This is a genomic window from Paenibacillus validus NBRC 15382 (genome assembly GCF_004000985.1).
Classification (GTDB): domain Bacteria; phylum Bacillota; class Bacilli; order Paenibacillales; family NBRC-103111; genus Paenibacillus_G; species Paenibacillus_G validus.
The window spans coordinates 115,344-173,014 of record NZ_BIMH01000005.1 but is presented as its reverse complement, the minus strand read 5'-3'; the positions used below and the strand labels follow the sequence as shown (position 1 = coordinate 173,014).

At 51.3% G+C, this 57,671-nt stretch carries 56 protein-coding genes and 1 riboswitch (2 of these 57 cut by a window edge); of the genes, 7 read left to right on the top strand and 49 right to left on the bottom strand.

Translation table 11 applies throughout. From position 1 onward, the window contains the following. The 27 genes from PVA01S_RS26995 to PVA01S_RS05885 form a co-directional block, all read right to left on the bottom strand. Positions 1-358 carry the 5' portion of an alpha-ketoacid dehydrogenase subunit beta gene (locus PVA01S_RS26995; protein ID WP_054795504.1) on the bottom strand. 641 nt of this gene lie to the left of the window's left edge, so only the first 358 of its 999 coding nucleotides appear in the window; it begins with the start codon at positions 356-358; the stop codon falls past the left edge of the window. A 17-nt stretch (positions 359-375) separates the two neighbouring features. After that, positions 376-1,338: a thiamine pyrophosphate-dependent dehydrogenase E1 component subunit alpha gene (locus PVA01S_RS06010; RefSeq protein WP_164751745.1), complete on the bottom strand. Its 963-nt coding sequence runs from the start codon at positions 1,336-1,338 to the stop codon at positions 376-378. Between the two features lie 21 nt (positions 1,339-1,359). Beyond that, positions 1,360-1,962 (bottom strand): TetR/AcrR family transcriptional regulator, encoded by a 603-nt coding sequence (locus tag PVA01S_RS06005; protein WP_127605983.1) that lies wholly within the window; start codon positions 1,960-1,962, stop codon positions 1,360-1,362. Beyond that, on the bottom strand, positions 1,952-2,392 hold the full coding sequence (locus PVA01S_RS06000; RefSeq protein WP_164751744.1) for an acyl-CoA thioesterase: 441 nt from the start codon (positions 2,390-2,392) through the stop codon (positions 1,952-1,954). The genes PVA01S_RS06005 and PVA01S_RS06000 overlap by 11 nt, the downstream gene beginning before the upstream one ends. Before the next feature lie 151 nt (positions 2,393-2,543). Further along, on the bottom strand, positions 2,544-3,332 hold the full coding sequence (locus PVA01S_RS05995; protein ID WP_127605979.1) for an SDR family NAD(P)-dependent oxidoreductase: 789 nt from the start codon (positions 3,330-3,332) through the stop codon (positions 2,544-2,546). Between the two features lie 34 nt (positions 3,333-3,366). Next, complete coding sequence (locus PVA01S_RS05990; RefSeq protein ID WP_164751743.1) at positions 3,367-4,554, bottom strand: iron-containing alcohol dehydrogenase; 1,188 nt, start codon at positions 4,552-4,554, stop codon at positions 3,367-3,369. A gap of 13 nt (positions 4,555-4,567) precedes the next feature. Then, positions 4,568-5,299 carry an ABC transporter ATP-binding protein gene (locus PVA01S_RS05985; RefSeq protein ID WP_127605975.1) on the bottom strand — a complete coding sequence of 244 codons (732 nt, stop codon included), beginning with the start codon at positions 5,297-5,299 and terminating at the stop codon, positions 4,568-4,570. Then, positions 5,292-7,112, bottom strand: coding sequence for a branched-chain amino acid ABC transporter ATP-binding protein/permease (locus tag PVA01S_RS05980; protein WP_127605973.1), 1,821 nt, complete (start codon positions 7,110-7,112; stop codon positions 5,292-5,294). The genes PVA01S_RS05985 and PVA01S_RS05980 overlap by 8 nt, the downstream gene beginning before the upstream one ends. Continuing rightward, on the bottom strand, positions 7,109-8,002 hold the full coding sequence (locus PVA01S_RS05975; RefSeq protein ID WP_201318629.1) for a branched-chain amino acid ABC transporter permease: 894 nt from the start codon (positions 8,000-8,002) through the stop codon (positions 7,109-7,111). Before PVA01S_RS05975 ends, PVA01S_RS05980 begins: the two co-directional genes overlap by 4 nt. A gap of 61 nt (positions 8,003-8,063) precedes the next feature. Beyond that, positions 8,064-9,335 carry an ABC transporter substrate-binding protein gene (locus PVA01S_RS05970; RefSeq protein WP_196426822.1) on the bottom strand — a complete coding sequence of 424 codons (1,272 nt, stop codon included), beginning with the start codon at positions 9,333-9,335 and terminating at the stop codon, positions 8,064-8,066. Between the two features lie 173 nt (positions 9,336-9,508). Then, on the bottom strand, positions 9,509-11,821 hold the full coding sequence (locus PVA01S_RS05965) for a hydantoinase B/oxoprolinase family protein (RefSeq protein ID WP_127605971.1): 2,313 nt from the start codon (positions 11,819-11,821) through the stop codon (positions 9,509-9,511). Between the two features lie 2 nt (positions 11,822-11,823). Then, entirely contained in the window at positions 11,824-13,968 is a 2,145-nt protein-coding gene (locus PVA01S_RS05960; protein WP_127605969.1) for a hydantoinase/oxoprolinase family protein, read from the bottom strand. A gap of 128 nt (positions 13,969-14,096) precedes the next feature. After that, entirely contained in the window at positions 14,097-15,449 is a 1,353-nt protein-coding gene (locus PVA01S_RS05955) for an MmgE/PrpD family protein (protein ID WP_127605967.1), read from the bottom strand. Positions 15,450-15,687: 238 nt separating this feature from the next. Then, positions 15,688-16,977, bottom strand: coding sequence for a dihydrolipoamide acetyltransferase family protein (locus tag PVA01S_RS05950; protein WP_127605965.1), 1,290 nt, complete (start codon positions 16,975-16,977; stop codon positions 15,688-15,690). Beyond that, positions 16,974-17,192 (bottom strand): tautomerase family protein, encoded by a 219-nt coding sequence (locus tag PVA01S_RS05945; protein WP_054798966.1) that lies wholly within the window; start codon positions 17,190-17,192, stop codon positions 16,974-16,976. Before PVA01S_RS05945 ends, PVA01S_RS05950 begins: the two co-directional genes overlap by 4 nt. Positions 17,193-17,251: 59 nt before the next feature. Then, complete coding sequence (locus PVA01S_RS05940) at positions 17,252-18,247, bottom strand: alpha-ketoacid dehydrogenase subunit beta (protein WP_127605963.1); 996 nt, start codon at positions 18,245-18,247, stop codon at positions 17,252-17,254. Positions 18,248-18,274: 27 nt separating this feature from the next. Beyond that, positions 18,275-19,288, bottom strand: a complete 1,014-nt coding sequence (locus PVA01S_RS05935) for a thiamine pyrophosphate-dependent dehydrogenase E1 component subunit alpha (protein ID WP_280531808.1) — start codon at positions 19,286-19,288, stop codon at positions 18,275-18,277. Further along, complete coding sequence (gene lpdA / locus PVA01S_RS05930; protein ID WP_127605959.1) at positions 19,285-20,700, bottom strand: dihydrolipoyl dehydrogenase; 1,416 nt, start codon at positions 20,698-20,700, stop codon at positions 19,285-19,287. Before lpdA ends, PVA01S_RS05935 begins: the two co-directional genes overlap by 4 nt. Positions 20,701-20,771: 71 nt before the next feature. After that, a complete protein-coding gene (locus tag PVA01S_RS05925) occupies positions 20,772-21,770 on the bottom strand; it encodes a molybdopterin-binding protein (protein ID WP_372812861.1) in 999 nt (332 codons plus the stop codon). A 25-nt stretch (positions 21,771-21,795) separates the two neighbouring features. Continuing rightward, positions 21,796-22,410, bottom strand: a complete 615-nt coding sequence (locus PVA01S_RS05920; protein WP_164751742.1) for a nucleotidyltransferase family protein — start codon at positions 22,408-22,410, stop codon at positions 21,796-21,798. After that, entirely contained in the window at positions 22,403-23,452 is a 1,050-nt protein-coding gene (locus PVA01S_RS05915) for an XdhC family protein (protein WP_127605955.1), read from the bottom strand. Before PVA01S_RS05915 ends, PVA01S_RS05920 begins: the two co-directional genes overlap by 8 nt. Positions 23,453-23,521: 69 nt before the next feature. Continuing rightward, positions 23,522-24,541 (bottom strand): GTP 3',8-cyclase MoaA, encoded by a 1,020-nt coding sequence (gene moaA / locus PVA01S_RS05910; RefSeq protein ID WP_244932912.1) that lies wholly within the window; start codon positions 24,539-24,541, stop codon positions 23,522-23,524. Positions 24,542-24,621: 80 nt separating this feature from the next. Beyond that, positions 24,622-25,122, bottom strand: coding sequence for a (2Fe-2S)-binding protein (locus PVA01S_RS05905; protein WP_127605951.1), 501 nt, complete (start codon positions 25,120-25,122; stop codon positions 24,622-24,624). Then, positions 25,123-26,061: an FAD binding domain-containing protein gene (locus tag PVA01S_RS05900; protein WP_127605950.1), complete on the bottom strand. Its 939-nt coding sequence runs from the start codon at positions 26,059-26,061 to the stop codon at positions 25,123-25,125. A gap of 68 nt (positions 26,062-26,129) precedes the next feature. Then, on the bottom strand, positions 26,130-26,933 hold the full coding sequence (locus PVA01S_RS05895) for an N-acyl homoserine lactonase family protein (protein WP_054795478.1): 804 nt from the start codon (positions 26,931-26,933) through the stop codon (positions 26,130-26,132). Then, on the bottom strand, positions 26,920-29,322 hold the full coding sequence (locus tag PVA01S_RS05890; RefSeq protein ID WP_127605948.1) for a xanthine dehydrogenase family protein molybdopterin-binding subunit: 2,403 nt from the start codon (positions 29,320-29,322) through the stop codon (positions 26,920-26,922). The genes PVA01S_RS05895 and PVA01S_RS05890 overlap by 14 nt, the downstream gene beginning before the upstream one ends. A 206-nt stretch (positions 29,323-29,528) precedes the next feature. Beyond that, positions 29,529-30,320 carry an IclR family transcriptional regulator gene (locus tag PVA01S_RS05885; protein ID WP_127605946.1) on the bottom strand — a complete coding sequence of 264 codons (792 nt, stop codon included), beginning with the start codon at positions 30,318-30,320 and terminating at the stop codon, positions 29,529-29,531. Positions 30,321-30,824: 504 nt separating this feature from the next. On the opposite strand from PVA01S_RS05885, the gene PVA01S_RS05880 reads away from it, so the two are divergent. Beyond that, complete coding sequence (locus tag PVA01S_RS05880; protein WP_127605944.1) at positions 30,825-31,556, top strand: DL-endopeptidase inhibitor IseA family protein; 732 nt, start codon at positions 30,825-30,827, stop codon at positions 31,554-31,556. A gap of 154 nt (positions 31,557-31,710) precedes the next feature. Here PVA01S_RS05880 and PVA01S_RS05875 read toward each other — a convergent pair whose 3' ends face one another. From PVA01S_RS05875 to PVA01S_RS05845, 7 genes are all read right to left on the bottom strand, one after another. Next, complete coding sequence (locus PVA01S_RS05875) at positions 31,711-32,568, bottom strand: ATP-binding cassette domain-containing protein (RefSeq protein ID WP_127605942.1); 858 nt, start codon at positions 32,566-32,568, stop codon at positions 31,711-31,713. 24 nt (positions 32,569-32,592) lie between these two features. Then, complete coding sequence (locus PVA01S_RS05870) at positions 32,593-33,423, bottom strand: hypothetical protein (protein WP_127605940.1); 831 nt, start codon at positions 33,421-33,423, stop codon at positions 32,593-32,595. Then, positions 33,410-34,024: an RNA polymerase sigma factor gene (locus tag PVA01S_RS05865; RefSeq protein WP_244932911.1), complete on the bottom strand. Its 615-nt coding sequence runs from the start codon at positions 34,022-34,024 to the stop codon at positions 33,410-33,412. Before PVA01S_RS05865 ends, PVA01S_RS05870 begins: the two co-directional genes overlap by 14 nt. Then, a complete protein-coding gene (locus tag PVA01S_RS05860) occupies positions 34,011-34,709 on the bottom strand; it encodes a hypothetical protein (RefSeq protein ID WP_127605938.1) in 699 nt (232 codons plus the stop codon). The genes PVA01S_RS05865 and PVA01S_RS05860 overlap by 14 nt, the downstream gene beginning before the upstream one ends. Then, positions 34,702-36,870 (bottom strand): hypothetical protein, encoded by a 2,169-nt coding sequence (locus PVA01S_RS05855; RefSeq protein WP_127605936.1) that lies wholly within the window; start codon positions 36,868-36,870, stop codon positions 34,702-34,704. The genes PVA01S_RS05860 and PVA01S_RS05855 overlap by 8 nt, the downstream gene beginning before the upstream one ends. Next, positions 36,863-37,732: an ABC transporter ATP-binding protein gene (locus PVA01S_RS05850; RefSeq protein WP_054795464.1), complete on the bottom strand. Its 870-nt coding sequence runs from the start codon at positions 37,730-37,732 to the stop codon at positions 36,863-36,865. The genes PVA01S_RS05855 and PVA01S_RS05850 overlap by 8 nt, the downstream gene beginning before the upstream one ends. A gap of 177 nt (positions 37,733-37,909) precedes the next feature. Beyond that, positions 37,910-38,842, bottom strand: coding sequence for an LLM class flavin-dependent oxidoreductase (locus PVA01S_RS05845; RefSeq protein WP_412760891.1), 933 nt, complete (start codon positions 38,840-38,842; stop codon positions 37,910-37,912). 242 nt (positions 38,843-39,084) lie between these two features. Between PVA01S_RS05845 and PVA01S_RS05840 the strand changes: the two genes are divergently transcribed. Continuing rightward, positions 39,085-39,342, top strand: coding sequence for a hypothetical protein (locus tag PVA01S_RS05840; protein ID WP_127605932.1), 258 nt, complete (start codon positions 39,085-39,087; stop codon positions 39,340-39,342). Between the two features lie 284 nt (positions 39,343-39,626). Here the strand turns inward: PVA01S_RS05840 and PVA01S_RS05835 are convergent, their stop codons facing one another. The 8 genes from PVA01S_RS05835 to PVA01S_RS05800 all read right to left on the bottom strand — a co-directional run bounded on the left by PVA01S_RS05835 (position 39,627) and on the right by PVA01S_RS05800 (position 47,735). Continuing rightward, positions 39,627-40,775, bottom strand: coding sequence for an NAD(P)/FAD-dependent oxidoreductase (locus PVA01S_RS05835; protein ID WP_127605930.1), 1,149 nt, complete (start codon positions 40,773-40,775; stop codon positions 39,627-39,629). Between the two features lies 1 nt (position 40,776). Beyond that, positions 40,777-41,511: a methyltransferase domain-containing protein gene (locus PVA01S_RS05830; RefSeq protein WP_127605928.1), complete on the bottom strand. Its 735-nt coding sequence runs from the start codon at positions 41,509-41,511 to the stop codon at positions 40,777-40,779. After that, the gene (locus PVA01S_RS05825; protein WP_127605926.1) at positions 41,504-42,655 is read right to left on the bottom strand and encodes a type III polyketide synthase; all 1,152 of its coding nucleotides are present in this window, start codon (positions 42,653-42,655) and stop codon (positions 41,504-41,506) included. The genes PVA01S_RS05830 and PVA01S_RS05825 overlap by 8 nt, the downstream gene beginning before the upstream one ends. A gap of 159 nt (positions 42,656-42,814) precedes the next feature. Continuing rightward, positions 42,815-43,024: a CLC_0170 family protein gene (locus PVA01S_RS05820; RefSeq protein WP_054798949.1), complete on the bottom strand. Its 210-nt coding sequence runs from the start codon at positions 43,022-43,024 to the stop codon at positions 42,815-42,817. Positions 43,025-43,065: 41 nt separating this feature from the next. Beyond that, positions 43,066-44,295 (bottom strand): Ger(x)C family spore germination protein, encoded by a 1,230-nt coding sequence (locus tag PVA01S_RS05815; RefSeq protein ID WP_127605924.1) that lies wholly within the window; start codon positions 44,293-44,295, stop codon positions 43,066-43,068. Continuing rightward, positions 44,264-45,385, bottom strand: a complete 1,122-nt coding sequence (locus PVA01S_RS05810) for a GerAB/ArcD/ProY family transporter (protein WP_127605922.1) — start codon at positions 45,383-45,385, stop codon at positions 44,264-44,266. The genes PVA01S_RS05815 and PVA01S_RS05810 overlap by 32 nt, the downstream gene beginning before the upstream one ends. Further along, on the bottom strand, positions 45,333-46,937 hold the full coding sequence (locus tag PVA01S_RS05805) for a spore germination protein (RefSeq protein ID WP_127605920.1): 1,605 nt from the start codon (positions 46,935-46,937) through the stop codon (positions 45,333-45,335). The genes PVA01S_RS05810 and PVA01S_RS05805 overlap by 53 nt, the downstream gene beginning before the upstream one ends. A 261-nt stretch (positions 46,938-47,198) precedes the next feature. Continuing rightward, the gene (locus PVA01S_RS05800; protein WP_127605918.1) at positions 47,199-47,735 is read right to left on the bottom strand and encodes a hypothetical protein; all 537 of its coding nucleotides are present in this window, start codon (positions 47,733-47,735) and stop codon (positions 47,199-47,201) included. Between the two features lie 448 nt (positions 47,736-48,183). Here PVA01S_RS05800 and dctP point away from each other — a divergent pair, with 448 nt between their 5' ends. The 3 genes from dctP to PVA01S_RS05785 are packed head-to-tail and all read left to right on the top strand — an operon-like array spanning position 48,184 to position 51,025. After that, the gene (gene dctP, locus PVA01S_RS05795) at positions 48,184-49,209 is read left to right on the top strand and encodes a TRAP transporter substrate-binding protein DctP (RefSeq protein ID WP_127605916.1); all 1,026 of its coding nucleotides are present in this window, start codon (positions 48,184-48,186) and stop codon (positions 49,207-49,209) included. 53 nt (positions 49,210-49,262) lie between these two features. Next, on the top strand, positions 49,263-49,751 hold the full coding sequence (locus PVA01S_RS05790; RefSeq protein ID WP_054795459.1) for a TRAP transporter small permease: 489 nt from the start codon (positions 49,263-49,265) through the stop codon (positions 49,749-49,751). 2 nt (positions 49,752-49,753) lie between these two features. Beyond that, positions 49,754-51,025, top strand: a complete 1,272-nt coding sequence (locus tag PVA01S_RS05785; RefSeq protein ID WP_127605914.1) for a TRAP transporter large permease — start codon at positions 49,754-49,756, stop codon at positions 51,023-51,025. A 113-nt stretch (positions 51,026-51,138) separates the two neighbouring features. Here PVA01S_RS05785 and PVA01S_RS05780 read toward each other — a convergent pair whose 3' ends face one another. The 3 genes from PVA01S_RS05780 to infC form a co-directional block, all read right to left on the bottom strand. Further along, positions 51,139-52,047 carry a DMT family transporter gene (locus tag PVA01S_RS05780; RefSeq protein ID WP_164751741.1) on the bottom strand — a complete coding sequence of 303 codons (909 nt, stop codon included), beginning with the start codon at positions 52,045-52,047 and terminating at the stop codon, positions 51,139-51,141. 151 nt (positions 52,048-52,198) lie between these two features. Continuing rightward, on the bottom strand, positions 52,199-52,831 hold the full coding sequence (locus PVA01S_RS05775; protein WP_230875960.1) for a GntR family transcriptional regulator: 633 nt from the start codon (positions 52,829-52,831) through the stop codon (positions 52,199-52,201). Between the two features lie 184 nt (positions 52,832-53,015). Further along, the gene (gene infC, locus PVA01S_RS05770; RefSeq protein ID WP_127605908.1) at positions 53,016-53,492 is read right to left on the bottom strand and encodes a translation initiation factor IF-3; all 477 of its coding nucleotides are present in this window, start codon (positions 53,490-53,492) and stop codon (positions 53,016-53,018) included. A gap of 62 nt (positions 53,493-53,554) precedes the next feature. Between infC and PVA01S_RS05765 the strand changes: the two genes are divergently transcribed. Then, positions 53,555-53,863, top strand: a complete 309-nt coding sequence (locus tag PVA01S_RS05765; RefSeq protein WP_127605895.1) for a hypothetical protein — start codon at positions 53,555-53,557, stop codon at positions 53,861-53,863. A gap of 71 nt (positions 53,864-53,934) precedes the next feature. Here PVA01S_RS05765 and PVA01S_RS05760 read toward each other — a convergent pair whose 3' ends face one another. From PVA01S_RS05760 to PVA01S_RS05745, 4 genes are read right to left on the bottom strand one after another with little or no spacing between them, the layout of a single operon-like run. After that, positions 53,935-54,768 (bottom strand): energy-coupling factor ABC transporter ATP-binding protein, encoded by an 834-nt coding sequence (locus tag PVA01S_RS05760; protein WP_127605893.1) that lies wholly within the window; start codon positions 54,766-54,768, stop codon positions 53,935-53,937. A gap of 4 nt (positions 54,769-54,772) precedes the next feature. Continuing rightward, positions 54,773-55,570: a cobalt ECF transporter T component CbiQ gene (gene cbiQ / locus PVA01S_RS05755; protein WP_127605891.1), complete on the bottom strand. Its 798-nt coding sequence runs from the start codon at positions 55,568-55,570 to the stop codon at positions 54,773-54,775. Then, positions 55,567-55,851: an energy-coupling factor ABC transporter substrate-binding protein gene (locus PVA01S_RS05750; protein WP_054795450.1), complete on the bottom strand. Its 285-nt coding sequence runs from the start codon at positions 55,849-55,851 to the stop codon at positions 55,567-55,569. The genes cbiQ and PVA01S_RS05750 overlap by 4 nt, the downstream gene beginning before the upstream one ends. Further along, positions 55,848-56,615 carry an energy-coupling factor ABC transporter permease gene (locus PVA01S_RS05745; protein WP_054795449.1) on the bottom strand — a complete coding sequence of 256 codons (768 nt, stop codon included), beginning with the start codon at positions 56,613-56,615 and terminating at the stop codon, positions 55,848-55,850. Before PVA01S_RS05745 ends, PVA01S_RS05750 begins: the two co-directional genes overlap by 4 nt. 167 nt (positions 56,616-56,782) lie before the next feature. Next, positions 56,783-56,979, bottom strand: a riboswitch (cobalamin riboswitch). Between the two features lie 192 nt (positions 56,980-57,171). Between PVA01S_RS05745 and xerS the strand changes: the two genes are divergently transcribed. Beyond that, positions 57,172-57,671 carry the 5' end (the start) of a tyrosine recombinase XerS gene (gene xerS, locus PVA01S_RS05740; protein ID WP_127605889.1) on the top strand. The gene runs 601 nt beyond the window's last position, so the window shows 500 of its 1,101 coding nt (coding positions 1-500); it begins with the start codon at positions 57,172-57,174; its stop codon lies beyond the right edge, outside the window.

Here is a 57,671-nt window from a genome sequence, read left to right as displayed (position 1 = left end):
CGGCCTGCGTACGAATGACGAGCGGCATTTTCATTTGTCCGCCGGACATAAACCGCATTTTCGCCGTTTGGTTGATAATCATGTCAAAGCAGACACCGATGAAGTCCATAAACATGATTTCGACGACCGGCCGGAGCCCGCTGGCGGCGGAACCGACGGCCATGCCGATAATCGCACCTTCACTGATGGGCGTGTCGACAACCCGGGCTTCGCCGAATTCCTCCATCAAGCCGCGCGTCACGCCGAACGATCCGCCTGACGCCGCAATATCCTCTCCGGCCAAAATGATGCTTTCGTCCCTGTGCATTTCCTCTTTCAACGCCAAATTAATGGCCTGGTTGTATCGCAGTACCGCCAAAACTTCCACCTCCCAAGTTAAGAAGCATAAACGTCCTGCAGCGTTTCTTCGCCTTCGGGCAGCGGGCTTTCCATCGAAAACCGCTCCGCTTCATCGATTTCGCGCTCGACCTGATCCTTGATCGCGGCAAGCTCCGTTATATCAACGTCATACTGCTCACGCAGCACTTGTTCCACATGGAGGATCGGATCCTTCTTCCTCCACGCTTCAGCCTCGCCGGCCGGACGATATTTTTGCGGATCGCCTTCATAGTGGCCGCTCCAACGATTGGTGAAGCATTCCACGATGACAGGTCCTCCTCCCTTACGCACCTTGGCCACAATGGCCGACAGCTCTTCAAATACTTCCACCACATTATTTCCATTCATAGCATGGCCTTCGATCCCGTACGCTTTGCTTCGCTCCGCCACGGTTTTCACCGGCAAATGTTTTTCCCGAGGAGTGAATTCCGCATATTGATTGCTCTCGCATACAAAGATGGCGGGCAGCTTCAGAACGGCAGCCAAATTCAACGATTCGTGAAAATAGCCCGTTCCCGTCGCACCTTCTCCAAAGAAGGCTACGGCAACCTGGCCGGTGCCCTTGGTTTTGGCGGAAAAAGCCGCCCCCACCGCAATCGGCATGCCCGCACCGACGATTCCGTTAGCGCCAAGGATCCCCAAGTTGACGTCGACGACGTGCATGGAACCGCCTTTTCCTTTGCAGTAACCGGTCCGTTTGCCGAATAATTCGGCCATCATCCGTTTGACGTCGGCGCCTTTGGCGATGCAGTGTCCGTGTCCGCGGTGGGTGCTCGTGATGTAATCGTCCTTGTGAAGATTGGCGCAAACACCGGCCGCCACCGCTTCCTGCCCGACATAGAGATGGAGGAATCCGGGAATGTGCCCGCCGGCAAACAGCCCGGAGACTCTCTCTTCGAAATTTCGTATCTTCATCATCGTTTCATAAAGTTCGAGCAGCCGCTCTTTGCTTATCTTCACGTTACCGTCCCCTTTTCGGTTTTACTGAAATAAGCCTTTGGTGATGAGAGTAATAAAGATATCCGACAGCTCCTCGATCGACTTTCCTTTGCCCGGCTTATACCAGGTATGCATAAAGTTGCAGGCTCCCAGAACATACAGCACGACGATGTGGCTGTCCTCGACTTTAAAGACGCCTTTGTTCTTGCCTTCTTCCAAGACGCGCACGAAGATGTCTTCGTATTCATCCCGCTTCTCTTGTACGGCCTGCTTTTTGTCGTCGCTTAAATACTTCATACAGTTAAAGAACAGGGTAATGTCGTCCTTGAATTGGTCAATGATCTGCAGGTGCATCTTCAGCAGTTCGATCAGCTTATGCTCAGGCTCAAGTGATTCGGCCTCTACCAGACGCAAACGTCTTAATCCTTCGACAATAAAGCGGTCGTGTAGCAAAAACAGTACGTCGTCCTTGCTCTTTATGTAGTAATATAATCCGCCTTTGGTTAGACCGGCTGTGTCGGCAATATCCTGCATGGAGGTTTCATGATACCCTTTCTTAACAAACAGAGACAACGCGATGTCCAAAATTTCCGTTTTTGTATCGCTTCCCTGCCTGCGGTTCACTGAAGATCCGTCAAACGTCACTTGATTTCACACCTTTACTGTTATTAATTTCTACTCGAACATAGTTTTCCAGCTTGAAACGCAGCTCATCGGATAGCCGGGTCGTTTTCTCCGCAATTAGATCATAACTCACCAGGACCGCTTCGCCTACTGCCAGCAACTCGTTCGAGTCTTTATCATGGATTTCATGTCCCAATTTGAAGCTGGATCTGCCGATATCCATGACATAGGTGTGGATCTTCAAGCTCTGATTGATGTAGACCTGCTTCTTGTAGTCACAATGCAGCGAAGCAACAAGAAACGGGAACTTCTCGGATGGAAGTACCATGCCGCTGTCCAGCAAAAAATCGACGCGCGCCTGCTCAAAATAAATAAAATAGCTGACATTGTTAATATGGCCAAGTGCATCCGATTCACAATACCGGGTGCGTATTTCTGTAAGATGGACCAACGCCTTCACCTTCCCCCCAATGAAACATACCGATCGGTCGGTATTTATTAACCTTATGATAATTATACCGACCGGATGGTATTTTAGCAATACCTGGTTCATTTCTTTGCTGCTTGGAAGGGAGACGCTGAACGTTCAGCGGCAGGACGGATTACTCATCACGATAAATGCCGAGTTCCTTGGCGATCAGCCGGATTTCGCCGCCTGCCGTCATTCCCCCGTCGAGCGTTATTTCCCCTCCGGTCATGTAGGAGGATTCGTCGGAAGCGAGAAAAATAACGGCCTGGGCGACTTCCTCCGGCTCACCCGCCCGTTCGAGGGTAAAAGCCTCTACCATTTGCTTGGCCGGTAACGTAAGCGGCGTCCAGATGAAGCCGGGATTAACCGAATTCACCCTGATTCCCCAACCGCCAAATTCCTGCGCAGCGGCCTTGGTCATTCCTCTCACCGCCCATTTACTCGCTGTATAGGGAGCTGCAAAATAACCGGTCACTCCGGCGATCGACGACATATTAATAATCGACCCGCGGCCTGACTTTCGGAGCAGCGGCGCACTATATTTCATCCCAAGAAATACGCCGGTCTGGTTAACGGCAATCACCCGGTTCCAATCGGCCAGAGAGCAGTCGACAAACCGTTCCCTCTTGGTAATTCCCGCGTTGTTGACTAAAATATCCAGTTTCCCAAACCGCTTCTCGATCGAGATTGCCGCCTGGGTCCAATCTTCTTCAAGGGTGACATTCAGTTCAAGCGGAATAACAGTCGTCGCTCCGCCCAGTTCTTCCACCGCCTTCACCGTCTCCTGCAAAGCCGACTGGCTAACATCGGACACGATAACGGCCTGCGCTCCTTCTTTGGCGAACATAACGGCTTCCAGCGCTCCAAGACCTCTCGAAGCACCGGTGATAAGCGCTACTTTCCCTGCCAGTCTTCCCCGCATTCGTCTCTCACCTCTTATCATGAATTACACTTCCCTACCATGCGGCTTCGAGAAGAGCTACAATCTCGCCGGTTCCTTGTACAGGTCTGGGACTGCTTGCCACGACCAGATCTCTCATGGCGTCCTCCGCAATCGGTTGAAACTGCTCTTTGCGCACCTGGACATCGCGAAGCCTAAGCGGCAGCTGCAAATCAGCCACCAGTTTGACCACCAGCTGCGAAGCCATTGCGGCGGCTTCCTCCACACTCCTGCCGCTTACTTCGCCCCCCATGGCGGCACTGATCAGGGCTTGCTGTTCCAAGGTAAAGGGCAGCGAAAAGCGCATGACATGCGGAAGCATAATGCAGGAAGTGACGCCGTGGGCAACGTTGGCATGGGCTCCTATTTGGTGTCCGATGCCGTGGCTGAGTCCCATCATCACGTTGCTCACGCCAAAGAACGACATCCAGGCAGCCATTTGACATTGCAGCTTCGCTTGCAAATCCGCTGGATCTTTTTTACATTTCGGAAGATATTCGCTCAGCAGCCGGATCGATTGGAGCGCGAGTGCCGTAGTGATGGGGTGAGTTTGCTTGGAATAAACGGTTTCAATGGCATGATCCAGCGCTCTCATCCCGGTGGCCGACCACAGCCAGTCCGGCGTGTCCGTGCAGAGCTCCGGATCCATATATACGACTTTCGGCGTCAATTGGTCATCGATGTACAGTTCCTTTACCTTCCTGTGCTCATCTGTAATGCCGATAATGTTGGAAAACTCGGCTGCGGACAAAGTCGTTGGAACGGCGATGTGCGGTATTAATTTTTGCTTGACTTGAGGAATTTCGATTTTATCGGGATACTCGAATTTGACCGAATACGATTGTAATTGCTGCGGCTCATCGAGGCCCTCTCCCAATACTAAAGCGATGGCCTTTGCAGAGTCGATGACCGTGCCGCCACCTAAACTGATTAACAGGTCGATACCCCGGTCCCTCAGCCTGGAAGCGATTTCGAAAATCGACTGGCTTGGCGCGTGCTGTACGGTACCCGAGAGGACAACCTCCAAACGGCTTCCCAACAGCTGTTCCAAGCGTTTGATAACCGGAGAAGCGAACAGGCTGTTACTGGTAAGCAATGCAGCTTTCCTGGCGCCTAAACGATCGATTTCCGCAGGCAAATTTTCAATGACGCCAGCACCATGGAACACTTTCTCAACCGGAATAAACCGGTAGCAGCTTGACATGAACATCACTCCTCTAATGGTTACCTTTACCCAAATAGATGGACGAAAGATCGTCGGAAGCGAGCAAATCTTTCAAATAAGCGCTGTCCCCGCTTTTCACGATTGCGCCGCGATCCAGCACATAGCCATAGTCGGCGATGCGCAGCGCGAGAGCCGCCATCTGTTCCGAAATAAATATAGTCATTCCCGCCTGATTAAGCTCTTGCAAAAATGCATATACCTCGTCGATAATAACCGGAGCCAAACCCAGAGACGGCTCGTCGAGCAGAAGCAATTTAGGAGCCGAAAGCAAAGCCGCCGATATAATCAACAGCTGCTGCTGTCCCCCGCTGAGCGTGCCGGCCAGCTGATGCTTCTTGCTTTCCAGAATCGGAAACCGCTGAAACACCTGCTCAATCTTGTTGGCTATCGTTTTCTTCTCAAGCCTGGGTGTACGAAAATGTGCGGCCAGCCGCAAATTATCGTGGACCGTTTGGTCCTTGAATAAACGGCGCCCCTCCATTACGTGAGCGATGCCTTGTTTGACCCGGGCTTCCGTAGGCCATGCTGCAATGGAGATTCCTTCAAACAGCAGGTCGCCCTCCTCGGGCGTTACCAACCCGCTGATGAAATTAAGCAGGGTCGTTTTCCCCGAACCGTTCGCGCCAATGATGGCGGTAATCCCCTTGCTTCGAATGTCAAGGGAAACCCCTTTCAAGGCTTTGATTGGACCATAACTGACATGTACATTCCGCACGCTAAGCATGATTCGCAACCCCCAAATAGGCTTCAATCACCTGCTGATTCGTTTGCATGCCCTGCGCATCGCCCGAATAGATCATTTTACCGGAATCCAATACGATCACCTCATCGATAAGACCCATTAGAAATTCCATATGATGATCAATGAGGATGACCGAGATCCCTAGCGTCTTGACATACCGGATAAGCTTGCTTAATTCCTGCATTTCATGCTCGGACAATCCCGCTGCCGGCTCATCCAGGAGCAGCAATTCAGGTTCAGCCAGAATCGCTCTTGCCACTTCAACCATTCGCTGTACGCCATACGGTAAATTTTCGACCAATTCTTCCGAGTACTGTGCGAGTGAACAGAGCTCCATCATTTCATGAACTTTGACCAGCATTTCCTGTTCTTCAAGCAGAGAGCTTTTCAAATTGAGAACGCAGGACACAATGCCGGATTGGTATTTTTGATGTTTGCCTAACAGCAGATTTTCCTTGACCGTCATATTGCCGACATTGTGCGGGTCCTGAAAGGTTCGAATAATGCCCTGACCGGCAATGGCATGCGTAGGCATATTGGTGATTTCTGCCTTGCCGAAACTGATTTTGCCTTCAGTCACCGGGTAAACGCCGCTGATCACGTTGACCAATGTGCTTTTCCCCGAACCGTTAGGACCTACCAAGCCCAGAATGGTACCTTGCCCCAGCTCCAGGCTCACATGCTGCAGCGCGCGAAGTCCGCCAAAATCCTTGATCACGCCTTCCACTTTTAAAACTTTGTGATGAGGGCTGCAGGAAAGCGTGCGTGCCTCCCTCCCGGGAATGCGCAGAGGCTTAACCTCAGAAATCGGCTTTACCTTTTGGAGACGTTTTTCCTTGCTAAGTGCCGTACGGATTCCCAATAAGCCGGCAAAGCCTCTGGGGATAAACAGAAAGGAAATGACGAGAAGAAGCGAATAAATCATCAGCTGATAATCTTTAATAAATTGCAGCTTGTTTGCAATAAAAGTCAAAAATCCAGCGCCGAGAATGGGACCGATAATGGTTCCGAATCCGCCAAGTATGCCCATAACAAGAATTTCAATCGATTGCATCATGCCGAAAGAATTCGCCCCGATGTAAGCCATCAGATGCGCATACAGCGCACCGGCAATACCCGCCAGGCAAGCGCTCATCGTATAGGCGAGCTGCTTGACCCGGCCCGGAGAGATGCCGATACTGGATGCGGAGAGTTCGCTCCGGTGAATAGCCAGAAAGGAACGGCCGTAGTACGACTGGACGAAATTCCGCAGCATCCACACAATCAACGCGACAACCAGAAATACGATCCAATAATAGTGGATCAAATTCAATTTGATGCCGAACAAAAGCATGGTGCCCAGCTTGGGTGAAGGGATTCCGCTTAATCCCATGACCCCACCGGTGACGCTGGACCATTCTTTGATGATCTCCTCGATCACGAAACCGAAGCCCAAGGTCATCATCGCCAAGTAAAATTCTCTGACTCTTCCGGCCGGAAATGAAACAAGAAATCCTACCAATGCGTTTACAGCAGCCGACAGTAAAATCGTAACATATAATGGAAAACCGAAACGCACCATGAAGATGGCGGAAACATAAGCACCTATCGCATAAAACGCCGCATGGCCGAGAGAGATTTGACCGCCGAGACCGCTCAGCAGGTTAATGCTTTGCGCTAACAAAATATTGATTCCCCAAAAAATAAACAGCTGCACATTAGAAGGTGACATAAACAATGGAGCTGCGGCAACCAGCAGAACAAGGATCATCGTCAATACGGGCTGAACGCCTTTCTTCATGCTCATCGTCGTCATACTTTCAGCACCGCCCTGGACCCGAACAAGCCTTCGGGCTTTATCGCGAGAATGAGGATCAAAATAGCAAAGGCAACCCCGTGCTCTGCGGAACTGGACAGATACCCCCCAACCAGTTTTTCAATAACGCCGACCAGTATGCCGCCTATTAAAGCGCCTTTCGAACTTCCCACCCCGCCAAGTACGGTCGCGACAAAGCCAAGCACCATAATGTTCATCCCGAAGTCAGGGCTGACCGTCCCGTAAATCGGTGCGATCAGGAAACCGGCGATGCCAGCCAAAATCGCGCTCAAAATAAAGGAATACGTAATGACGAGCTTCGATTTTATTCCCATAATGCGGGCTAATGTCGGATCGTAAGAGACCGCTTTCATTGCTTTCCCCCATATCGTCTTGTGCATGACCATTTCCATGAACAGCATGATAAATAGCGCAGCGAATAAGACGAGCAAGTATTGGGAGGACAACTTTACGCTGAGCAGCGGAACGTAGTCCGTGCTTGTGAACAGAAATGCAGGATACGCTATCGCTTGCGATCCCCATATTTTCGATGCCAGCGCCTGTAAAAACAGTCCGGTACCGAGCGTGGACACGACCCATCCCATACTGGAAGGATATTTGATTAAGGGACGAATCGAAACCCTCTCCAGTATAATTCCCAGCAATGAAATGCAAATGAGTCCAAACACAATGGCGACTGCCCAGGAAATTCCCATATTAAGAAATGATAGAATGAGCATGGAACAGAACATAATAAACGGCCCATGACCGAAGTTGAGAACCTTGCTGGACCAAAATGTCATGTTAAACCCATGAGCTACGAGGGAATAAACGGATCCTACACAGACTCCGGCAAATATTAATTCAAGCAAAAATTGAATATTCCCCATCCTGTTTCCTCCTCGAAGATAGATGCGGAGGGTAAACCGCCAAACGTCGCCCCCCGGCATTTTATTTCTTATAAGGGACCAATTGGATGTTGTCTCCATTTTTCACATACTGGAACAATCCAAGACCGTCAGTGCCGATGGCGTGATGCTTCTTGCCGCTAAACGTATAATTGGCGTTTACCCCTTGGTAGTCTTTCATGGATTCCAAAGCCGCGATAATATCGGGCGTTTTCGTGCTGTCGGCTTTTTTAATCGCTTCAAACAGCACAATGGCTCCATCGTAGGCATTGGTGACGTTCAAAGACATGAACAGCTGGGGCGTATCTCCATCTCCCCAATACCGGTCTTTCCCGTATTTTTTCATATAGGCGTCGGCAAATTCCTTGGCCGGAGCGGACAACGGGTTCTCGCCGAACGCTTTGATCATCGTACCGATCGTGCCGACGACCAGATCGCCAGCGCCTTCTTTATACGGATTGGAAAGGGCGCCATTCGTCGCAACGAGAGGTACATTCATGTCCAGACGGCTCATTCCCTTACGAATGTTGGCCAGATCGGCGCCTAAACCGACGCAGACGATGACCTCCGCACCCTCCTTTTTCAGCTTGGCCAATTGGGCCGTCATATCCGGCGCTTTCTGGTTGTATTGTTCACGTCCGACCGGAACGATGTTGTATTTCTCCTTCAATATTTTCTCTACCAATTCCATCCCGGATTTGCCGTATGCCGTACTTTCGTGAATGAGGCCGATCTTTTTCCACTGCTCACCCGCGAATGTAGCGAGCACATCCGTTTCCACATCGTTTTGCAGCGCGAAGGAAAATACCGTTTTTCTCGGCGGGTTATTTACACCGTTAGGATACGTAACGTCGGTAGTCTGGGCCACGGGGTTAATTTGAATGATTCCGTAAACTTCCGTTAAAGGTACTGTAGCTAATGCCGGACCGCTCCCGGCAGGACCGATGATCGCGACAATGCTTTTATCGTCAAGAAGCTGCTGCATATTGTTCGCCGCCTTATCGGGAACAAGCTGATCGTCCAACGCGATGAGTTCGATCTTTTTTCCATGAATCCCGCCTTGCTGGTTCCACTTTTCAATGGCCAATTCGACCCCCCGTTTATTTCCCTCCCCATATTCGTTATAAGGTCCCGTCAATGCGGAAGTCATTCCGATTTTGATTGTACCTCCACTTGCTCCGCCGGATATTGCCCCGTCGGATGCGCTTTTTTGCGGTTCAACAGCGGTTGAATTGGCACATGCGGCAACGATTAACATCGCGGACGCAACCAACAGACTCGACAACGTTCTCCATGTGTTCGTACTCTTCTTCATTTCGCGATTCCCCCCCATTTTACAAAAAAATGAATAAGACCGGATCATGCTGCATGGTGGCGCACAACACTGTACCATCAACATACCATTCAGATGGTATGTTGGTGGATCTGCTTGCAACTATATCCTTCCCGGCAAGTGTAACCTTGCCGGGAGGATGGGGATCAGGTGTATTAACTTAGTAAAAATTCGTGTAGAGGTTCATCTCCCTCTCGAACAACTTCCGTCGAGAGAACCGTAGCGCAGGTCGGGCAGAAGTATTCATGATACAACACATGCGCATCGACGAAACGTTTTAAATCGACGCTTTTTATGCCGACCTTCCCCACATCGCTTTTGCGAACCGGGACACGGGACTTGTAATTCTGATCGCCGGTTGCGAGCACTTCCCCGCAATGGGAGCAGCAAATTTCTGTCGTGCCATTCGTTTTGTTGAACCAAAAGTTATCGCCTAATGTCAGCATGCCTTGCGGAACACGAAATTCCTGAAGCTTGAACTCCAAATGGGTGGAGACAGGAGCTCCTGCGTCTTCGAGGCGCTTCCTCCGGTTTTGCAGCCGACGCTGCTCCGTGCTTCTCTCATCGACCGTCATCTCCTCGGTGAAAATAACGCCATATACCGTTTCGGCAAAAGAGACGGATGTAGTACCGGCCAGCACATCCTGCCGCACACGCTCAGGATCGCGAAGCAAAGGGTCACCATAACCGGCGCAGGAGCCCCAGTTCCATTCCAGAACATCCGAGTCGCCGAGTGCCAGAGCAGGTCCTTTCCCCGTTAACGAAGGCCGCTCGCCAGAGAGTTCATCCACATTGTCAATGAGGCGGCCCGATTGAAGAATTTCTTTAATATTTGACGATTTTATTAATACCGTCTCGCCACGGGTACCCGGCGATCCTCCCAAAATGCCGGAGGTTTTGGGAATGCCCTCGGCGGTATATACGCCTAGACCGACTTGGCCTTTGTGCGGCATATAGGCGAGGATACCGCCATTGCCACCGCGAAATTTTCCTGCTCCGGCCGAATCCTGATGTTCCTTGCGGTAGAGATATAAAATCGGCCAATCGCGTTCATAGCCTTCAACATTGGGCCCTTGACCTTCAGGAATCCACCATTGTCCGTCTGCGAATGAACCGTCACGGTATGGAGTGGCCCCGCTGCTGCCGATCATCGTATCCAGCATCGGTCCGACATAATACTCTCCACGCTGGTTGGTTCCTGCATGAATTTGGATTTGCCACTGGCCGTTCGTGGTACTCAAAGCCAGTTTATGAAGATCCGGATCGCTGGACGATAGCAGCATTTTGGACACAACCGAGTTCGCCATCGCTACCCCAAGCTCCGTTGCGTAAATGCCCGCCGGGCTTACCGCGACTCCATAGTCAGGACAAGTCATGGTGCCAGGGGTAGGAATAAACTCGCAGTGCCGGGCCGCTCCTCCTCCGCCTGCCCCCATTTGGTCGGCCAATAAGATCACGTTAAAAGCCGAGAGAATGGCTCCTCGCCAAGCGGCAAACGGCAGATTAATCGCACCGGCTTGCCCGTCTGTTCCTTCATTTTTAACCGTCAACGTGTTGCCCTTCTTCGTAATCGATAGTTCGATCCGGTACACACCGCGATCACCTGTAACCGCCACTTCCTGATAGGCACGCTCTTTCCACGTTCCGTCCGGTATGGTCGAAAGACGATCAAGCAGCGCCTTTTCACTTGTATTCAGCACCTTTTTCATGACGCCCTTTACGGTCTTGGATCCATACTTTTTAATCAGACCCAGGATTCTTGCACGTGACGCATGACAAGCGGCGATTGCTGCCCGCAAGTCCAACGCTACATTAACCGGAGTACGAGATTGCCGTCTGAAGGCCGCTTCAATTTCAATATCCAGCTTCCCTTCTTTCACAATCCTGACTGGCGGAAATACCGGCGGGTCAAAATAAATGTCTTGAGCGTTCGGACAAAAGCTTCCCGGAGTCGTTCCTCCTACGTCATTTTGGTGCAGGCAGTTTGCAACCCAGCAGAAGATCTGGCCTTCCCAAAACACAGGAGCAAATATACCTACATCCGGTTGATGTGCTGTGCCGACCCATGGATCGTTTTGCAGAAACACATCGCCGTCATGAATGCCCGGTTCTTCTCCCCGTTTCTCAATGACATACTTGATCATGACATCCAGCATACCACCGAAATATTGAAGATAAGGGCCGAAAAAAAGAATTTCCGCATCCTCGGTAAAAATGGCGGTTTGGAAATCCCTTGTTTCCAGTGTGATCGGGGATACCGCCAAATTTTCCACAATCTTGCCTTGTTCCAGATTGACATTCCAAAGATTATGACGAACCACTTCATACGTAATCGGATCAATCTCTTCCTCATATTCGCTGTGAAGGCTTACCGAAGGGGGGACTTGTAAGGGGTCGATCGGGATGTACGCCCGCTGAACGCCGTCCCAAAACTTACGATGCTGCTCCTGCTCATGCAGTGATTTCATGGTTATTCCTCCTCCAAATTGGAATTGATTCGAATCATGTAGTCGCCATGATCCGTTTTGGTAACGGTTTGATTTTCGTTCACCACGATAGAGGTCCCGTGCAAATCAATGACGGCCGGTCCTGCCACCACATTCCCGCTTGTCAGTAAACTTCCATTGTAAATATCGGCATCTACAGGCGGACGATGGCGGCTAAAGTATACTTTACGGCTTGGCTTCCTGGCATGATCGCTTGGAGATTTGCTGCTATGTAAGTCCACTTTTCTGTCAAACTTACGCACCTCTACCATCGGTTCGCAGCGGACAGAAACAATTTCAATCCTTGCTTCAGGCAGGAGTGCGGCCGATCCGTATCGTTCCTCATACTGACGCGAAAATTCAGTAAGCAGCTCTGTCAGCATAGTTTCGTCCAATTTTCCCGTCGGAACCTTGATTTCCAACTCATGCCGCTGCCATTGATAGCGTATTTTCGCATAGCGTGAAAAGTGAATGGGCGTATCTTCACCGATTTCTGTTGCGACAATCTCCGCTCCTTTCTTTTCCAATTCAAGGAATGGCGTTTCGAGACTTTGCGGCGAAAAAGGCGAGAGAAGCCCAACTTCTCCTTCAAGTTCATAGCGGATATCGCTTGAGGATATACCAAATGCTGACCAAACCGAGGAAGTTTCACCGGGAACAATAATCATTTTGATACCCAAATCACGCGCATAAGCCGCAGCATGGATAGGACCTGCTCCCCCGTATGCGACTACTGCAAAATCCCGTGGGTCAAAGCCTCTTCCGATAACCTCGTTCTCAATCAGATTCGCCATTTTCGCATTGACAATCTCCACCGTCCCCATTGCAGCCTCAATAATGGAAATGCCAAGCTGTTCGGCAATTTTACCCATGGCTTTTTCCGCCAGCTCCACGCTTGGTTTAAGTCCGCGACCCTTTCCGAATCCAAACACCGCTTCCGGATCAATATACCCTAACAGCAGGTCGGCATCGGTTACCGTCGGTTCTGTGCCTCCCAACCGGTAACACGCGGGACCAGGGTTTGCTTTTGCGCTTTTCGGCCCTACCCGCATGGCCTTGCTGTAGGGATCAATCCACGCGATACTTCCGCCACCGGCACCAATAGAAATGATTTCAACATTGGGCACGTTATATTGATACTTCTCTAAAACCGTTTTTTCGGCGGAAAGCGGCTGTCCGTCCCGGATAATCCCGATATCGAAGCTGGTGCCGCCCATATCGGTACCGATAAGATTATGAATATCTAACTCCTTCATGATCTTTACGCAGCCCATGATTCCGCCGACAGGACCCGAACCGATTGTTTGAACAGGCAGCTGCTTGCTTCGTTCGAGCGGGATCATCCCCCCGTGACACTGCATGATCAGCAGAGGAGCTTTGACGCCTTTCGTTTGAAGACTCCCGCTGATTTCCTCCAAATACTTGGAAGTAACCGGCCCGACATAAGCATTGATGACCGCCGCCACCGTCCGTTCGTATTCTCCTAATGTTTTTGTCACCTCGTGTCCGCAAGTAACGAAGACGGAATCGTCCATTTCGTGAATAATTTCCTTGACCCGCTGTTCATGTTGCGGATTTTTAAACGACCAAAGGAATGAAATCGCGATGGCATCCACGTTTTGATCCAACAGCTTACGGGCGGCTTCCCTTACCTGACTTTCAATTAGCGGTACAATCACTTCGCCCTGCGAATCGATTCGCTCGGTAACCCCAATGATGAGTTCCTTGGGTACCAGAGGTTTTGGCTTGGCCGTCTCTGTCACCTTCAATATATTTTCCGACGGCTCTCCCGTCACACGTCCCAATCCGCGCATCATATTGATCGTATCCTCGAAACCATAGGTTGTCAGTAAGCCTACACGTGAGCCATTATTCTCCACCACCGTATTGGTTGCCACAGTAGATCCATGTGAAATCATGCTGATATTTCGATAAAGTTCCGCCGGGCTTAAACCAAGTTTCTCGCCTGCGGATTCAATGCTGTTAAAAAAACCGGAGTTGAATTTATCATGGTAGGTGGTCAGGGCTTTTCCTTCAACAACCGTCCCATCACTTGTAACAAGCACGGAATCCGTAAATGTTCCGCCAATGTCGACAGAGCAGATCAAGTCAAGCTTCGAACTTCCCATACACACGCTCACCCTTTCAAATTTTGTAATCTGATCATAACATACTGACCAGATGGTATTTTTATTCGTTAAAGAATTGCCATCAAAAAACCGACCGGACGGTATTTTAATGACATTAAATAAATATTTTAGCTGACTGCTGTCGTATTGGGCATAAGGGTCGATAGATTGGGCTTGTTCTCGAGAGAAAGCAGTTCATGGATTAACTGCTCCAATTGTTCCGAAGAAATCTGCATCTCTTTCCTGAGATCGCGAATCATTTCAATATCTCTTTCAGTCTCGAAATTATAAAAGTCCTGCGTAATACTCATTTCTCTCACCAATTTTTGGCCATTTTTGAGTTCTACCGTGATTTTATTGCATAGAGGATTCACCGTTTTTTCAGGAATCATGATCGTTTTGTCGATTAACTGATTTAACGTTTCATGATCGAATCTTTTGAGGTTTGCTAGCGTCATTTCACCGTCCATCAAAGAGGACGAGACGCAATAAGGGGCACTCATCAACGTCTGACTGATATTTTGAAAAGGACCTTTGGAACTCATTCCCGGATAATTGGCTTCATAATCGTTCATTTCGATTACGATGCTTTGAATCTGTTCCACCTGGATATCAAATTCCTTTTTCATCTCAAGAGCGTTGATCACAGGAGATTGATTGAAGGCACAAACCGGATACAACTTGAAGGTCACATTTAAGATTTCATACACCTTGCCTAAATGCTGTACACATTTTAACGGATCTTTATGATTTCCAGCAAAAGCATGTAAAAAGCCCGCATTTCCTTCGAAAGCCAATTTGGTGGCAACAGCGCCGCTTTGAGCCAATAAAGCGCATAATATTCCGTTTTTGGCTGCCACCCCATTCTCAAACCTCCATTCCATAGTCCCGGCTGCAAACGCTTCCAAAGTTCCGAAAGCAAAGCTTGCTGCAAAGCCTAAAGCATGAGCGGTCTGTTCTTCCGTTAAGTGAAGAAGCTTTGCCGCCGCGGCAGACGCTCCCAAGATGCCATAAACCGAGCTCGCCCTAAATCCTCGCGGTGTAGATTGGGAAGTGTAGTGCCTGCTAAGGGCACCTCCAACTTCATAGCCCGCTATTAGCGCTGTCAGGATTTCTTTTCCGCTGGCCCCCCTTGATTCTCCCAACGCCAATACAACCGGAATGACGATTGTACCCAAGTGTGCCGTATTATGCGTGTCCTCCTGAACGCGGCTGTGAAGCATGACAGCGTTTGCAAAAGCGGCTTCCATAACCGTACATTTGGAGCCGTTGTACAATAAAGTCGCTTCATGTGCGCCTCTGCCGGTCACGCCGGCGATTTCCGCAGCAATTCGCGGGAAATCCGTGTCGTAACCAGCGAGACCAACACCAATTCCGTGGATGAGGCAGGTTTTGGCTTTTTGCACAACTTCAACCGGGATTTCCTCAAAACGCAGACCATGGACGAACGAAGCCAGTGTTTCACTAACGGTTTGAGACATTTCTCCTCTCCTTTCAAAATGAAAAATCAATCGTTAGTTGTGAGAATAGTCTGTATGTTCTGAATTATATCATCGCTTCATTTACACAGTCAACGTTAATTCGTTAGGGTGAGTTGAAATCCGGATAATTAGCTGATCGATAAACTTCGGTTGACCTGATAAACGAAGGGGCAGCCTTCCGATGTTCAGGAAGGACTGCCCCTTAATTCCATATTCAGTTGCAACTTTACCGATGCAGTTATAGCAATTGCCAATCATCCGATTGCAGCCGCTCGACTAATTTCTTCATAAACGCTGCAGCCGCCAAACCGTCAATGACGCGATGGTCGAAAGAGCCGACTAGGGTCAACATGGGGCGAATCTCGAACTGACCATTGATGACGACGATCTCTTCTACAGTCGTTCCGACTGCAAGTATGCCGGCTTCCGGCGGATTGACGATTGCGCTGAACTCTTCAACGTCCATGGCCCCCAAATTGGAAATCGTGAATGTGCCTCGCTGCATGTCATCCCCTTTAAGCGTTCCGGCTCGGGCAGCGGAAACAAGCCGTTCACGCACTCCGGCGATTTCCATAACCGAAAGCTCGTCGGCATGATGGATGACCGGCACGACGAGCCCATTCGGCGCGGCGACAGCCAGGCCGATATGGATCTCCTCGTACTCCACAATATGGCTATCCGCTTGGTCGGGCGCCCCTACGAACGACGCATTCAACTGCGGAAATTCACGTAAAGTCTCCGCAACAGCACGAATTAAAAAATCGTTAACCGAAATTTTTATGTTTCTCGAGCGGTAAATGTGCGGCTGTATTGTATTTTTCACGGCCAGCAGCTGGGTAAGATCGACTTTTCGTTTCACATAGAATTGAGGAATCGTAGTGACGCTCTCCACCATGCGCCTGGCGATGATTCGTCTCATTCTGGATAACTCAACAACCTTCGACTTCCCTTGATGTACTCCGGTGTTCCTGGCAGACGTCGCCCCCGCGTTGTTCCTTGATGCTTCCCTGCTTTCCTTGGGTGCGAGCGGTACCTGTTGTGCGGCCTCCTCTACGTCCGCATACAGAATCCTTCCGTTCGGCCCCGTTCCTTGAAGCGTGGTGTAGTCGATTCCGAGCTCTCTGGCTCTTCTGCGGGCAGATGGGGAAATCGCGATGATCCTGCGGTCCTGGTTAAGAGGCAGCTCCGCATCCGGCGAAGCAGCTGCGACTGCATCCTTCGCGCATTCCGTGTTCGGCTGCGGCCGTTCCGTAGGAGAAGCCGCTTCGCGGACGCTCGCTTCCGGGGTCTTCTGTTCGCTTTTCAGCCTTAGAAGCGGGGCCCCGACTTCAACCGTGTCCCCTTCCAGAACGAGCAGCTCCTCGATGACACCGTCCTGCGGCATCTCAACTTCCAGGACCGCTTTATCCGTTTCGATTTCTGCTACAACGTCGCCTTTGCTGTAAAGCTGTCCCGGTTTTACTAAAAAACGTTGAACGATGCCCTCTTCCATCGTCAGCCCCATTTTCGGCAACCGAACAACATTCATTGATCGTTACCTCCGCTTTCGTTTTTTCTCCTTGTATCGTAAACTAATTCCCCGGCTATGCTGAACAAGTCAGCCTTAAGCTCGATCAATTCCACGCGCACATAATCCGGCGTAACAGATAATGCTTCGCAGCAAGCCTTCGTGATTCCGGCAACCAGCTTTCTTTTCGTTTCCAAATCCCGGCCTTCCACCAATTTCAGTTCAATATAGGGCATGTTAAATCTCCTCCGATTCCTAATGTACGAACCTTCTGCTTCCGCTTCAAAGCGCCCGGTTAGTTTACAGGCTGATTGCGGTAAAGTTGTGATTTAACGGCAGAGACAATGTCCGAGACCTGCGGAAGCGTTTCTTTCTCTAACGTTCTGTTAAATGGAATCGGCACATCTTCGGTAGCTACGCGTCCGACCGGCGCATCCAAATAGTCGAAGGCTTCTTCTTGTATTCGGGCTGCAAGCTCAGCGCCCCAACCGAAGGAACGAGTCGATTCATGCACGATAACGGCATGCATCGTTTTCTTTACGGAGGCCAGTACAGTGTCCATATCCAATGGACTCAGCGTCCGTAAATCGATCACTTCGACGGAAACATCTTCCTTGGCCAGCTGTTCCGCTGCGCGCAAGGAGAAGTCGACCATTTGAGAAATACTGATCAAGGTTACATCCTTTCCCTCCCGCTTCACATCTGCTTGGCCGAGCGGAATCAAATACTCTTCTTCCGGCACATGGCCCTTTTTCGTGTACTGCATTTTATTCTCGATAAAGACAACCGGGCTATTCTCGCGAATGGCCGATTTCAGCAATCCTTTCGCATCGTAAGGGGTGGAAGGGAGAACGACTTTCAATCCGGGGATGTGAGCAAAGAACGTTTCCAACGATTGAGAATGTTGAGCACCGTTACCACGACCGCCCCCGCCTTGCGTTCGAATGACCAGTGGAACGTTTGTTTGTCCGCCGGACATGTACTTCATTTTGGCGACCTGGTTAATGATCTGGTCCATCGCAACGGCCGTGAAATCGACCCACATGATCTCGATAACCGGGATCAATCCGGTCATTGCAGCGCCCAGACCGGCCCCGATAAAACCGGCTTCAGAGATTGGCGTATCCCGGACCCGCTCCCTTCCGAATTGGTCCAATAATCCCCAAGTTACCTTGAACACTCCGCCGTAGTCGCCAATGTCCTCTCCCATGATAAAAACCCGCTGATCTCTTGCCATTTCTTCACGCAAGGCTTCATTTAACGCCTGCACCATCGTTAATTCTCTGGTCATTGTGTTGTAACATCCTCTCTACCGTTTCTAGATTACGTCGGTGAAGATTTCCTCGAACCCGGGTTCCGGACTTTGCCGTGCAAATTCGGCTGCCCTCGCTATTTCTTGCAAGACCTCATGATTGATAGCCTCCAATTCGTCCGCACTGGCTTCTCCGCTAGCCACCAATTTTGCGCCAAGGCGCTTGATAGGCTCCTTCTCCCACCAAGCCGCCACCTCTTCCTTGGAACGGTAAGTTTCCGAATCGCCGTACATATGCCCGTTAAGTCTGTAAGTTTTGGCTTCAATAAATGTAGGTCCTTCTCCCCTGCGCGCACGTTCTACAGCCTCGGTTGTGACGTTGAAAACAGCTTCAACATCATTGCCGTCAACTATAATTCCAGGGATGCGAACCCCTTCCGCGCGATCGATCAGATCCTTGTTCTTCAACGAAAATTGAATCGGCGTCATTTCGGAATACAGGTTATTCTCACAAACAAACACGACAGGAAGATCCCAGATGGCAGCCAGGTTCATCGCCTCGTAGACAACGCCTTGATTGATGGCGCCGTCTCCGAAAAAAGTAACGCTTACGCGATCGGTTCCCGTCATCTTGGCCGTTAATGCGGCTCCGACACCAATAGGGGCACCGCCTCCAACAATACCGTTGGCGCCCAGGATACCGTTCTGCACATCGGTAATGTGCATCGGACCGCCCTTTCCTTTGCAATATCCCGTTGCTCTTCCAAGTACTTCGGCCAAGAGCAGCTTGGGATCGGAGCCTTTGGCTATGTGCTGGCCGCGTCCCCGATAGGTGTTGGTCAGGTAGTCGTCTTGTCTCAGAGCACTGCATACCCCGACCGCAACCGCCTCTTGTCCGATGTAGGGATGGTACGACCCGCCAACCAAACCTTCCTTGTACAATTCGATCGCTTGTTCTTCAAAGCGACGAATCAGCAGCATGGTCCGATAAAATTGTTTCAAACGATTTTCCATCTGATGCACCTCGCCTTTTACATTTTCTGATTTGCTATGTACCGCAAACGTCTTCCGCTTCGTCACAAGGCATGCACGCCCTTGCCCATACCTGCTTCTGAGGCTTCCATCACGATTTCACCCAACGACGGATGAGCATGAATGGTTGCAGCTATATCCTCCAGCGTACTGCCCATTTCAATGGCCAAGCCGATTTCTGCAATCAGATTGGCAGCCTCGATTCCTACAATTTGCGCTCCAATGATAAAACCCGTGTTTGCTTCTGCGATAACTTTCACGAAGCCCTCCCCTGCATGCAAAGAAAGCGCTCTGCCGTTGGCAGCGTAGGAAAACTTGCCTGTCTTCACTTTGTAATCTTGCTCGACGGCTTCCTTCTCCGACAGACCGATTGTTGCGATTTCCGGATCGGAAAAAATGACGGAAGGGATAGCCTTGTAATCAACTGCACTTGGATGACCGGCAATAGCCTCCGCCGCCACTTTGCCCTCATATGAAGCTTTGTGCGCAAGTGCAGGTCCCTTCACCACATCTCCGATTGCGAATATGCGTGGATTGGACGTCCTGCCTTGGCGGTCCACGTCAATGAAGCCTTTCTGATCAACCTGCACATCCGCGGCTTCCAGGCTCAATGGTTCGGTATTCGGCTTTCTGCCAACGGCCACAAAGAGGTAGTCCGCATCCATCTTCTTCTCTTCTCCCGAATGCGTATAAGTAAGTGTCACGCCGCCTTCCGCCTCATACGCCGCCTTGGCGCTTGCGCCGGTTATGATTTGCATCCCGTTCTTCTTCATTTTCTTCTCGACGATAGAAGCAAGTTCGGACTCAAAAGTAGGCAAAATATGCGGAGCATATTCCAGCAATGTTACTTTCGTACCAAACTTTGCAAACGTTTGGCCCAATTCAACGCCAATATATCCGGCGCCGATGATCGCCAAGCTTTGAGGAATCTCTTTCAGCTGAAGGATTTCCTTCGAAGAAACAATCCGATTGCCGAACGCAAACCCCTGGAGCTCCACCGGTCGGGACCCTGCGGCAACAATGCAGTGTTCAAACTTGACAATTTTCGAGCGGTTGCCGTCATCGATCCGAACTTCATTCCCGCTCTTGAATTGCGCCCGGCCTTTCACATAGGTAACTTGGTTGCCGCTTAATAAACCTTCGACGCCGTTTTTCAGCTTCTGAATGATTCCATGCTTCCATTGCTGGACTTGAGCATAATCGATGGAAACGGACTGGGCTGCGATCCCCATCTTGTTATGCTTTGAATTCACAAATAACTCATACGTTTTTGCTGCTGAAATTAGCGCCTTTGAAGGAATGCAGCCGCTGTGCAGACAAACCCCGCCGGGTTCGTTCTCGTCTACGACAGCGACGCTTTTTCCTAATTGCGAGGCCCTGATGGCTGCAACGTAACCGCCGGGGCCGGCGCCGATCACCAAGACATCAACGTGATCCGGGCACGATACCGATTCGCTCACTTGAAATTCACTCCTTAACGGCTCTTGCGTTTCCGCAGCATAATAGATGTACCCGACAACGAATGGAATCGTTAACAGGCATGAAACCCGCCATAGCCAAGTGTGGTCATATCCTGGATTGTAATTTTATCTCCAGCCAGGATTCGGGGTAGAAAAACGTCGAATGATGTATAGGGGTCATGCATCACACAGCCAGGCAATCCTAGTATAGGAATTTGATCGTAGTAGGAAACAAGCAGCATCGAGCCTGGCAGCATAGGGGTTCCATATCGGACAATATCCGCCCCTATATTTTTAATGGCCAACGGGGTCCTGTCGTCGGGGTCGACGGACATTCCCCCTGTTACTAAGATCAGATCAACGCCTTGATTAAGAAAATAGGTTATTTTTTTCTCTATTTCCTCAGATTGATCGGGGGCAAAGCATTGTTCCACGATTTCCGAACCGAAGTGTTCAACTTTCTGTTTGACCACGGGCCCAAATTTGTCTTCAATTCGTCCTTCATAAACTTCGCTGCCCGTAGTGACTACGCCAACCTTTAACGAACGGAAAGGAATCACTTTTGCAACATAGGCGTATTTTCGACAAATCGACTCTACTTCTCTGACTATACGCTTCTCGATCATAAGAGGAATGGGTCGAATCCCGCCGAGGTGCTGATTCTGCTCAACGGGTCGATTCGTGAACAAAGTCGAAAGAGCTATGCCCTGCAGTTCATTAATTTCATGAACAGCTTTTGGGTTGATCTTAATAAGACCTTGTATCTCGCTCTTAAACGTCATTTTCCCTTCTGAAGGTCCCACGGCATAGACGTTTTCCCCCGCTATCGCATCTGCCATCTGCTGGGCTGCCTCATCCTCATGCGCGTACTCTTCAGGTATATCTAATGTATAAATGTGGCCTTTTCCAATATTCAATAAATGGGGAATGTCGGTCTCCCTGATGACGTGACCTTTCTTAAATAAACGCCCCTTGAATTTTCCTGGTATAATTTGGGTGAGATCATGAGCAAGCACCATTCCAATTGCATCTTCAACTTTAATTTCTCTTACAAAAGCATTCGTGCTCAATTGGAAAAACCTCCTTGAACGGTGCTCAGGTTAAATCCGGGTTCATACTGTATATTTGATTCAGATCTTCCTGAGTATCGATATCAAATCCCCAGACGGATTGTTCAAAGTGAACCGTTTTTAACGATTTTGAATGGGACTTTATGATGGATCTCCCCCCTTCATCGCCTTGCAAATGTTGAAATTGCGGATATAGCTCGGCATCAAATACAATCGGGTGTCCGTCTATGCCCTTGTATTGAGGCCTAACTATACGAACCCCTTCGCTTCGATGTCGCTTGTAAGTTTCAAGCAGCTCTTTCACCACGATATCCGGGACCAGGGGTTGATCCGCCAAAAAAATCATCGACGCCTGAGTCCGATCGGATACAACTTCAATTCCCATTCGCAACGAAGTCGACATGCCTTGGGAATAGAGTTCGTTCGAATAGATTTCTACATTTTTTAAATCATGAATGGATTGTTGAAATGAGCTCGTATGTTCGCCGCTAATGAGTACAATGGGCTCCAATCCAGCGCGAATCGCTTTTTCTACCGTATAACGAAATAAAGGTTTGCCGCTTAAAGACAGCAGCAGCTTCGGTTGACCCATTCGTCTGGACATTCCGGCGGCAAGAATAACGGCACCCAGGTTAAGCATGGATTTTTGCCCTTCCATGCAGCGGTGCGGCATTGCGATTGTTTCGGAGACTCATGAGCTGTGACACAATACTAACGGCCACTTCATCAATGGTTTCGGCGCCCAAGTCCAAACCGACCGGGGAATAGATCGGAGCCTCTGACATAGGCAACCCTATATTGACAAGCATTTGCTCCGTTCGCGATAAAGGCCCCAGAACGCCAACGAACTTCGGGCGACTATGTAAAGCAAGCCGTAAGGATGCTTCGTCTCGGTTTAAATGATGATTCATAATGACCCACCAGCCATCCGGAAACATGGACGGATCGGCAGCATCAGGTTCCATAACGACATGCTGCGCGGAGGGAAAGCGATTGATATTGTTAAAGCTTTCTCGCGGGTCCAATACGGTTACGGCAAATCCGGCTTTACTTGCCAGATCGACTACAGGTACGGCATCGTGTCCGGCGCCGGTTACGATCAGACGTTCGCTAGGACGAACCGTATCAATAACAAAACGGCGTCCTTCCACATGCATCACCTCAGCCCGAGTTCTGCTTCCGGCATGCAGGATAGCTTGCTTGCGTACCGCAGTCGGGAGCGAGGCTGTATCCCCAAATTCCGTGTCTTCACCCACAAAGGCAGCCCGTGTTTCCCCGGTACACTCCAGGATGTACGTAATTCGTGCCTCTTGATGGATCCAATAATCAATCTGCGACCAGAACGAATCTGCAGGATCGACCGGGACGATCAAGATTTCTTGAGCCCCTTTGCAGCCAATGCCTAAACCCCACAGTTCATTTTCCGTTAAGTCATACTTGACCGTTAGCGGAACTTGTTCCTGAATCGCTTTCTCGGCCCAACCGAACAGATCCCCTTCCAGGCATCCACCGCTTAAAGTCCCACACATGGTGCCATCCATGGACATCATCATTTTCGCTCCAGGCCTACGATATGCGGAACCGATAACCGTAATGATCATAAGCATCGCCGCCTGATCACCGCGTTCCCATGACTGCTTGATCTGCTTAAACACCTTTTTGAACTCTTCGATTTGTGACAATACGGTGCCCTCCCCGCTGCTTCCCGCCTGGATTCAATGTTTACTTGAAATCCGGAATCGTCCGGTAACCTAACCGCCTATGTGAAACATTTCAACTTTTTTCTTGTTCAACTCCAGCGTGTTGCTCAGGCGCACTTCTGAATACCGGTCTACTCTATGTTTCCATACCGTCATAATATGCTCTTTGATCCCGTCATCATCTACCCCTTCCCTCAGCAGCGTACGAAGATCCGTACCGTGAGCACCGAACAAGCACGTATACAAAGACCCTTCGGCGGAAAGTCTTGCCCTTGTACATGTCGAGCAAAATGCCTGCGTAACCGATGAAATAAAACCAATCTCCTGGTTCGATCCGAGGTATCGATACCTGCTCGCCACTTCGCCAACGTAATTCGGCTCCAGAGGTTCAAGCGGCATTTCACGGTGAATCAGCTCTACTATTTTTTTACTCGGCACGACGTGATTCAATCTCCAGCCGTTACTGTTTCCTACATCCATAAACTCGATAAATCGTACAATATGTCCTTTTTCACGGAAATAACGGGCCATAGGCAAAATATCCTGCTCGTTGATACCATTTTGTACAACCATGTTAATTTTGATTTGAAGGCCCGCGCGTGCAGCTTCGTCAATCCCTTGCAGTACAGGCCCTACTCGAAAGCCTTTGCCGTTCATTTGGCCAAACCGTTCGTCATCGAGACTATCAAGACTTACGGTAATTCTTTTTAATCCAGCTTCTTTGAGCTCCCCTGCGTATTTGGCCAGAAGCGAACCGTTAGTCGTCAGAGAGATGTCCCGAATCGATTGAACTTGGTTCATGTGCTGGATTAATTGAGGCAAATTCGGTCTAAGTAACGGTTCACCGCCGGTAATCCGAATTTTCTCTACTCCTAGATCAGCAAATAGATGGACCAATCGGATGATTTCCTGAAAACTAAGAAGTTGATTCCGGTCAAGGAACTTATAATCGGTTCCAAAAAGCTCTTCAGGCATACAGTAGCGGCAACGGAAATTGCACTTGTCGGTAACGGAAATTCTCAAGTCACGCAGCGGCCGGCTTAAACGATCCCATACCTTGGTGTATGCCATATGTAGAATCACCCTTGTCTCCATTCATAGTTTTGAAAAGAGAGGCCTCCAAGGAGGCCCCGACCTTTCCGGTATACAGTTTAGGTTGCCGGTTCGACCGTTTTCATTTTTTGCGCAGCTTCGATGACGGAATCGACGATGTTCTGGTACCCGGTGCAGCGGCATATATTTCCGGATATCGCTTCACGAATCTCGTGTTCTGAAGGGTTAGGATTCTCGGCAAGATAGGCGGAGACGGTGATTACAAATCCGGGCGTACAGAACCCGCACTGTAACCCGTGCTTCTCCCGGAAGGCCTCCTGAATAGGATGAAGCTGTTCGGGCGAGCCCAACCCTTCAATCGTAGTCACCGATCGACCGTTTGCCTGTACGGCCAAAGTCAAGCAAGACCGGACGGCCTCGCCATCCAGCAATATCGTGCAAGCGCCGCAAACCCCTTGTTCGCATCCTACATGGGTGCCTGTCAGCCCCAAATCCTGACGAATAAAATCGGACAGCAAAGTGCGGACATTGACTTCCCGCTCGTATTTGACTTCATTGACCGTCACATCGATTTTTTGTGTAGTAACCGCCTCAACCATTTACTTCGCTCCCTTCAATTGTTCGTAAGCGATCTTTAATGCTCTGACGCTTAAAATGGCCGCCGCTTCTTTCCGGTATTCGGCACTGGCGAGTTCCGATACTCTCCGACCTTGAATACCGGAAAGCTGCTTGATAAACGCCGCCTTTTTATCCGCTTCCAGATCCGGATTGACTTCAGCTTCGATGTCTTTCTGGAGTTGTTCAACCCGTTCAAGATTGAACGTTAAGCCGCGTAATTTCTCCACAGCCCGGACACGGTAAGGCACGCCTTCGCCGCTCACATTCCCCAGAGCTACCCGCACATCGGTAACGGTTTCCTTCTCGTCCAGTTCAAGCGTGGCGGCTGCGGACACGATCGGGATATGGCCGTGACGCCGGGTCACTTCCAGGAAGGAATAGCCGGTATGGCTCGAAAGAAGCGGGAAGCGGATTTCGGTCAACACTTCATCCGGCTTGACAATGGTGGTGAAATGGCTTTGAAAAAAGCCGGATGCCGGGACGATGCGTTCGCCTTGCGGTCCTGCGATGACCATCTGAGCGTCGAGCAAACGGGCAACGACTCCGTATTCGGCACCCGGGGCGTTTTGCACAAGGCTCCCGCCGATCGTCCCGCGACTGCGAATCTGAAAATGGGCGATATGCTCAACGGCTTTCCGTAAAATAGGGCAATGTGATGCCACAAGCTCGGAACGTTCAATCGTGCGATGGCGAGTCAGCGCTCCGATGGCCAAACTATCGGAGGTTAGCCGAACATAGTCCAAATCGGTAATTCCATTAATATCTACAATATATGAGGGTTTGGCTTGACGCATATTCATTTCTTGAAGAAGACTCTGACCTCCGGCAATAATGCAGGAATCTGCTCCGTATTTTTGCAAGGCATGAATGGCGTCGCTTACGCTGTTCGCTACTACGTATTCGAATGGAGCGGGTTTCATCTTGGTTCACCTGTCCTTCCCGGATAAGAATTCTAGAAATTGGCTGAAGCCGGCTTCGCCGTTTCTTCTTAATGCTTGTCTCCAACAGGGACTCCTTCCGCATACTTCAAAAACTCTTCGTAGTCATGGGAAGGAAGAATAAAATCAGCATCCCTCTTGATCTTCTTCATCGCCCGGTATGTGGCTTCCAAATCGTAATACAGGCCCGGCGGAATCGCCTTGTTGACGTTTTGCTCCACTTTTCGGGCGATATCCCCCAAAATAACGGCGTTACCCGCAGAAGTTTGGACGTAGACGGCTTGACTTCCAGGGGTGTGCGTATTGGCGAATAATACGCATTTGACGCCCGGAGCAATTTCTTCATCCCCCTCGATCAAGCGGACTCTGGACCATAACGGATCAATTAATTCTGCAATGTCTTTACGATCGTAGAAGAGGGCGCCGCCGCCGAATTCGAGCTCGGGAGAAACCAGGGGCGCTGCCGCCGCCTGCAATTCCGTCCGCTGAATAATGAATTTGGCGCGGGGCAGCAGCCCGCATCCCCCCGCGTGATCGTAGTGGAGGTGTGTGAGAATGACCGTTTGGATATCCTCCAAACCGAAGCCGTACTTGGATAGCTGCGCCTGCAGCGTCCATTCAGGCTTGGATCGATGCGGCCCCAGTCCTTGTAATTGCACACAACGTTCCGCGTCCCGAAATCCGGTATCGACCAGAATGGGTTCTCCTCCGTGCAGCGGTACTAACAGCCATGCCGCAATCGGAACGCTTATAAGCGATTTTTCGCGGGACAGCGACCAGAACGCGTCCAGAACTTGAGGCACATCGGCTTCTCCGACAAGCAAAGGGTATATTTTCCAATCAGGAGTTGACATAAGCGTATCTCTCACTTTGTTTAATCCATTGCACAATTTTCTCAGGCGAAAGCGGCAAATCTTTCACTCTTACCCCGAATGGTTCCAGCGCGTCCTCCACCGCATTGGCGACGGCGGCAGGCGACGGGATGGCCCCGCCTTCCCCCATCCCCTTCGTGCCTAGCGGAGTAAATGGAGAAGGACATTGAATATGATGGGATTTGATATCCGGCACTTCCATGGCTGTCGGACACAAATAGGTTTGGAAATCAAGATTGAGTAATGAACCGTTTGCATCATATTCCAAATCCTCCATTAAGGCGCCCCCGATTCCGTGAGCGATCCCGCCGGCAATTTGTCCGTCGATGATCATGGGGTTGATAATGGTTCCGCAGTCGTGGGAAACTACAAATTTTTCGATTTGAATTTGCCCCGTCTGAATATCCACTTCAACGACCGCAATGAACACTCCGGTCGGATGGGTCGTATACAGATTGACCCGGCCGTACTCGTCCGGTTCCCATTTGACCACTGGACTCGTCCATGTGTACGTGCATTCCAAATTCACGTCCAAACCTTCGGGAATCGTCCCGTATGGCCCCGGCCACAGATGAATTTTATTTCCAAGCTCTTTGAGGCTGATGGATTCCTCCGGCGAGCTGCTTCCTCTTTTTCTAATAGAACCGTTGTACATTTCAAGCTCGGCCGGATCGATACCGAGCAGATGGCCGGCAATTTTGATTAATTTATCCCGGAGCAGCTTGGCTGCTTCATGTACGGCCGATACGGTGAACGTTGCTCCGCGGGATGAGAACGGTCCCAAACCGTAAGGAGTGACATCGGTATCTCCGTACAAGAACGTAATATCATAAATGCCTACATTCATGATGTCCGCTACGACTTGCGGCAGTGTGGTTTCAACACCCTGTCCAATATTTTGATGACTCGTCAGGATTTGAAAACCTCCCTCCGGCATCATACGGACCGTAGCCGCCTGGAAACCGTTGAAGATCCCGTTAAAAACCGCTGCTCCAGAAGGCTCGAGCATGGCTGAAATTCCGATTCCTATATATCTGCCCTGCTTGCGCAGTTCCTGTTGCCGTTCTTTCAATTGGTCGTAACCGACCTTCTCCAAAGCCAGACTCATTAATTGATGGAAATCGCCGCTGTCATAAATCGGGCCGGCAATATTCTGGTACGGGTATTCATCCTTCGTAATAAAATTGCGGTTGCGTAATTCGATCGGAGAAATCTTTAGACGCTGGGCCACAATATCCATCATGCGCTCCATAGGGTAGCTCGCGATATCCTTGCCGTAGCCGCGATGGGCGCCATAAGGTCCTTTGTTGGACACGACTCCAACAACTTGGCAATCATAAACAGGAATTTTATAGGCTCCCGGAAAATACGACCCGGCTACCAGCAGGGCGGGCGTACCCGGTCCATGGCAAGTTCCGTCAATCCCAATGTTGGCATACAGTTTGGCTTGAAGACCCGTGATCTTATAATCCTTGTCCAGACCAATCTTCAGCGTGCAAGAATAATCGCGCGATTGCATGCCGGACAACAAATTTTCCACCCGGTCTTCGGTCCATTTCACCGGCTTGCCCAGCATTCGCGCCATGATGCAAACGATGATTTCGGCATCGGCCTGTAATTTGGTCCCATATCCCGCCCCCACATCAGGCGCAATCACTCGAATATTGTGCTCAGGCATATTTAGCGTTTGGGCGATCAAGGTACGTACCTGATGCGGAGCTTGTGTCGAACAGGTGACGGTCATTCTCTGGGAACCGGGGTTGTAATCCGCAATACATGCGCGTGATTCGATCGGGGTCCCGGTATAACGGCTGTGAGTGATGGTCTCTTCAAAGACGTATGCCGAATTCTTGAAGGCTTCCTCAATGTCGCCGATGGTGCTTCTCCAATCCTGTTGGAGATTATGGCCCCATTCTTCATAGAGAAGCGCAGTAGGCTTCAAGGCGTCTTCGATCGTCACGACCGCGGGAAGAGGATCGTATTCCACTTGAATTAACTCCACCGCATCTTCCGCAATATACCGGTCAACCGCCGCCACTACAGCGACTGCCTCGCCAACAAAGCGGACCTTCTTGTAGGCAATCGGATACACTTCCGGCACTTTATTGGCGATATCGATCGTCGTCGCCAATTTCCCCGTGTACTTCAGCGATTCTTCACCCGTCAGAACCGCTACGACACCGGGCAATTTTAGGGCTTGGCTGGTATCGATGCTTCGAATATGAGCATGAGCATGGGGACTTCTCAAGATCGCCAAGTGAAGCATGCCTTTCACTTCAATGTCATCCGTGAAACGGCCATAACCGGTTAACAATCTCGGGTCCTCTTTACGTTTATAACTGACTCCCAATCCAGTTTTCGTTTCTGTCATGACAATATCGCCTCCTCAGAACTTATATTTAAATTCCTGATCCTGATGACCTGCCGGCCATGCTCAGATGGGTAGAACAAGGTACAATCTACCTCTCCATGTAAACGGTTGCATTTTGCATTGAAAGACAGTTCCGTTAGTCTTTCAAGATGATTTCCAGAGAATCCATCAGGCAGTCTAACGGATGAAGCTACGATACGCTGCATTTACAATATGGAACTGATACTTGGAACAAATCCCAGCCTCTGGGAAATTCTTAATCCCGCTTCCATTAACTCGCGGGTTAATTCGTTCTTATTTTCTATCATGCGGGAAGCAGGACCACCCAGACTAATCGTCCCCACCGACCGTCCGGTGTAGTTATAGATGGGTACCGCATAACAGGTTAAGCCCACTTCGATTTCTTCACGGTCCATGGCATAACCTGCTATGCGTATGTTTCTTAATTCCTCATGAAATTGTTCAAGATCCACAATTGTATTTGGTGTATATTGGGTCATCCCTTTTTCTTGAATAATCCGATCCACTTCTTCTCTTGAATAAGTGGACAGGATGGCTTTGCCTACGGCCGTGCAATGAACAGGCCTCCTCATGCCTAGCTCAGCCCTTATACTAATAGATTTTGAACCCTCAATTTTATAAAGGTAGACGGTTTCACCGCTGTTATAGGTCGCAAGAAAAGAAGTTTCCCCGGTAATCTCTGATAATTCACGCAAATGTCGGGAGGCGACTTCTACGATTTGCATTTTATGCAGTCCTAATACTCCGATCTCCAGCGTCTTCAAACCAATCGAATATTTTTCAGTATCCGGATCGAATTGAACGTAATTCCGGTTTTTTAAAGTTTCCAAGAGTCTGTAGATCGTAGTCTTAGGTAAATCGACCTCCTTCACTAATTCCGCAAGAGCTACTCCTTCGCCCTTCTCGGATACCAATTCCAAGAGGATTAAGGCGCGCTCCACGGTAGAGTTGACCTGTTGATGCTCAGTCCCTTCCAAAATGACAATTCTCTCCCTTCATGATTAAAGGCTCTAAGGTATGTAAGCAGGTTATTAACGTGTGTACAAATGGAACGTCGTTCCATTAGTAGAATATAACGCGCGAACAAACATGCTACCCCTGCCATATACCACCTTCCTAACACATCGGCGAGTGCCGCTACTCGCTCAACCTTCCGCCAGGTGCGATCACGTCTGATTGATTGATGATAAAACGCTTACATAAATGCTTGTTTTTAATCATCAGCCCCTCTTTACATGGTATACGTCGAAATCAAGCGTCGAAATCAAGCCATGACAACTTCATTATTGGAACGACGTTCCAATGGAACGCTGTTCCAACAAAAGAATATAACATGGAATCAGGTATGTCAACACATTTCATTTGTGAATATAGTAGACGTTCGCCTCCTTTAGAAATAATTTCCGCATGTTGTAACTAATCTGGCTCGTGCAGCGTCATAAGGAAGAATAAATGAATATATTAGAGGCGGTGCTTGACAAATGAAAATGAGTTGGAAGTCTTTTGTAAGCGGGATGGTTTTAGGTTCCGTCCTATTTTCCGGTATTTCGTATGCCGCTCCCAAAGTGGTAAAGCTGGTCGTTAACGGCAATGACATTCATTCCGAGGTCGCTCCACAGATTATTGACGGCAGTACCATGATCCCGGCAAGAGCCTTGGCGGAAGCCTTGGGAGCCCGCGTATTTTGGGACGAAGACAATCAAACTGTAGTTGTTGAAAATGAGGAATATCGCCGGCTGCAGCGGAAACAAGCCGACATCAGCGAGCGGGATGCCGCAGGCTTAGCGGCAGATGCGCAGCATCACTTCTGGCAAATGATGATCGGCGGAGGCGGCGATCATAAAGATGGTTCCTTTGACGTCAAAGGGAATGATTACCGGTGGATGGGCACTGAATTGGATACAAAGACTAAATATATCGAATACCTCGAGCTTCTGTATACGCCTGAACAAGCCCAGGCCTACTGGAAACAGCAAACGGAGAACGGGTCCATTGTGGAAATCGAAGGCAAACTGGCTCAGCCTAACGCTGACGGCGGAAGCCGGTTGGAATGGGAGAACGCCCAGGCAACATTCATTCAAGAAGGCAACGGAGTAAAGACCTTCCGGTTTTCTGTGCCGATCGAAGATTCGTCCGAGGTTAAAGAAATAAAATTACGCTTTGTTGAAGGAAAGGGCTGGCGCATTGATGAGCCGGTGGACACGATCCGGTAAACCAACGGACCATCCATCCGCTTCTGCCGGGGTCACCCGGTCCAGCCCCTTTCCGATTGAAAATAGGAATGATGGGAACAGACATAGTTTACATATTATATATTATGTAAACTATGTCTTATTTCAAACTTCAAGGTACCGGAAAACCTGTCAATCAGTGACTGACGAAGGGCTGCGACAACCGCCGAATAAAATACGCATCCTCAAGGCTCGGTCTTTCCTGCTTAAATCCGGGCGGCGGGAGCTCCCCGATCATCCGAATATGCGCCTTTCCTTCCCGGATGGAGCAGCGGACAAGATTTCGTTCCTCAATCCCGGCCAGCTGCTCCGCAGCTATAATGCCGGAGTAGACGTTCAGCGGCAAGCCTGCGGTCCACTCCTTCTGCGTTCCGTGAAAACAAACGCGTCCTGAATCGAGCCAAAGAATCCGATCCGCCCTTTGATCCCACTCCCCCAGCTCATGCGTCACGACGACAACAAGCCGATCCGCCGCATATTGGGTTAGTAATGCCATTAAATATTTACGCTCTAAACTATCCAGGTGGCTTGAAGGCTCATCGAGCAGCAGCGCGAGGGGACGTCCCAGACAAGCCTGCGCTACAGCAACGGACTGCTTCTGCCCCTGGGACAGTCTCCCGATAGGCTTACGGGAGATGTCTTCGAGGTGAAGCTTCTTTAACCATTCCCCCGTCTCGCTCGTATCTCCCAAGCCCTTCAAGCCGGCCATATATTGCAGAAAGCCCCGCGGCGTCATGTCCTCGTACAGCTCCATCTCGGATGGAGCAAAACCGATATTCCGCCTGATGAGGGGAAGATGCTCTTTCACGGTCATCCCCCCATACCTGATTTCACCCGAATCCGGTTCAATGCCGGTGGAGAGAAGCTCCAGGAAGGTCGTTTTTCCCGAGCCGTTGCGGCCGACCACGACCGTCATGCCGCTCTCCAGCGTAAGGTCATCGATCGCAAGGTCAAAGTCCGGGTAGCGTATGCGAACGTTTGTCATATGAATCATCCGTTGTTCCTCCTCTCCGTCAGGTTATATCTCATACCGGTACAATTTAGCGCTAATCCGGTAGCTGTACATGAGCAGCAGGCAGCCTGCGGCCAATCCGAGCAGCTCCAGGATGGAGGTAAGCGTTGTGGGAACGAATTCGTTAAAGCGGAGCCATTGTTCCCCCGCCAGAAGCATCGCCCAAGCGCCTACGCCAGCGGCAAAGCCGTGCTTTATCCCCCGCCGAAAGGCAACGTAAGCCAGAAGCCCTCCGATAAACAGCAGTTCGCTTAACCAGCGGAGCATGAACGACAGTAAAGACAAGGGAGCATCCGTGCTCAAGACCAGGTACACCGAACCGATCAAGCCGAGCAGTGTCGTCATTCCGATCATAAGCAGAAGCCGGATTAGCATCAATAGGGCCGGTGGAAAAGGCGTGACACTCTCCACCATACGCATCTTCGGATTCCACGTCCGGTAGCCATACAGCAGCGAAGCGAAGAAAAATAACGGCAGGGTCTTTCCGTACAAATTGGAGTCCAGACCCGGCGTACGGTTCCATAGACTGCTGCTCAATGTAAGCAGGACGAAAGCGATAAGGCTGATGATCCAAAACGCTTTACCGAATGTTTGCACTTGCAGCAGGCATTGACGCCAAAACGTCGGCTTGTGCCACACCGCCGGGTTTTCCCATTGCGAGGCATCCTGTTTCTTCCTTAACAGCTCAAACTCAGGCTGCAGCTTGGCCAAGAGCCTCGCCGTATCCTCCATCCGCGGAGCTCGCGCCACATAACCGGCCAGCGGTTCCCTCAGCTCCCGTTCCAATGTATCTAATTCCAGATCGTCGATCGGATGCGTTTTTTTAGGTCGCGCCATTTCCGGTCCCCTCGCTTTCCGTAATAAATGCTGGGCTGGTGACCAGCTTTTTTCTCAGCTTTCGAAGCGCATAGTATAATTGTGATTTAACGATACCGAGCGGCTGATCCACGACCTCGGCGATCTCTTGAAGCTTGAGATCTTGAAAAAAACGCAGCAATACAATATCTTTCTGGATATCCGTAAGCTGATCCAACGACTGAAGCAGTTCCTTGCGGGTTTCCTGACGCTCGTAAATTTCAACAATCGACGGACGGACGTCCACAGGGTCCGGAAGATCCGGCTGCAGCTCTTTTGTTGAGCGATAACTCGGGCTGCGCCAATAGTCCACACACAAATTTTTGGCGACCCTGTACATCCAGGATCGGACCCGTTCGGGCACGCTTCCTTGCCGAAGCTGCCGCAGCAGACGGATGAACGTCTCTTGGACCAGATCCTCCGCCTTATCCGTATTTCGCAGAGTCCGTTCCAGATAAGACAACAACGGACCATGGTATCGGTGAACGAATGCTTCGAAGGCAGCTTGGTCGCCGTCTGCCATCCTTCGAACGAGCTGCTCGTCTGTAACCAAGCCGTGCCCCTCCTCTCTATTCCAGCTCATCGTGCACGATCCACCGCTCTCTCCGGTTAGCGAGTATGATCGTGAAGCCAACGATCGCAATGGCCGCGGCGGCATGCATCCACCGATTGGCAGTAAAGGTTGCCTCCGGGGGAATATGATGCGTAAACAAAGCGCCGTGCCCCAGAAGCCTGCCTTCCGAAAGAACCTCGGCCAGCCATAGGGCGAACCCTGCCGCGGCGCCGCTGTACAACTTTTTGAACGCCAGTATGAACAGCAAAGACAGCGCCGTCATGGACATATAAGCAGGCCAGGCTTGAAGCAGCAGTTGCAACCATCCGGCCTCCCCGCGCGTGCTTCCGCCGCCTGCATAGGAGAAGATTTCAGTACGAATTTGCCCATACCTGCAAACATACGACCCGACCATCCCTCCATGCAAGGCAAGCAGTGTCGCCGAAATGAGCAGCAGCTTGCGCCATATCATACGAGGGAAGGAAACGGGGAACGTAGCGTAAATTTCGAGCGTACCCCCGAGCTCCCGTTGAAAATAAAGGGTGCAAACCATCGGGACGAGCGGCAAAAACGCCATCTCGTTGTAGGTTGTCATATTTTTGGGAATCTCGGGATCGCCTAACCAAATCGAAATATGGAGGAGCAGCAGGTACAGGGCGGGAACCGCCGCCATCGGGGAGTACAAGCCTTTAAGATCAGAGATCATTTTACTCATGCTTAGCGCCCCCGCTCCAGGCTTGCTCCCAATCGCTCGCTTGTATGATCGGATAGCGGTAGGCCCATTCCCCTTCAATCGAAAGTCCTTTGCTGTAGTAATTGTCCAGCACCCGCTTCACATGATCGAGCCGTCCCTCGCGAATAGCTTTCTGCACCGCACGATCGACCGGATCGCCGGCTGCCTCTCTCCCGGCTCCGACCGGAAATCTCGGATACAGCAGCCCGGCGCCAAGCGGCGTTTCCTCTTGTCTCTTCGGATGTTCCGCCTGGTATACTTGATAAAATGCTCGGCGAATCGATCCGACCAGCGAGCTGCCAGGGCCTTCCCCGGGAAAGCCTATCCCTGCGTTGCGGTCGCCGAACAACGAAACATGAACCATCTGAGCCAATTGAAAGGCGTCTAAATTCGTATGCAGCGATTCACTGAATACAAACCGGTTTCCCGCAGCCTGATGAATGGAGCGTTCTTGCTGCGCAGCGACCATATGAAGCGGCATATACAGCATCGCTTCCGGCTTCGGAAGCGGCTTGCTCAGCCAGGAATCGTAATAAGCCATAATATCCGAGTAGGCTTTCAGAAATTTCTCCGCCTCGTGTTTATTAGCGGGAGAAGTTAGGATCGCCATCGTCTCGCCGGGTATTCGGATCTCCGTTAAATGACCCGCAAACAGCGTCACCCCGTTCGTTTTGTCTTGTTTGAACGATTGCGTGAAGTCTCCCTGTTCCGGCTGCTTGCGGATCGTACCGAACAACTCCCCGGTAAATCCTGTCAGTTTCACGTCAAAGTCGGCCAGCAGCTCGTGCCCAGCTTCATAACGGTCGCGAAACGTTCCCGGCGTATCCTGTACGTAGAGCACCTGCTTGCCCGGGATCGGATACCACGCAAGATGTGAAGGCAAATAAACAAGATCCCCCCGCACAAATCCGTTCACCACCTCGCGGTAGCTGGATGCCGGGTACCAGTTAAAGAGCTTGCCCTCATATTCGAATAAAAGGGTTTGACGAGCGGGTCCGTCTTCGAGCGCGGCCCGGTCGAATGATACGAGATCCCCTGTTTGCTTCGCAGGAACCGGCTTGCCGTTGACCGAAAGCTTCTTCAATACAAAGTCCCGGTTCAGTGTAAACGTCATGGACGTTCCGTCCGTTTGTGGCGGAGCGTCGAGCTGAACCGCCGCCGTTACGTCAAGACGATCGTCAGGGTGCCGATGAACCGTCAACTCGTAGCTGCTCACGGAAAAACTGGATTCTCCGTACGAAGTGCGGTCCGCATAATCGGGAGGCGCATCCTGCAGCTTCTTCTCATAAGCGGAGAAGCGTTCCTGCCACATGGCTTCATAAGGAACGAAAGCCAAGACGGAAGCGAGCAGCGCGAGCAGCATCGCGGTGACGGATGAACGGTAAGCGCCGCTCGGCCGCTTTTTATGAATGAGCATGACAACCGTCGCCAGCATCCATAATGTAAAACAGAGCACAAATCTCCGGGACAGCCACAATTCCTCACTGAGCAGGTACGGGCCCCAGACGTCGTTCTCCCATAAGGAATTCGTAAAGAATTGGCTGAGATGAAACGTTTTTAAGTCATACAGCCGGAGCCGGGAAATCAGAAACACATCCAGGAAAAACGTGCCGAATATCCAGGCGCAAAAGCCGATCATATAGCAAACCCGATTCGGTATAAGAACGGCCAGCAGCATGGCCAGCGCCAGCGTCACCATGTAGGAAACCGTATACTGCACCGCGAAGAAGCTTAAGTGGCTTCGAAGCTCCGAAACCGGCAGCTCGGCCAAGATCCCGAACCCCGCATATACCGCGGCCATAGCGAAGGTGAACAAGCTTAAATAAAGCAGCCCCGCCGTATATTTAGCGGCAATGAATGCAGAACTCGATACCGGCAGCCCGGCGCTCCATTCGTAGGAAGGCCTGACCATATCCTTCCGGATCAGCAGCATGCCGATCAACATGGCTATGCCCAAACTAAGCGTGTGCTGCAGCTTGTGAAAATCATAGGCATAGAGATATATATTTTGGGAGACGTCCGGCTCAATCGCGGTCAGCGTATAGGCGAACCAAAGCCCGAACAGCGGAGGCAGCGGCCACAACAACCGGTTCGTGAACAGCAGCCGGCATTCCAGTTGAAGCTGGCGGCTCCATTTACGCATGGCGCACACCTCCGAGCAGCGCCAGGTATCCGTCTTCAAGCGTGGGCTTGACCGCCGCGGCATAAAGGCCCGGACATGACGCAGATACCACCCGGCATACGATCCCATGCTCCGTACGGCTTGTCGAGACGATCTGCGACGGAGAGAAGGCGGCGAATTCCTGCTCAGATACTTCCAACTCCCAGACCGAGCCTTCGGCATAGGCCCCCAATTCGTGAACGGAGCCGGTTAACGCGACCTCCCCGCGATTCAATACGGCAAGCTTCCGGCAGCTCGTTTCGATATCGGCCACAATATGCGTAGATAAGAGGACGGTGCGGTCTATGCTGAATTGGGTGAGCAGGTTGCGAAAGCGGACGCGTTCCTCCGGGTCGAGCCCTGCAGTCGGTTCATCCACAATAAGCACTCTGGGGCTGCCGAGCAGCGCCTGAGCAATGCCAAGACGCTGCTTCATACCGCCGGAGAACGTTTTGACCTTGGACTTCCCCTTGTTGGCCAAGTTTACCTTCTCCAGCAAATGCTCAATTTCTTCTTTCCGTTTGCGCTTGTCGTCCAGCCCCTTCATGACGCCGACGTAATCGAGAAATTCGAAGGCGGTCAACTGCGGATACACTTGAAAGTACTGCGGCAAATAGCCGAGCATGCCGCGGACCCGATGTGGTTCTGTCAACGGAACTCCATGCAGAAGCACGTCCCCTTCCGTCGGATGAAGCAGCGTTGCCAGGATGCGCATGAGCGTCGTCTTGCCTGCGCCGTTCGGCCCGAGAAGCCCGAACATGCCGTTTTCGATAGACAGGTTAATGTGCTGAAGGGCCCATTCGCCATTCTTGTATTGTTTGGAAAGATTGCGAATCGTAATCATCGGTAATCAACCTCATAGCTTTCATTTTTTTGATGACGGCCGGTTCATCATTTTATATAACGAGATGACTGGGCAAAAGGATGAAAGCTATTTTAATTTCGCGGGCGCAAGCCAAACAAACGTAGTCGGACCGTACCGCAGCAGTCCGACTACGTTTGTTGGTGCTGACGCACTTGTTTATGCGTTCCAGAAGGCTTCGGCCAGCAGCTCATAAGAGCGAAGCCGCTTCCGGTAATCCGGAATCATCGTGACGATGATGAATTCATCCACACCGTACAACAGCGACAACTGCTCCAGCCGGGCCTTCACCTCGTTCGGCGTCCCGACCAGCAGCTTACGGTCTGCGAGCGGAGACGGCTCCAGCGTGTCGCCCTCGTTGCGGAACAAGGCGTCGCCTGCCCCCGCGAGCTGCTTCGCCTCGTCCTCCGTGTCGGCACAAACGACACCTAAGGCAACGATGGCGCGGGGTTCGGGACATAGGCGGGAAGGAACGAAAGCTTCCCGGTAAGCGGGCAAAACATCCTCCCCGGCCAAATCGCTCATGAATTGGCCGAACACGTAGCCCGTTCCAAATTCGGCGGCGTATGCCGCGCTCTTACGGTTCGTTCCCAGCATCCAGGGCTCGGGCGTTACGGGCGGAGTCGGCCGGGCGGTGACCGGCTCCCCTTCCCATTCGTAGTTCCCTTGCAGCAGCTCGGTGATTCCGCGCAGCGATTCCGGCAGCTTCCGGACATTCTCAAGAAAGTTGCCGCTCAGCGCCATGCTCACGTGAGCCGAACCGCCTGGCGCCCGGCCTAGGCCAAGATCCACGCGCCCCGGGTATAGGCTGGCGAGCATGTGAAACGACTCGACGACTTTCAACGGTTTATAATGCGGCAGCAGCAGCGCCCCTGAACCGAGACGAATGCGTTCCGTCCGCGCTCCGATATGCGCCAGCAGCACTTCCGGGGATGTGCACGCAAGCCCCGGCATGTCATGATGCTCGGCGACCCAGTAACGGGTATAGCCGAGCCGTTCTGCGGCTTGAGCAAGCTCAAGCGCTTGTCCCAGGGCATACGAGGCATCCGCCCCGCCGAACACGGGCACCAGATCCAATACGCTAAGCTTCAAAGGTTGTAGGTTCAAAGGCTGTATGATGGATGACCCCTCCTGTTTATTTAAACCGTAGTCTTAACCGGTATTCGTACAAACGATTAGCTGTATTGTAACTGTTCTAACACGATTTGATCAAATAGGCAAGTTTAGAGACCGAGACAAAATCCGCACATACTGGACAAACGAACAAGCGCGCGGAGTAGGTCCCACATATACAGGTAATGTATTGAAAACTTATCCGACGAGGTGAATGTACAATGCATTGCCCGAAATGTCCGGCTAGTCAGATTTTTGACCCGCCTAGAGTGATTTTCCAAGATTTTTTCCACCCGCAGGTTGTGGAAATCGTCCACCCCATCGAGATCGTCAACCGGCATCATTGCGTCCCCGTTCCTCACCATGTATTTACGTTTACGGTTAAAGATGAATTTTGCCCAAGCCCGGGTATTGGCCCAGGTCCACTGGGCGTAGCCGCAGCTCAAGTCAAAACCCGCAAGAAAAAAGCCCCGAAATGATCGTGGAGCTGCCGAAGGTCAAGCTTTAATCAACATGACTAAGCAGGAACATTTGTGCGCTTAGCCGCAGCACAAATGTTCCTGCTTTAAAGAGAAAGAAGCCTGTGTACCCCGATTGACGCCCTCTGCCCTTCCCTTTCCGATGCCTGAGTCCACAACGAAGCCAGAAGTACCCTTCGAGGGGTCTTCGCATTACATAGCGTGACACAGTTGTTCTCAAATTGTGCTGATGGCTCGGTTTACGTCCGACTGGACGGCGGATTTCCCGATAACTGATGCGATGCCTAGGTATCGGTTTCTCTTAATCGGGTCGCTCGGACCAACCCGGACGCGAGCTCAGGCAGAAGCTGCGCCAAGCCAGGCAGCAGCCGGGGCAGAACGGGTGCGTCGAACAGCCATTGAAGCCGACGTCCCCACCGTAGGGGACGCTTGAATTCCCGATGAATGGACTGCGTGTATTCCCGCTCCCAACGGGAAAGTGAAATTTCCCCGCGCAGATAGCGGTCGGCAAGCGGCGTACACAATCGGGCCGAACGCAACGCCATCGACATGCCGTCTCCACAGAGCGGCGGGAGCATGACTGCCGCGTCGCCTACATGGGGAATCAAATCCCAGGCAACCGGCTTGCGGTTTAGATTCACCGGGGCAACCGCCGCCTGCGTACCGGGGACTGGAACGGCTTGCTTCAGCTTTAAGTAAAGCTTCGGGTTGGCGCGGGCCGCGGCGTCAATCATTCCCACAATCGTTGGGTCGGCGCTGCGAGAAGCTTGCCGTTTCAGCAGGGCCGCAACGTTGACGAGTCCGCCTTCAATGGGCGATATGCCCAGGTAACCTCCGGGGAAAAAATAGAGCTCGACCACCTGCTCCATGTCGATCCCCCGATAATGGGATTTCACGCCAATATATGAATGCTTGGTTGAACCGGCCGAGCGGTAACCCGGAAGTCCCGCCTGCCGATTGGCACCCCATGCAGCGATAACCGCGCGAGCCTGGTAGGTGATACTTCCCTCCGCCTGTATCGTCTCCAACGAATATCCCCTGTCATGGGGATACACGGATTTAACCGCTGCGGCGGTCTGCACCTGTACGCCTGCGCCTAGCGCAGCGTGATGGAGAGCCGGGTCCAGCGAATGGCGGCTCACCCCGAGAGCCGTGCCGGGCAGAGGAATGTCTATGGCATCCCCCTGGTTGAAGATTAAGCGTGTCCGGTTAATCAAGCTGGGGTCAAGCGCTTCAACGTGGCTGCGCAACCCAAACGCGTTCAACATCTGTCGGGATTCAGGGGAAAGAAACTCGCCGCAAACCTTATGCCGGGGAAACCGCTGCCGGTCGATTAATACCGTATCCCATCCTCTGTCCGCTAAAGCTTTGGCCAAACTGCTGCCGGCGATCCCCGCGCCAACAACCGCTACATCCCGGATGCGATCCTTCATCCTATTCAACTCCGTCGATGGAATGAGCTCTTCTTGTTCCGATGACGACTACATACCGAAATAACGGCCTCCAGGCATAGAACATGTCCGATACGCCCAGCGCATGCTTAAGTTCCTTCCAATCCGCCGCACGAAACCCTTTGGCTACGGACAACGGTCCGTCTTTTCGAATATACCGGTTATTGGAAATCAATCGCGCCGTAAGCCATACCGCGGCCCACGGGAGCCAGTGCCGATGAATGTCATTGATCACAACGCCCAGCCGGGATGCCTTACACATGCTTGCTACAACCTTGGGCAGCTCGCTTGCCGCAAAATGATGGACAAACTGCGTCCCCGTCGTCACATCCGCACTTGCCTCCGGCAGCTCAAACAAATCACGTCTGATGACCCGTACCCGCGGTTCGTCATGAAAGAAGAGCCTTGCCTCTTCGCAAGCCTCTTCGGTGATATCCACCAACGTGACGCTGAGATCGATCCGGTTCGCATCCGCCCATCTCAGCAGATGCTTATTGACATCCCCCGACCCTGCCCCGATATCCAGGATGGATAAGCGGTCCGGTTGGCCCGCTTCCATCCATAATCGCCGCACGCCGTACAGCGTAGGCGCGGCGGCGGCGAAGATCCGGTTCAGCACGCGAAGATGCTGCAAGGCTTCGCGAAGCTCGGGCCCCCCCATAGACAAGTCATCCATCAATTCGGGCTCTTCGGTGCGCTGACGAAGCGCTTTACACATAGGCACCGCCTGCAAGCTGTTCCTGGATACTGGCGGACGGGACATAAGCGAACTTGATCATCTCCGCGGTCAGGCCGGGACCGAAGGCGAGGGCTATCCCGTTCGCTGGTCCGGAGCCGAGGACTTGCAGCTCCCGTCTCATCTCGTTAAGCACGAACAAGATGGTCGCCGAAGACACATTCCCATACTCGCGAAGTACGGTTCGGCTTGAGCGGGTTTGCTCATGGGTAAGCCCCAACTTGTCTTGCAGCGTATCGACAATCCCCCGGCCGCCGGGATGAATTGCCCATAAATCCGGCTTGATCTCTCCGTTCAAAAAACGCTCTACTTCTGCCGGTATCATACGGCCTATCAGCTTGGGAATGTTGCTGGAAAGATAAAGATCAAAGCCATAATCGCCTACTTCCCACACCATTTCTTCGGAGGAGTCCGGAAGCAGGACGGAATGAGGTTCATGTAACCGAAAGATCGATCTATGGTGAGGTCCGGCGGTACCGACAATACAAGCCGATGCTCCGTCGCCAAAGAACGAAGCGGCGTATAGGTGCTCCCGCTCGCTGGAAGGCTGAATATGCAGCGTGCATAACTCCACACACACAATTAATACGTTGGCGGACGGCTGGCCGGCCACAATTTGCCTGGATAGGCAAACGGCCTTCAAGCCCGCCGCACAGCCTAAAAAATGAAGCGCAATCCGGTTCACGGTGGGAGCGAGTCCCAGCTGGCGGACTAATGCGGTATCCATTCCCGGCAGGAATTGCCCGGTGCAGCTGACCGTGATCAGATGGGTAATATCCGAAGCGTCCATGTCTCCATCCGAGAGGGCCAGTCTCGCAGCTTGGAGTCCCAATGGAACGGATTGTCGCTTATAGGTTTCCATACGCGCTTCGGTCGTCGGCACATCTTTGTTGGATGTTCGCGGCAAATAACGGCAATCGGAGGCGGACTCCAGCAGGTTAGGTTCACAAGTGTAACGGGTTTCCACTCCGCATTGCTTGAATATTCGCTTTGCCCAGCGCGCAGAGTCGGGCCTATCCTTCAATGCTTCAGCTAATCTTTGAGCAGCTTCGGCTTGTTCGATGCGATAATCCGGCACAGCAGTACCTATTCCCAAGATCGCAATGATTGGATCTGCGTATTCCATTTCCGGCCTCCATCCCCTCGTGCCATGTTCAATAACATCGTGATAATGACGGATAAGCTGCATGCTTTCCTATGTGTATTCATGCCATTTGCACATTATGACGGTTCTGGTTCCATCTTACGAAAAAAGGCAGCCCCTGTAGTCGGAGCTGCTGATCCATCATTTTACTCGCTCATATATCCAATGCCCTGCCAGAATGGCCACGCCTAGAATAAGGTTGAACCATCCGAGTATTTGCGCGACTTTATGTTCCTTCCACATCTTCGCTTGCGCATATCCTTTCACATCAAATTGCAGAATAAACCAACCCGACAGCAGGAGCAAAAAAATCGTAAAATTTTCATAGCCGATCGCAAGGCCCGTAGCCATTGTACCTCCCCCTTATTTTGATGTACGAAAGTCCCTCGCAGCTAGGTAGCCTTCATCCCGATTCGGCGAACATGGATGTTGACCTTGACCTCGACTTGAAGTTCCTTGTATACGTTTTGCCAGGCTTGCTTCGTCTTCACATGCTGGTTCCAATAGGCCGGTTTTTTGGCCCTCACGTATTCGCCGAATCCGAAGATATCGGAGCCTTTCTTCTGGGTATCCGCGATGAATCGCTGATAGCCAGTCAGCAGCTGCGATTCTAGCTGCTGTTCAATTTCATGGATGACGTCATTGCTGAGCTGAACCGATTCGTTCGATTTACTCAGCAGGTTGCCTTCCAGGGAAATCGTGACGTTCATGACGGGCTTCCCGTTTAAGATCCGTACTTTCTTCGTTGATTTCCGGCTTCTGACTTGATACATGAAGTAGTCCCTGGTGCCCGGCACTCTCACGAACGATTGCCCGCCGGCCAGACTGAGGCCCGTGATTCCCATGTATAGCGGAACCTCGATAGGTTTGGAGATGCCTACTAATTTTTCCCCTCTGAAATAGGCCATGCCGCTAATCTGTATATTTTGTTCCTTCTTCAGTTCCACATACGGCAAAAATCCCTCTCTCCCCTTGGAAGAAGAAGCATTCCAGAAAACACCTAGAAAATCGTTAGGGAACCGTCCCATCTTGACCGCTTGATCCATCGTCGTCATGAGATAAAGGGAAGGCACACGTTCAAGCTGCGGCGAGGCAAACATAATATCCGAAGCTTCTTGCTTGCAAATGAACATCCAATTCAATCTGCGCACTTCCGGATTACGCCGAAAGTAATCGTTCAAGTTCTGCATGCCGAGTCTGGCCACGGCTTCGGATACGACGATGATGCGAAGATGGCCGAAAAACAACGGCGGCGAGACCCGCTGCTGTAAAGCGTTGACGGCATCATCGATGGTAAACCCGACGGCATCCACGACCCAAACCGTCCTTTTTCCTCCGCCCCCGCCCCCGCTTTCTCCAGGTCCAAGCGGTATTCGACCGGGGACGGCGATCTGGACGGTAACCTTCACCAGACCGGTATCCGAAGCATGAATCTGTCCTTTCAGGTGAGATATTTCCTCGTCCGCCTTTTTCTCCTCCGGATCGGCAGTATCAATGCCAATGCCAAGCACGACGGCCCGCTCCTCAATCTCCTGACGATCCCAGCAGCCCGTGAGCATCGGAATCGTCAGCAGGAAGACGAGCAGCAGGCTAGCCGTTTTGCTCAGTCGGCATACGGTCATGCATCTCCCCCCTCTTCCTTCGGATTACCGCGACCAGCAGCAGGAACATCGGATAGACGATCGTGATCAACAATCCGAATTGTCCGACCCTTACAATAATCTCGTACATATGCAAGATGTTCTGTGGTATCATGGCCAGCACAAACAGGAAGGGCAATATAAATAAGGAGAGCATCTTCTGGTCGCGCAGCCGGAACAGCCTGCTAATCGCGCGGATGGTTAAATAGTAGCTGGAGAACAGCGTTGTAAAAACCGCGGTTACCCAAACTGCAAGAAAGGCCGCGTCCAAGCGTTCAAGAATATTTCCGGGCAGCGCTGTGGTTTTGGCCAGCTCCAGCGTCGGCCATAACAACAGCTTCGTTTCTTCCGGACCGAACACCCCGACCGCTGCGGTTACGATACTGAAATACAGCCCCCCCGCAATGATCATGCCCCAGACGCTCGCCTGCATCGCTTTCTCCGGACGGCGCATGACTGGAATAACGATCGTATGAATGAAGGAGCCTTGAAACAACCCCGCAATCGTCAACATGCCCGACAGCATGCCGTGGGGCTCGTTGCCCCAAAGAGGCTGCAGATTGGTAAGCTGCGCGTTCTTGAGCGATAACGCCACGATCAGGATACAAGGGAACACGATCAGCGGCAAATAAAAATGATGAATATAGGTAAAGGTCGTCTGGTTGTTTCGTGACGACAGCGTCGCGAGCAGCAGCATGACAATAACCGTAACCTCAAGCGGTGTTTTCCTTAATACGGAAGTGATCACCACCTCCCCGAATTCGCGTGCGGCCAGAGACGTAAGCAGCGAGAAAAAACCGATGATCAGGATGCTGCCAAGCCATGCCGGCCATCTGCCCAAGACGACTTCACTGTATTGAATAATCGATTGATTCGGAAAGCGCATACCGAGCTTCGTCACGGTCCACAAGCCTGTGAAGGCTAGCAAAATACCGAGCAGCGTGACGAGCGGCGCTCCGGTGTCGGCGGCACGAGCCGCAAATAGTGGAAGCGGCAGTACGCCAACACCGATGATGGTGCTAATCAGTACCGCGGTCGCTTGAATGACGGTCACTTGGCGTGGATACTCCATCTGCTTCCCCCCATTTCTCGTTCCCGACTTTTAGTGGATCCAGCGTATTGTGATAAGATTGATCCAGCTTTTCTTTGACATCATCCCCGAGCCGATTCTGATTGGGCGGATGCAGGAGCGCAGGACGTTTTTTCATTGACCACAGCGGAGCCCTCATCGCCGTGTCCTTCATCCCTTCAAAATTGCCAGGCACGATCGGGCTCAAGTAAGGCACGCCGAACGAGCGGAGGGAAAGCATATGATTGGCAATGAGTATTAATCCGACCATAACGCCGTATAGACCGAACATCCCGGCCAAAACCACAAGCGGAAACCGCAGCAGGCGAAGCGCCAAAGCCGCATTGTAAGCGGGCGTCGCGAAGGAGCCGATAGTCGTGAGCGCAATCGTAACGACCGTGATGGGGCTGACAAAACCGGCCGCGACAGCCGCTTGTCCGATGACAAGAACGCCGACAATCGACAAGGCCCCCCCGATTTGCTGAGGCAGTCGTAAAGTCGCCTCCCTCAACACCTCCATCGACGCCTCCATAACGAGCACCTCGACCACCGAAGGGAAAGGCACGCCCGCACGCCCGCCTGACACGGCAACGGCGAACTCCGTTGGGATCAGCTCCGGGTTGTAGGAAATAATCGCGACATACAAAGAAGGTGTAATCAAAGAGAAAGCAAGCGCGAGCAACCGGGCCAATCGAATGAAGCTGACCATGACAAACCGCTCCGAGTAGTCCTCGGTCGTCTGGTAAAACTGGCTGAATACCGTCGGTGCTATTAAGGCAAAAGGCGAGCCGTCCACCATGATGATGACGCGGCCCTCCAGCATATTGGCCACCGCTTTATCGGGCCGCTCCGTATTTTGCACCTGAGGAAACGGGGAATAATGATTATCCTCGATGAATTGCTCCAAATAGCCCACATCCAGCACGCCGTCAATGTCAATGACGGCCAGCCGGTTCTGAACTTCCTGGATGAGAGCGTCGTTCGCGATTCCTTTAAGGTAGCAAATCGCCACCCGTGACTTCGTAATCCGGCCGATTTTTGTCATTTTTATACGAAAGTCCGGCGTCGGCAAGCGGTAACGCAGAAGCGCGATGTTCGTTTCAAGCTGCTCAATGAACCCTTCGCGCGGTCCGCGGATGACCTGCTCCGTCTCGGGTTGATTGACCGTCCGCTTCGTCACGCTAGCCGTATCCAGCAAGATGGCCTCATCGAATCCCTGTACGGCTACAACGGTCTGTCCGCGCAGCACACCGTCAACAATGACGGACACCTTGCTCTCCAAGGTTCCTTTGCTGTGGTGGAGCGAATCGTAAAGCAGCACATGCTTCAAGCGTTCCGGTTGAATTTCCTTACCCTCCAGATGCGATGGCACATACATGAGAGACTTCATAATCTCGCTGTTGATTGCCGCTTGATCCGCCATATTGGAGAAATACATCAGGATGGCCGGGTGATCGCCGAAAATATGAAAACGCCGCATGATGAGATCCTCGTTCTCTCCAAGCAGCGATTCCAGCAATCGAATCGTATCCTCCAGTTCCGTCTGAATCTTCATTTGGAGCTCCGGCTTATCAGAAACTGCGGACGGGGAACTTGTACCGCGGCTTCCCCTATTGTTTTTTGTCGGTTTTCTATGTTTAAATCTTTGCCAGAAGAACAATGCCCTGCCTCCTCCAGATAAAGATAAGCTTGAACCGATCGACTTTCCATAGTATGACCTGGCTTGAATGGAAATATGTAGAACTTGGAAAAACACAAACAGCCCGCATAGTATGCAGGCTGCCGGAGAACGGATATGGCCCTCGCCGTGATCATTTTAAGGAGTGCCTGGAAGAGCCAGCTTCGTCACTTCTCCCGTAACGGCATTGCAAATCCAATCGCAATCCAGCGTGTAGACCGAGATCGCGCGTTTTGTTTCGTTTGCCGGAACGCCCTCCTCCAATCTGTAATGCAGGTTCAATTCGACTTTTCCTTTCAGTTTACTCCATGCTTCTTCCATTGCAATTCGGGGTTCTTTATATGCAAGGATGTTAGAATTGGCGGCCATCTTCCAAAATTCCAGGCCGTCCATGACATGGTTCAGCTCCCAACTATCGCGATCTATAAACAAACGGACGGCTCCCCCAATGACAGGTATTCCGTTGTACAGGCGTTGGATCTCAACCTGAAGCCGATTTCCCTGCATGCTCCTTGCCACTTCATGTCCTTCCTTGCGAATAAAGGCGTACTGACACGTTTCTTCGCTCATGTGCTGCTGCAAATAGGAGACGGCGATGTCTTTGGCTTTAATCACCTCTTCATCCGACAGTACGGGAAAAAAAGGATGCGGCGCACAAGGATCTACCTCGGTCACATGATCGCTTACCCTTAAAGCCTCATACTGATCCGCGGAAAATATCGGTTTACCTGGTTAGGCTCCGAATTGCGGTAAATACCGCTATGGATCACGTCATGTGTGACTGGAATATGGAACCAGGCGTTGACTTTAGCTATTGCGTCTTGAACCGTTAGAAGCTTCATGCAGCCACCCTTTCCCCATTCCTGAATCGAACTTGTTCTATTGTACTAGCATTTATTTCCTTGAATCAAGCCAGCGTCGAAAAATATAGGTTACATAATATTAGTTATGTTGTCTTTTTTGAGTGCATGGCATTTATCATAATCATAAATGTAAGCGAATACATTTTGGGGTATAGGTGCTTTGTCCAGTCTCAGATTTTTTAACATCTAAGATTCTAGAGTATTACGAAGACGGGCGCGGCAGTTCTCAATCCAAAGTCATTTCTAAGGGGGAAGTCCACATGAACATGTGGTTTCGGTCAATGAGCGTTTTGGGCATACTCGGTTTAATCCTCTCCGGCTGCAGCGGCAAAAGTTCCCAAATACCGCAAACCGGCGGGACGAAGCAAGAAGCCAAAGTATTGAACCTTGCAACATCAGTGAATTCACAGCATTCCTTGCATGAAGGCTTGGTCAAGTTCAAGGAAATGGTGGAACAGGAAAGCAATCATAGTATTCAGGTCAAAATTTTTCACAGCGGTCAAATGGGCGGCGACCGTGAGCTCGCTGAAGCGCTTCAGATCGGAACGGTTCAGGCCGCCATCATCTCTCCATCGGCATTAGGCAATTTTGTCCCGGCCTTTACGGCGTACGATTTGCCGTTTTTATTTGCCGACGAACAACAAGTCGACCGCTTTCTCCATGGCCCGGTCGGCATGGAAATTCTGAACAGCGGCGAGGCCAGGGGCTATGCCGGTTTAAGTTATATGGAGCTCGGATTCCGCAATTTGACAAACAACAAGCACGAAATTAAATCGGTTAAAGATTTGCTGGATATTAAGGTCCGGGTAGCGGAGAATCCGTTGACCGTCGACACGTGGAAAGCATTGGGGGCGAAACCGACACCGATGGCCTTCACAGAGCTCTTTACCGCTCTTCAGCAAGGAACGGTCGATGCCCAGGAGAACCCGTATGGACAGATTGCGGCCACCAAATTTTATGAGGTGCAAAAATATTTAACGAAGACCAATCACACCTATAGTCCCGCACCGCTGATGGCCAGCAAGAAGTTTATGGATTCGCTCAGTAAAGCGGACCAACAAATAATCCGTAAAGCGGCCGAGACCGCAGCCGAACAACAGGTCAAGATCAATCGTGAAAGGGAAACCGCTGCCTTGCAGCTGTTGAAGGACAATGGAATGAAGATCACCGAGCTGTCGCCGCAAGAGTTGGATGGGTTCCGTAAAGCGGTCCAGTCCATTAATGAAAAGTATGCAGACAAAATCGGTAAAGATTTGCTGCCGAAAATTATGGATGCAGTGAAATGAAGCTTCGATCCGCCAAGCCATTCAGATAAATTCAAGTTTCGAGGGGTGTCCATATGAAATGGCTAAGTAAGCTTGACCGTTATTTTGAGGAGATTTGGGCCGCCTCCCTCCTATCCGTCATTTCAGTCCTGTTGTTTCTACAAGTCATATTCCGATACTTCCTTAATCTTCCGCTCGATTGGACCGAAGAGCTAGCCAGATATTTGTTCGTCGCGTTAGTCTATCTTTCGGCCAGTTTAGGGGTCAAGTACAACCGGCATTTTCGAGTCGAACTGCTGACGACACTGCTTCCCCAATCGGCGAATCGTATAGTCGATCTGTTGCGGAATGCGATCTGGCTCCTGTTTGCCATCGTTATGATAAAAATCGGCTGCGAAGTTGCCATAGAGAACATGATTGTCGATCAGCATTCGCCTTCCCTTCAGATCAAGATGGGGTATGTTTATTTCCTCGTGCCATTCGGTTATGCACTCCTATCGCTTCGGATTATGCAAAGGATTTATCGAACGGCTGCCCGTAAAGAACAAACCGGAGGAGAATAGTTATGGAGGCTGTCTGGGTACTGGCTATTTCGCTGTTCATTACATTGCTCCTGGGGATTCCAATTGCCTTCGCCCTGGGGATTTCCGTTCTTCTTTCCTTATGGGCGGGAGGCGTGCCGTTAACCTTTTTGGGACAATTGTCTTTTACGTCTCTGGATTCCTTTCCTATCTTGGCCATTCCCTTGTTTATATTGTCAGGCGCCTTGATGGAAACGGGAGGAATATCGCAAAGGCTCATTGATTTTGTACAAAGCTTTACGGGTCATCTTAGAAGCGGGCTGGGCGTTGCTACCGTGCTGGCGTGCTCCATATTTGCCGCGATCTCCGGATCCAGCCCGGCTACTGTAGCCGCGATCGGAGCGATTATGATACCCGCCATGACTAGCGCCGGATATAAGAAAGAGACAGCCGCCTCCATTTCTGCAACCGGCGGAGGGTTAGGCATCATCATCCCCCCCTCCATTCCGATGATCTTATATGCCATTTCTACAGACACATCCGTTAAGGATATGTTCCTGGCGGGCTTCGGACCTGCCCTCGTCATTATTGTGTTTTTAATCGCGCTTGTCGGCTGGATTTCCAAGAAAGAAGGTGTACGTACCCTTAATCAAGGATTTTCGTTCCGGAACGTGCTCCGTACAGGTTGGTCGGCGAAGTGGAGTTTATTGGGGCCCGTCCTCATATTGGGGGGGATTTACACCGGAATTTTTACCCCGACAGAATCTGCCGCCATCGCAGTGGTATACAGCTTTATCGTGGGCATGTGGATCTACCGGGAACTGACGTGGAAGAAGCTTCCGCAAGTCCTGATCCATAGTTCAATTACGGCGGGTACCGTGTTGATTATTATATGTACGGCCACGGCCTTTGCACAGCTCATCACGCTTTATCAAATTTCGAATGTTTTTGGCGAGTGGATCATTGGCTTATCGAATAACCCCACCGTTTTATTGCTCATCATTGCCCTGTTTATATTGATCGTCGGCACATTTATGGAAACCGTCACCATCATTATTATTCTCGCTCCTATTTTATTGCCGGTTTTGCAGCCTCTTGGCGTCGATCCTGTTCATTTTGGCATGATCATGGTCATAGGCGCGGAGATCGGCATGCTGACGCCTCCGGTTGGCGTCAACTTATTCGTCGCTTCCAGTATATCCGGCTTGCCGATAGCCAAACTGGATAGAGCCATTATTCCATTCGTTCTATGCATGATCGCCGCTTACTTGGTTATTGTGCTATTGCCGCAAATTTCCTTGCTATTCGTTAAGTAAAACGGCCAATCCCCCTGCTGGCCTTGGTAGCTCGTCCGGAATATGAAAATGAACCGTGGAATTAACGCTCCCACGGTTCATTTTTATTCGAGCAGGCTTTCTAACGGACCCTTTTACAGCTCACGCATGTTGCCGCTGATCTCACTGCTCTCAGCGGCTTGACGATTGACTAGATAAATACCCAAACCGATCAAAACGGAACCGATAAATAAAGATAATGTAACCTTTTCATTCAGCAGAATCGTGCCTAGAAAAATGGAAATCAAAGGAACCGCAAAGGTATAGGAGGAAACGCTGCTGGCCTGGCCCTCGTGAATGAGGACAAACCATAACACCCACGCGAACGCAACCCCGATGATGGCGGTAAATAGAAGGCTGAACCAGAAAGGAAGCGTCCACGCGATGGCGAACCAGGACTCCGCCCACAGGCCTACCAACAGCAGAACCAGTCCGCCAACAATAAATTGGCCCGCTACAAGCCAAAGGATGGAAACCTTCTCTTGCACCGATTTGACATAAACCGTGCCCACCGCCCACACGAATGCGGCTGTGATACCGAGAACAATTCCGGTTAGAGAGGAAGCTTCGCTTACTTCTTTAAAGACGCTGATCATGACAACACCTATAAAGCCTAGCAGCAAGCCTGTAATTTTCTTCGGCGACAGCGCTTCGCCCAGCCATATCCTTGCAATAATTCCGACCAGAATAGGCTGCATATAAATAAGCACCGCGGCTAGACCGGAAGGCAGATAGTCGATGGAGAACGTCATTAGGCCTGTAAATAAAACGACATTAAACATAGCCGATATCCCGATAATGTGCCAAGTCCGGGAGAACGAGATGGCTCCGCCCCAGAGGGCCGCAACCACAGCCATCAGGAGACCGCCGAGAAACATGCGCAATCCGGAAAATAAGATGGGCGGGCAATACTCCAACCCGATTTTAATGATGGGAATGCCGGATCCCCAAATGACAATCAACAAAACAAACATGACCATCGTATAGCGGCGGAACATGAGCATTATACGACACTTCTTTCGTTTCGATATCCGGTTCCTTACGATATTTATCATACATCCCCAGCACAAGATTGTCACCTGCTGTAAGAATCGAGAATAATTGTATCCCTTCCGGGACAAGGCTGATGCCTCTGCGGGCGGCCTCGCACTTCCTTCATCGGTCATTAAACAATCCGGCAAACTCGATAATATGTTCTTCCATCGCAAATCGCGCTCCCTTCTCGTCTTTGTTTTTGATTTTGGCAATAATGACATCGTGCTCCGAGATACTTTGAGCAAGATGGGTTTTGAATTGGAAGGAATTGACCAAATAAAAATCGTTCAAATCCCACATGCTCTTCGTGAACTGCAGCAGTTCCTCCGAGCGGGCCATTCTCAAAATCGCTTCATGCAATTTCCTATTTTCAGCAAAATAATGTTCATACGAAAACGGCGTTGTCGTTATGATGCTCTTCAATGATTCGTTAATCGCGATCAGCTCTTGAACCTCTGTATCTTCTCTTCTTCGTGCGGCCAGTCCGGCTGCAAGTCCTTCCAGACACATTCCGATTTGAAAATGGTTAACCATCTGCTCTTTGGTACAATTGACGACGCGGCAGCCCGTTTGCGGGATGATTTCTACAAAACGCTCCATCTCCAGTTTCTTCAAGGCATCAATGACCGGTCTTCGTGAAAAATTCATTTCTTTCGAAATATCCATGACCAATAATTCATCGCCAAACAACCACTTCCCCGTTTTCAAGCCGCTCTTCACGTACTCATACGCCTGTATCGTTTTAGGTATCATTTTGTCCAAGACCAGAACCTCCACCAAATACTAAGATCTTATTGCGTGCTTGGTATCATTCTATGTATCCATGATCCTATTCATTTCCGTGTTCCGAACTTAAATTAATGGAAACAAACCGATAACTCGCAAGTTAGATTACGTAATATATATTATGTAAACTAAATTTCAAAAAGAATCGCCCCTACAGTATCGGGTCGATCTGTACCGCAGCTTGCTTGCCGCTCAGCTGAATCCCGGTTTTGGGGCGTCCGTACGGCTTCAATTCCTGCAGCAGCGACTGCAGCAGCTCCTTCGCTTTCGGACCTTCCTTTCCTTGAAGACGAACGACCGCCAGCACGGCATCGCCGGATTTCAGGATGCGTTCCGCCTGCTGCTTCTTCGTGTCGAAGTCATGCTCTTCGATGTGCGCAGTTAGACGGATTTCCTTGATTTTCGGCTCCCGTTCGCGTTTGCGGGCTTGTTGCTCTTCCTGTTTGGCCGCTCCCTTGCCGATTAGCTTGCAGGGCGGCGGGCTGCTCATCAGCGAAGTGCATACTAAATCGACCTTCAGCTTGCGGGCTAAAGCGAGCGCTTCCGAGGTGGGGACGATCCCCAGCTCCTCGCCGTTGATACCGGTCAATTGAACTTCGGACGCTTTTATCTTTTCATTCATGATCATTGTGAACTCACCCGAACTTTCGTTATAATGATCCATATTACCCGCCAGAAGGAGATTTTTCAATGAGCCGCAAAGAAATGGAAAAGCAAATCATCCGCAATTATCAGCGCGACGAACAAATGATGATCCTCGTATTCGCGCAGTGGTGCGTCAATCACAGTCTGGACCCTATCGATATTTACTTGCGCGCGTATCCGCAGCAAGAAGGCAATGAAGCGCTCCGGCAAGCGGTCGAATTAACGGTGCCCAAGGAAGAATCGGAGGAGATTGGGGATGAGACGCTGCTCGGCGTACTCTCGTTGTTTGGCAACGACGAGCTCGCTTATATCGTCACGGAAGAAATCGCACAGCGCAAGAAGAGCAAACGTTAATCTCCTCATCTCATAACGACAAAGGGCCGCCGCCCCTTACGGTTCGACGACCCTCTAGCGCAAGACCAGGCTCAGCGCCACGTCTCCTGCATCGCCTTCCATGCGGCGATGTCCCTCGGAGGCTTGGCGCCGAGTCTTCTGTCAGCGGGCAGCGCCTTCCACAGCTCAACGAGCGCTGGCAGCTCCAATCCGTAAGCGGCCAGCACGTCGGCCTCCATGAACACGTGCTCCGGCGTACCTTCCATGACGCACGCTCCTTCGTACATGACGAGGATCCAATCGGCCCACGCATAGGCCATGTTCAAATCATGGGTGGCCATCGCCACGGTGATCCCTTGTCCATGAATCCGGTTTAACTCCTCCACCAGCCGATGCTCCGAACGACGATCCAGATAGGCTGTCGGCTCGTCCAGCAGCAGCAGCTCAGGCTCAAGCACGAGTACGCCGGCTAAGGCGACGCGTTTTTTTAGACCCAGACTCAATTGATGAAGCGGAGTCTCCGCCCATGGCGTAAGTCCCATCACATCCAGCATGCGTTCGGTGCGCCGGCGTATTTCCTGCTCCTCCAGGCGGGCGTTGCGCAGCCCGTACGATACGTCCTCGTAAGTCGTATGTAAGATCAACTGCTGCTCCGGGTCTTGAAACACAAGACCGACTTGCCGGCGAAGCCGCTGCAGGTCTTCGTTCTTATAAACGTAAGGCGCATCCTTCCAAAGCATCGTTCCGGACTTCGGCCGGTGAATACCGACGGCATGCAGGAAGAACGTAGATTTGCCCGAGCCGTTAGGTCCGCAAATTGCCGTGCGTTTTCCTTCAGGTATACGTATATTCAGCTGACGCAGAGAGGGCGTTTGAGCGCCCGGGTACGTGAACGTGACATCTGAAGTTTCCAATATCGGCTTCATCCTCTCACACTCCCCCCACTCGAAGCCAAATACTGAGCAGCGCGAGCGTCGCAGCACCGAGAATGCCTTCGGCTCCGTAACGTCCTGGAATCGGCTTAGGTTCGTAAGGCATAAAGTGAAGCTCTCCGGTAAATCCCCGCGACATAAGACCCTGTGACAACCCCCGATAACGGTGCATCGTCTTGGCAAACAGCTGTACGAGCAAGGCCGCGACGTCCCGCAGCGTGCGCCAGAAGCCTGCGTGTCCGCCCCGTGCCCGCTGCGCGGCGATCATTCCTTGTGCGGCATCCGAAAGGTGGAACAAGAACCGGTAGGTAATCACCATCAGCTCAAGCACGGCTTGAGGCATGCGAAGCCGCTTCATCACCTGCATCAATTCCGGGAACGGAATCGTGAAGACGATGAACAGCAAACACGCTTCACAGGCGGCTATCCGCACGAACACTTCCACCGCCTGAACCAAGGCCGCCGGTGAAATATACAACCACCTGCGAAATACCGGAACAGCCAGCAGCGCATCCGGCCGGACGCTTGCGGCGGACGAAGCCGCCTCGATTACCCACGCCGGCAAGCTGGTCACATAAAAGAAGCACGATGCGCCGAACAACCAGCTGTACGTCTTTAACGGGATACCCGCGTAACCGACCGTCCAGACCAGCATCCAACAGAAGATCGCAGCCTGAACCGCAGGCTGCGCCGCATACGCAAGCGTCAGCAGCACGGCCGCAAATCCGCATTTCCACATCGGGGAAACGTGCCGCAGCTTATTGGTATACGACAAGCTATCGATCGTATGGATCATCGGTCTTTAGATTTCGCGGCTTTTCCTTTATAAAGCCCGACCGTATACCCGATCACGGCAGCGCCGACGGCGGCCTGCAAAGCGAACAGCATGCTCTCGGTTTCCGCAGGCGGCTCCAGCAGCGGAGCAAACCAAGGCTCGTAGGCCGGCGACAGCTGGCGGATCATATCCTCGGCCGCCCCGTCGGCTCCCCCGAATTCTCCGTCGACAAGAAGCAGCGGAAGCGTGCTCAGCAGCACGACGCCGGCGATAAGCAGCCCGTTTTTCATCCTTTTGGTCATGAATGATCGACTCCTTTCGTTGTATGCCGCACAACCGACAAAGCTTCGGCATGGTGCAACCGCAGCCAGTTCCAGACAAGCACCGTCAACAGTCCTTCGCTAATCGCAAGCGGTACTTGCGTGATGGCGAAAATACCCGAAAATTTCATGAACGAGGCGGCAACGCCCCCTTCTGCAGCAGGGAACGCCAGAGCCAGCTGCACGGAAGTTACCAAATACGTCGACAAATCGGCTAGAGCGGCTGCCGTGAAGACGGCCCACACTTCTTTACCCGTCGTCTTCACCATGAATTTGTAGGCGAAGAACCCGACGATCGGGCCGGCAACCGCCATCGCAAACGCATTGGCTCCCAGCGTCGTCAATCCCCCGTGTGCGAGCAGCAAAGCCTGGAACAGCAGAACGATCGAACCGAGCACGCTCATCGGCAGCGGCCCGAACATCACGGTGCCGAGACCGGTTCCGGTGGGATGAGAGCTGCTGCCTGTAACCGAAGGAAGCTTCAAGGCGGACAGTACGAACGTGAACGCAGCCGCCAGACCGAGCAGCAGCTTCAATTCCGGCGACGTCTTCGTGATCCGGGCAATGGCGCGGACGCCGAGCACGAAGAACGGGATAAACACCGCCCACCAGAAGATCGCCCATCCTGGCGGCAAGAATCCCTCCATGATGTGCATCGCATTAGCAGATTGCGGCTCGTTCACGACAAAATAAACGATAAATCCGATGATAACCGCGATCATTGACAAGACTTTGGATGATTTCATTTAATCTCCTCCCATGAATTTGTGCAACAAAAAAAGCATTCCCAACCGTAGACGGTTAGAAATGCTTCTTATCCTGATAAACTTTCGGAACGAAAGGGGCCATTCACCCTCCGTACGAAAACCGATCGCAGCAGCTTCCTAACACCTCCCTATCGTCCGTAGGTATATCAGTGTCGTCAGAACAGGCAGGTCTCCTGGCTACCAGCATCGACGCCCGCAAGCCGCCTTCCCGATCCGGTTGCGAATCAGTGGCTTCGTGGCTGCGAACTACGCTGTTACAGTGGCGGGACCGCATCGGATTTGCACCGAACTTCCCTATTAAGCTTCAACCTGAAGTTGAAGCACCTGTTCCCACAATATGCACTTGTGTAAGACTAGCCTTAATGTACACGAACCTGCCTGTGAATTCAACCCCCATATCTAACCGATTTCCTGCAATTGTGATAAAATAACGGGTACAGCGATCGGTTCAAGCAGCTGTCAACCAACAAAACAATATATAATTATAATTATGTTAACTAATTGCTGAATACAGGCAGTTAAGGAGCGTGGCCCGATGAACGTAATCAAAGTCAAAGACCGTTTGGAACTGGAGAAAAAAATCCCGCTGATGCCCTGGTACGTGGAGAAATTCATTAATTATAAACTGCCCGACTTGTCTCCCTCTTCCCTGCTCGAATATGTGAGGGATTACGAGACATTCTTCGGCTGGCTGCTCGCCGAAGGGTTGAGTACGGCCGGACAAATGAAAGATGTGCCGCTCCTCGATCTCGAGCGGCTGCATATGGAGAGCATCGATCATTACAAGATGTTCCTCGCCATGCGCAAAACGAACGCCAATTCGAAAACGACCATTTCCCGCAAGCTGTCCTCGCTGCGCTCGTTGTTTCATTATTTGAGTCAAATCGCCGAGGACGAGAATTTCTACCCGCTGCTCAAGCGCAATGTCATGGCGAAGGTGGAAATTAAACGGACGCATAAACCGAAAGACTCGGCGGCCAAGCTCGAAGGCAAGCTGCTGCAGGAGGCGGAGATCGCCGAGTTTATCGACTATGT

Bases quoted from the DNA above. Each gene is read 5' to 3' on its own strand.
- PVA01S_RS05870 (WP_127605940.1), bottom strand. From the start codon at position 33,423: ATGGCGCGACCTAAAAAAACGCATCCGATCGACGATCTGGAATTAGAT.
- PVA01S_RS05805 (WP_127605920.1), bottom strand. From the start codon at position 46,937: ATGAAGATTCAGACGGAACTGGAGGATACGATTCGATTGCTGGAATCG.
- PVA01S_RS05975 (WP_201318629.1), bottom strand. From the start codon at position 8,002: ATGGGGAATATTCAATTTTTGCTTGAATTAATATTTGCCGGAGTCTGT.
- PVA01S_RS05985 (WP_127605975.1), bottom strand. From the start codon at position 5,299: ATGCTTAGCGTGCGGAATGTACATGTCAGTTATGGTCCAATCAAAGCC.
- PVA01S_RS05765 (WP_127605895.1), top strand. From the start codon at position 53,555: ATGAGCCGCAAAGAAATGGAAAAGCAAATCATCCGCAATTATCAGCGC.
- PVA01S_RS05895 (WP_054795478.1), bottom strand. From the start codon at position 26,933: ATGTCAACTCCTGATTGGAAAATATACCCTTTGCTTGTCGGAGAAGCC.
- PVA01S_RS05920 (WP_164751742.1), bottom strand. From the start codon at position 22,410: ATGCTTAACCTGGGTGCCGTTATTCTTGCCGCCGGAATGTCCAGACGA.
- PVA01S_RS05785 (WP_127605914.1), top strand. From the start codon at position 49,754: ATGGAGGCTGTCTGGGTACTGGCTATTTCGCTGTTCATTACATTGCTC.
- PVA01S_RS05745 (WP_054795449.1), bottom strand. From the start codon at position 56,615: ATGAAATCATCCAAAGTCTTGTCAATGATCGCGGTTATCATCGGATTT.
- PVA01S_RS05865 (WP_244932911.1), bottom strand. From the start codon at position 34,024: ATGAGCTGGAATAGAGAGGAGGGGCACGGCTTGGTTACAGACGAGCAG.
- PVA01S_RS05750 (WP_054795450.1), bottom strand. From the start codon at position 55,851: ATGACCAAAAGGATGAAAAACGGGCTGCTTATCGCCGGCGTCGTGCTG.
- PVA01S_RS05990 (WP_164751743.1), bottom strand. From the start codon at position 4,554: ATGTCAAGCTGCTACCGGTTTATTCCGGTTGAGAAAGTGTTCCATGGT.
- PVA01S_RS05970 (WP_196426822.1), bottom strand. From the start codon at position 9,335: ATGAAGAAGAGTACGAACACATGGAGAACGTTGTCGAGTCTGTTGGTT.
- moaA (WP_244932912.1), bottom strand. From the start codon at position 24,541: ATGGCATACACCAAGGTATGGGATCGTTTAAGCCGGCCGCTGCGTGAC.
- PVA01S_RS05815 (WP_127605924.1), bottom strand. From the start codon at position 44,295: ATGACCGTATGCCGACTGAGCAAAACGGCTAGCCTGCTGCTCGTCTTC.
- PVA01S_RS05905 (WP_127605951.1), bottom strand. From the start codon at position 25,122: ATGGTTGAGGCGGTTACTACACAAAAAATCGATGTGACGGTCAATGAA.
- PVA01S_RS05780 (WP_164751741.1), bottom strand. From the start codon at position 52,047: ATGCTCATGTTCCGCCGCTATACGATGGTCATGTTTGTTTTGTTGATT.
- PVA01S_RS05775 (WP_230875960.1), bottom strand. From the start codon at position 52,831: ATGATACCTAAAACGATACAGGCGTATGAGTACGTGAAGAGCGGCTTG.
- dctP (WP_127605916.1), top strand. From the start codon at position 48,184: ATGAACATGTGGTTTCGGTCAATGAGCGTTTTGGGCATACTCGGTTTA.
- PVA01S_RS05835 (WP_127605930.1), bottom strand. From the start codon at position 40,775: ATGAAGGATCGCATCCGGGATGTAGCGGTTGTTGGCGCGGGGATCGCC.
- cbiQ (WP_127605891.1), bottom strand. From the start codon at position 55,570: ATGATCCATACGATCGATAGCTTGTCGTATACCAATAAGCTGCGGCAC.
- PVA01S_RS05860 (WP_127605938.1), bottom strand. From the start codon at position 34,709: ATGAGTAAAATGATCTCTGATCTTAAAGGCTTGTACTCCCCGATGGCG.
- PVA01S_RS05980 (WP_127605973.1), bottom strand. From the start codon at position 7,112: ATGACGACGATGAGCATGAAGAAAGGCGTTCAGCCCGTATTGACGATG.
- PVA01S_RS05950 (WP_127605965.1), bottom strand. From the start codon at position 16,977: ATGAATGTTGTTCGGTTGCCGAAAATGGGGCTGACGATGGAAGAGGGC.
- PVA01S_RS05875 (WP_127605942.1), bottom strand. From the start codon at position 32,568: ATGATTCATATGACAAACGTTCGCATACGCTACCCGGACTTTGACCTT.
- PVA01S_RS05820 (WP_054798949.1), bottom strand. From the start codon at position 43,024: ATGGCTACGGGCCTTGCGATCGGCTATGAAAATTTTACGATTTTTTTG.
- PVA01S_RS05790 (WP_054795459.1), top strand. From the start codon at position 49,263: ATGAAATGGCTAAGTAAGCTTGACCGTTATTTTGAGGAGATTTGGGCC.
- PVA01S_RS05940 (WP_127605963.1), bottom strand. From the start codon at position 18,247: ATGACCAGAGAATTAACGATGGTGCAGGCGTTAAATGAAGCCTTGCGT.
- PVA01S_RS05890 (WP_127605948.1), bottom strand. From the start codon at position 29,322: ATGACAGAAACGAAAACTGGATTGGGAGTCAGTTATAAACGTAAAGAG.
- PVA01S_RS05760 (WP_127605893.1), bottom strand. From the start codon at position 54,768: ATGAAGCCGATATTGGAAACTTCAGATGTCACGTTCACGTACCCGGGC.
- PVA01S_RS05840 (WP_127605932.1), top strand. From the start codon at position 39,085: ATGCATTGCCCGAAATGTCCGGCTAGTCAGATTTTTGACCCGCCTAGA.
- PVA01S_RS05965 (WP_127605971.1), bottom strand. From the start codon at position 11,821: ATGAAATCACTGCATGAGCAGGAGCAGCATCGTAAGTTTTGGGACGGC.
- PVA01S_RS05810 (WP_127605922.1), bottom strand. From the start codon at position 45,385: ATGGAGTATCCACGCCAAGTGACCGTCATTCAAGCGACCGCGGTACTG.
- PVA01S_RS05960 (WP_127605969.1), bottom strand. From the start codon at position 13,968: ATGGGAAGTTCGAAGCTTGACTTGATCTGCTCTGTCGACATTGGCGGA.
- PVA01S_RS05955 (WP_127605967.1), bottom strand. From the start codon at position 15,449: ATGTCTCAAACCGTTAGTGAAACACTGGCTTCGTTCGTCCATGGTCTG.
- PVA01S_RS05825 (WP_127605926.1), bottom strand. From the start codon at position 42,655: ATGGAATACGCAGATCCAATCATTGCGATCTTGGGAATAGGTACTGCT.
- PVA01S_RS05830 (WP_127605928.1), bottom strand. From the start codon at position 41,511: ATGTGTAAAGCGCTTCGTCAGCGCACCGAAGAGCCCGAATTGATGGAT.
- PVA01S_RS05900 (WP_127605950.1), bottom strand. From the start codon at position 26,061: ATGAAACCCGCTCCATTCGAATACGTAGTAGCGAACAGCGTAAGCGAC.
- PVA01S_RS05855 (WP_127605936.1), bottom strand. From the start codon at position 36,870: ATGCGTAAATGGAGCCGCCAGCTTCAACTGGAATGCCGGCTGCTGTTC.
- infC (WP_127605908.1), bottom strand. From the start codon at position 53,492: ATGATCATGAATGAAAAGATAAAAGCGTCCGAAGTTCAATTGACCGGT.
- PVA01S_RS05995 (WP_127605979.1), bottom strand. From the start codon at position 3,332: ATGCGGGGAAGACTGGCAGGGAAAGTAGCGCTTATCACCGGTGCTTCG.
- PVA01S_RS05880 (WP_127605944.1), top strand. From the start codon at position 30,825: ATGAAAATGAGTTGGAAGTCTTTTGTAAGCGGGATGGTTTTAGGTTCC.
- PVA01S_RS05850 (WP_054795464.1), bottom strand. From the start codon at position 37,732: ATGATTACGATTCGCAATCTTTCCAAACAATACAAGAATGGCGAATGG.
- PVA01S_RS05945 (WP_054798966.1), bottom strand. From the start codon at position 17,192: ATGCCCTATATTGAACTGAAATTGGTGGAAGGCCGGGATTTGGAAACG.